The sequence below is a fragment of the Photorhabdus khanii NC19 genome, from assembly GCF_000517265.1.
In the GTDB taxonomy this organism is placed as follows: Bacteria; Pseudomonadota; Gammaproteobacteria; order Enterobacterales; family Enterobacteriaceae; genus Photorhabdus; species Photorhabdus khanii.
In genome coordinates, this window is record NZ_AYSJ01000012.1 from 1 (window position 1) to 44,206 (window position 44,206).

36 protein-coding genes and 1 pseudogene (1 of these 37 cut by a window edge) are annotated in these 44,206 nt (G+C 41.4%); 12 read left to right on the top strand and 25 right to left on the bottom strand.

Annotation, left to right across the window (positions count from 1 at the left end; translation table 11 throughout):
- Positions 1-219: 219 nt before the first annotated feature.
- Genes hemG through pepQ form a run of 4 tightly spaced genes read right to left on the bottom strand, consistent with a single transcriptional unit; the run spans position 220 to position 4,224 of the window.
- Positions 220-756 carry a menaquinone-dependent protoporphyrinogen IX dehydrogenase gene (gene hemG, locus PTE_RS11705; protein ID WP_036846625.1) on the bottom strand — a complete coding sequence of 179 codons (537 nt, stop codon included), beginning with the start codon at positions 754-756 and terminating at the stop codon, positions 220-222.
- A gap of 23 nt (positions 757-779) precedes the next feature.
- Entirely contained in the window at positions 780-2,231 is a 1,452-nt protein-coding gene (trkH, locus tag PTE_RS11710) for a Trk system potassium transporter TrkH (RefSeq protein WP_036846628.1), read from the bottom strand.
- 47 nt (positions 2,232-2,278) lie between these two features.
- Complete coding sequence (locus PTE_RS11715; protein ID WP_036846631.1) at positions 2,279-2,890, bottom strand: IMPACT family protein; 612 nt, start codon at positions 2,888-2,890, stop codon at positions 2,279-2,281.
- Positions 2,890-4,224, bottom strand: coding sequence for a Xaa-Pro dipeptidase (gene pepQ, locus PTE_RS11720; protein ID WP_036846633.1), 1,335 nt, complete (start codon positions 4,222-4,224; stop codon positions 2,890-2,892). Before pepQ ends, PTE_RS11715 begins: the two co-directional genes overlap by 1 nt.
- Positions 4,225-4,498: 274 nt before the next feature.
- Between pepQ and fadB the strand changes: the two genes are divergently transcribed.
- Positions 4,499-6,685 (top strand): fatty acid oxidation complex subunit alpha FadB, encoded by a 2,187-nt coding sequence (gene fadB, locus PTE_RS11725; RefSeq protein WP_036846636.1) that lies wholly within the window; start codon positions 4,499-4,501, stop codon positions 6,683-6,685.
- 11 nt (positions 6,686-6,696) lie between these two features.
- Entirely contained in the window at positions 6,697-7,863 is a 1,167-nt protein-coding gene (gene fadA / locus PTE_RS11730; protein ID WP_036846638.1) for an acetyl-CoA C-acyltransferase FadA, read from the top strand.
- Positions 7,864-7,948: 85 nt separating this feature from the next.
- Here fadA and fre read toward each other — a convergent pair whose 3' ends face one another.
- The 3 genes from fre to pepE all read right to left on the bottom strand — a co-directional run bounded on the left by fre (position 7,949) and on the right by pepE (position 11,003).
- Positions 7,949-8,650 (bottom strand): NAD(P)H-flavin reductase, encoded by a 702-nt coding sequence (gene fre, locus PTE_RS11735; protein ID WP_036846640.1) that lies wholly within the window; start codon positions 8,648-8,650, stop codon positions 7,949-7,951.
- A gap of 10 nt (positions 8,651-8,660) precedes the next feature.
- Positions 8,661-10,133: a 4-hydroxy-3-polyprenylbenzoate decarboxylase gene (ubiD, locus tag PTE_RS11740; RefSeq protein WP_036846643.1), complete on the bottom strand. Its 1,473-nt coding sequence runs from the start codon at positions 10,131-10,133 to the stop codon at positions 8,661-8,663.
- A gap of 144 nt (positions 10,134-10,277) precedes the next feature.
- Positions 10,278-11,003 carry a dipeptidase PepE gene (gene pepE / locus PTE_RS11745; protein WP_036846645.1) on the bottom strand — a complete coding sequence of 242 codons (726 nt, stop codon included), beginning with the start codon at positions 11,001-11,003 and terminating at the stop codon, positions 10,278-10,280.
- A gap of 223 nt (positions 11,004-11,226) precedes the next feature.
- Here pepE and rfaH point away from each other — a divergent pair, with 223 nt between their 5' ends.
- Positions 11,227-11,715, top strand: a complete 489-nt coding sequence (gene rfaH / locus PTE_RS11750; RefSeq protein ID WP_036846652.1) for a transcription/translation regulatory transformer protein RfaH — start codon at positions 11,227-11,229, stop codon at positions 11,713-11,715.
- 49 nt (positions 11,716-11,764) lie between these two features.
- Here the strand turns inward: rfaH and hemB are convergent, their stop codons facing one another.
- The 11 genes from hemB to udp form a co-directional block, all read right to left on the bottom strand.
- Complete coding sequence (gene hemB, locus PTE_RS11755) at positions 11,765-12,778, bottom strand: porphobilinogen synthase (protein ID WP_036846654.1); 1,014 nt, start codon at positions 12,776-12,778, stop codon at positions 11,765-11,767.
- Positions 12,779-12,887: 109 nt separating this feature from the next.
- Positions 12,888-13,664: a Sec-independent protein translocase subunit TatC gene (gene tatC, locus PTE_RS11760; RefSeq protein ID WP_036846657.1), complete on the bottom strand. Its 777-nt coding sequence runs from the start codon at positions 13,662-13,664 to the stop codon at positions 12,888-12,890.
- A 21-nt stretch (positions 13,665-13,685) separates the two neighbouring features.
- A complete protein-coding gene (tatB, locus tag PTE_RS11765; RefSeq protein WP_036846660.1) occupies positions 13,686-14,129 on the bottom strand; it encodes a Sec-independent protein translocase protein TatB in 444 nt (147 codons plus the stop codon).
- Positions 14,130-14,132: 3 nt separating this feature from the next.
- On the bottom strand, positions 14,133-14,393 hold the full coding sequence (tatA, locus tag PTE_RS11770; RefSeq protein ID WP_021325746.1) for a Sec-independent protein translocase subunit TatA: 261 nt from the start codon (positions 14,391-14,393) through the stop codon (positions 14,133-14,135).
- Between the two features lie 83 nt (positions 14,394-14,476).
- Positions 14,477-16,117: a ubiquinone biosynthesis regulatory protein kinase UbiB gene (ubiB, locus tag PTE_RS11775; protein WP_036846663.1), complete on the bottom strand. Its 1,641-nt coding sequence runs from the start codon at positions 16,115-16,117 to the stop codon at positions 14,477-14,479.
- Complete coding sequence (gene ubiJ, locus PTE_RS11780) at positions 16,104-16,754, bottom strand: ubiquinone biosynthesis protein UbiJ (protein ID WP_036846667.1); 651 nt, start codon at positions 16,752-16,754, stop codon at positions 16,104-16,106. Before ubiJ ends, ubiB begins: the two co-directional genes overlap by 14 nt.
- A 1-nt stretch (position 16,755) precedes the next feature.
- Positions 16,756-17,511, bottom strand: a complete 756-nt coding sequence (gene ubiE / locus PTE_RS11785) for a bifunctional demethylmenaquinone methyltransferase/2-methoxy-6-polyprenyl-1,4-benzoquinol methylase UbiE (RefSeq protein WP_036846670.1) — start codon at positions 17,509-17,511, stop codon at positions 16,756-16,758.
- A gap of 73 nt (positions 17,512-17,584) precedes the next feature.
- Positions 17,585-18,895: a DNA recombination protein RmuC gene (rmuC, locus tag PTE_RS11790; RefSeq protein WP_387631304.1), complete on the bottom strand. Its 1,311-nt coding sequence runs from the start codon at positions 18,893-18,895 to the stop codon at positions 17,585-17,587.
- 150 nt (positions 18,896-19,045) lie between these two features.
- Complete coding sequence (locus tag PTE_RS11795; protein WP_036846672.1) at positions 19,046-19,576, bottom strand: DedA family protein; 531 nt, start codon at positions 19,574-19,576, stop codon at positions 19,046-19,048.
- Positions 19,577-19,650: 74 nt separating this feature from the next.
- Positions 19,651-20,433, bottom strand: a complete 783-nt coding sequence (locus PTE_RS11800) for a tyrosine-protein phosphatase (protein ID WP_036846674.1) — start codon at positions 20,431-20,433, stop codon at positions 19,651-19,653.
- Between the two features lie 94 nt (positions 20,434-20,527).
- Positions 20,528-21,283 carry a uridine phosphorylase gene (gene udp, locus PTE_RS11805; RefSeq protein ID WP_036846679.1) on the bottom strand — a complete coding sequence of 252 codons (756 nt, stop codon included), beginning with the start codon at positions 21,281-21,283 and terminating at the stop codon, positions 20,528-20,530.
- A gap of 697 nt (positions 21,284-21,980) precedes the next feature.
- On the opposite strand from udp, the gene pcp reads away from it, so the two are divergent.
- Positions 21,981-22,637 carry a pyroglutamyl-peptidase I gene (gene pcp, locus PTE_RS11810; RefSeq protein WP_036846680.1) on the top strand — a complete coding sequence of 219 codons (657 nt, stop codon included), beginning with the start codon at positions 21,981-21,983 and terminating at the stop codon, positions 22,635-22,637.
- Between the two features lie 369 nt (positions 22,638-23,006).
- Here pcp and PTE_RS11815 read toward each other — a convergent pair whose 3' ends face one another.
- A complete protein-coding gene (locus tag PTE_RS11815) occupies positions 23,007-23,858 on the bottom strand; it encodes an intradiol ring-cleavage dioxygenase (protein ID WP_036846681.1) in 852 nt (283 codons plus the stop codon).
- Between the two features lie 241 nt (positions 23,859-24,099).
- Positions 24,100-26,376 (bottom strand): 5-methyltetrahydropteroyltriglutamate--homocysteine S-methyltransferase, encoded by a 2,277-nt coding sequence (gene metE, locus PTE_RS11820; protein ID WP_036846683.1) that lies wholly within the window; start codon positions 26,374-26,376, stop codon positions 24,100-24,102.
- A gap of 108 nt (positions 26,377-26,484) precedes the next feature.
- Here metE and metR point away from each other — a divergent pair, with 108 nt between their 5' ends.
- On the top strand, positions 26,485-27,441 hold the full coding sequence (gene metR, locus PTE_RS11825) for an HTH-type transcriptional regulator MetR (protein ID WP_036846684.1): 957 nt from the start codon (positions 26,485-26,487) through the stop codon (positions 27,439-27,441).
- Positions 27,442-27,644: 203 nt separating this feature from the next.
- Here metR and PTE_RS11830 read toward each other — a convergent pair whose 3' ends face one another.
- The 5 genes from PTE_RS11830 to PTE_RS11850 form a co-directional block, all read right to left on the bottom strand.
- Positions 27,645-29,294: a Na+/H+ antiporter gene (locus PTE_RS11830; protein WP_036846686.1), complete on the bottom strand. Its 1,650-nt coding sequence runs from the start codon at positions 29,292-29,294 to the stop codon at positions 27,645-27,647.
- A 271-nt stretch (positions 29,295-29,565) separates the two neighbouring features.
- Positions 29,566-30,912 carry an NCS2 family permease gene (locus PTE_RS11835; RefSeq protein WP_036846815.1) on the bottom strand — a complete coding sequence of 449 codons (1,347 nt, stop codon included), beginning with the start codon at positions 30,910-30,912 and terminating at the stop codon, positions 29,566-29,568.
- Positions 30,913-31,559: 647 nt separating this feature from the next.
- Complete coding sequence (locus PTE_RS11840) at positions 31,560-32,015, bottom strand: type II toxin-antitoxin system PemK/MazF family toxin (RefSeq protein ID WP_036846687.1); 456 nt, start codon at positions 32,013-32,015, stop codon at positions 31,560-31,562.
- 228 nt (positions 32,016-32,243) lie between these two features.
- Complete coding sequence (locus tag PTE_RS11845) at positions 32,244-33,416, bottom strand: MFS transporter (protein ID WP_036846688.1); 1,173 nt, start codon at positions 33,414-33,416, stop codon at positions 32,244-32,246.
- A gap of 111 nt (positions 33,417-33,527) precedes the next feature.
- Complete coding sequence (locus PTE_RS11850; protein ID WP_036846689.1) at positions 33,528-34,280, bottom strand: sulfite exporter TauE/SafE family protein; 753 nt, start codon at positions 34,278-34,280, stop codon at positions 33,528-33,530.
- Between the two features lie 263 nt (positions 34,281-34,543).
- Here PTE_RS11850 and eptB point away from each other — a divergent pair, with 263 nt between their 5' ends.
- The 7 genes and pseudogenes from eptB to PTE_RS27265 all read left to right on the top strand — a co-directional run.
- A complete protein-coding gene (gene eptB / locus PTE_RS11855; RefSeq protein WP_036846692.1) occupies positions 34,544-36,208 on the top strand; it encodes a kdo(2)-lipid A phosphoethanolamine 7''-transferase in 1,665 nt (554 codons plus the stop codon).
- A 239-nt stretch (positions 36,209-36,447) separates the two neighbouring features.
- A complete protein-coding gene (locus PTE_RS11860) occupies positions 36,448-38,973 on the top strand; it encodes an AAA family ATPase (RefSeq protein WP_036846695.1) in 2,526 nt (841 codons plus the stop codon).
- Positions 38,970-40,790: a nuclease domain-containing protein gene (locus PTE_RS11865; RefSeq protein WP_036846696.1), complete on the top strand. Its 1,821-nt coding sequence runs from the start codon at positions 38,970-38,972 to the stop codon at positions 40,788-40,790. Before PTE_RS11860 ends, PTE_RS11865 begins: the two co-directional genes overlap by 4 nt.
- Positions 40,791-41,365: 575 nt before the next feature.
- Complete coding sequence (locus tag PTE_RS11870) at positions 41,366-41,698, top strand: hypothetical protein (RefSeq protein ID WP_036846697.1); 333 nt, start codon at positions 41,366-41,368, stop codon at positions 41,696-41,698.
- Positions 41,699-41,794: 96 nt separating this feature from the next.
- On the top strand, positions 41,795-42,904 hold the full coding sequence (locus PTE_RS11875) for an S-(hydroxymethyl)glutathione dehydrogenase/class III alcohol dehydrogenase (protein WP_036846699.1): 1,110 nt from the start codon (positions 41,795-41,797) through the stop codon (positions 42,902-42,904).
- Positions 42,905-43,413: 509 nt separating this feature from the next.
- Positions 43,414-43,827: a carotenoid oxygenase family protein gene (locus PTE_RS11880; RefSeq protein WP_425339430.1), complete on the top strand. Its 414-nt coding sequence runs from the start codon at positions 43,414-43,416 to the stop codon at positions 43,825-43,827.
- Between the two features lie 63 nt (positions 43,828-43,890).
- Positions 43,891-44,206: pseudogene (locus PTE_RS27265) on the top strand (carotenoid oxygenase family protein); its annotated part runs 107 nt beyond the window's last position; the annotation flags it as partial.

The following is a 44,206-nucleotide window of genomic DNA, read 5'->3' on the forward strand; positions in this document are numbered from 1 at the left end:
AACATTCTGGTTCAGCCGGGCTGCGTATACTACGCTTTTCGCCCGCAGAGTCAAGCGCTGATTCACGTTGCTCTGCCTGACCTCACACGTTTTGTCAGCGTTGTGTCGGTCAGTGGTGGCGCATTATAGGGAGTTCTTTGGCGCTGGCAAGCGTTTATTAAAAAAAAACTTCCGTTCGCGGCTTTTTTCAACCAAAAACTGAAAAAAAGAACAAATCAGTTATTTTTCACTCGCTATTTCAAGGAAATCATCAGCAAAATGATCGACTTGCTGCCAGTCAGTGTATTCAATCTCTTTGGTTATATCAGTTTCTCCACCTGTCATCCTCATGATCAGTTTAACCATTACACGATCAAACCAGCGATAACGAGGATAAAGTAACGCACCAGCAAAAACACCACACAGATCTGGCTGCCAAGGGGTATTAAGCAAAAATTTACGAACATACACATTCGTTTCAGGTGTACGCTTCTCTGGTTTCCTTGCCGTCAGATTCACGCCAAAAAATGCAGTTGGCATTTTATTCAGTTGTTGTTGATGACGAACAGCAAATTTTTTCAATGCTAAACTAAAATGACCATATCTGATTGAAGCTCCAATCATAACTTTGTCATAAGATTTCAAATCGATTGTTTCTGCGGTTGCTAAATCTCTGAGATCACATATCTGCCCTGCTCTGCGTAGATTCTCAGCAATGCGGGTAATAATTTTCTTAGTCTGCCCATCCCGGCTGGAGTAAAGCAATAAACAGTTCATAGCGATATCCTTCTTTCAATAGATTATTCACGCCAGAAGGTCGGTGTAAATAAAACTAACAAAGTAAATACTTCCAAGCGACCAAACAACATTGTTATAACTAATATCCATTTAGCCGCAGGATTCATTGCAGTGAAATTATCAGCAACAACCCCCAACCCAGGCCCTAGATTATTCAGTGTAGCGGCTATCGCAGAAAAAGCAGAAAGTTCATCTACGCCAGTAGCGATAAGTAATAACAAACTGATGATAAATACCAAAGCATAAGCAGAGAAGAATCCCCAGACAGCTTCAATAATACGTTCAGGTAATGCTCTTCGCCCTAATTTTAGGGTATAAACCGCATTCGGATGAACCAACCGCTTCAACTCACGGGAACCTTGGAGGAATAGCAACAAGATACGAATGACTTTCAGTCCCCCCCCGGTCGAACCCGCACAGCCACCGATAAAAGCAGAACACAACAGCAGTATTGGCAAAAATGACGGCCAACGGGCAAAGCTATCTGTACTAAACCCAGCCGTTGTCGCCATTGAAACAACCTGGAAAAAAGCTTGATTCAGTGTCTCCATTCCCGATTTATAAACAGCATAGTGCCATAAGATAAAAGTACAGATAATCACCAGTGCTAATTGAATAAAGATGAACATACGGAATTCAGGGTCTCGCCAGTACACTGTCAGACTGCGCCCCGTTAACACCGCGAAATGCAGACCAAAATTACAACCAGAAATCAGCAGAAAAACCGCAATGATAGTATTTATCACAGGGCTATTAAAATAACCGATACTGGCATCATGAGTAGAAAATCCACCAATTGCAATGGTTGAAAAGCTGTGGGAAATAGCATCAAAAACTGACATACCAGCCGCCCATAACGCCAGAGCACAGGCAATTGTCAGTAACACATAAATCAACCACAAAGTTTTCGCTGTCTCAGCAATTCGTGGACGCATTTTATTATCTTTCAAAGGCCCTGGCATTTCAGCCCGATAAAGCTGCATCCCTCCGACCCCAAGCAGAGGCAGTATTGCAACAGCCAGCACAATAATCCCCATCCCCCCCAACCATTGCAACATCTGCCGATAGAAGAGAATTGCTTTAGGCAAGGTGTCAAGCCCAATAAGTGTTGTAGCACCCGTTGTTGTTAAACCAGAGAAAGATTCAAAGAATGCATCTGTAATAGAAAGATTTGGCTGCTCAGAAAAGATGAAAGGTAAAGCCCCAACACTACCAAGTACCGTCCAAAACAAAACAACGATAAGAAACCCTTCCCGAGGCTTTAATTCATGTTTTTGCTCCCGGTTTGGCATCCAAAGCATCAAACCAATAACTAAAGCAAAAATAAATGTCTGACTAAATGCACGCCCAGCGCCATCACGATAGATTAGTGCTACCAACCCTGGAATAATCATGGTGACAGAGAAAAGAATGACAAGCAGCCCAACAATACGGGTTATGGCACGAAAATGCATTCAGCTGGTTCCTTAGAAATCCAGTTAACACAGTTAACAGAGAATATTTACAGATCAGGTGTTAAATACAGTACACCACGACTCAGATCACGTAATTTATCACCGACTTCACCCACCAAGGTAGCAGGAAGTGAAATTCGCAAAGTAACACTCTCTGCATATTCACTGGCAATAATCTGCCCCTCTGATTTCTGTAATAACTGTTCAATCATAGAGATATGGGCATATTCACACTGCAAGGAGCAAATTTTCTGTGGAACCATATATTTTGTTTCCAATAATTTCAGCGCCTGTTGGACACTATTTCCATATGCCCTTACTAATCCACCGGTACCTAATTTTATTCCGCCAAAATAACGAACAACAACTGCGGTTATTTCACCGATATTATTTCCCATAAGCTGAGATAGCATCGGCTTACCTGCGGTCCCTGAAGGCTCTCCATCATCAGAAAAACCCAATTGTTGTGAATCATCCGGAGCACCAGCAACAAATGCCCAGCAATGATGCCGGGCATCAGGGTACTGAGCTTTGATTTGCTGGATAAATACCTTAGCTTCATCTACTCCACAGGTATGCTCCAGCAGGGTAATAAAGCGACTTTTTTTAATCTCCTCAGTCAAACTCACTGGAGCTGCGGGTATCAAATAAGGCTTCATTATGGTAGTTGCAAATCCCTAGTCATATTTTCCACCTTATTTTCATGGATAACAATGTTGTCTTCAATACGAATACCGCCGAACGGTTTAAACATCCCAATTTTATTCCAGTCAAAATGCTTACTGAACTCACTTTCACGCCAAGGTGCAAGCAACGACTCAATAAAATAAAGGCCAGGCTCGATAGTTAGCACCATACGGGGTTCCAGAATACGGGTACAACGCAGATATGGATATATAGCCGGAGCTGCTAAATGTGTACCGGTATCATCCTGCATAAACCCTGCCGCATCATGGACCTGCAATCCAAGAGGATGACCAATACCATGTGGAAAGAATGGTGTTGTTAGCCCTTTTTCAACGATGGCTTCTTCACTAACACCTTTAACAATGCCGTGTTTTTTCAACAATTTAGAAATCCTATGATGCATCTGAATATGATATTCAGTGTAGCAAACTCCTGCTTTAATCGTACTGATTAGCGCTTTTTGTTCCGCATTCATATCTTTAATCAGAGCAGCAAATTCGTTATTACTTTTTGCTGAATAAGTACGGGTGATATCTGCTGCGTAGCCATTATATTCAGCACCAGCATCAATCAGGAAACTACGCATTTCCGAAGGCGCATTATGCTGCAATACGGTGTAATGCAAAACAGCCGCATTTTCATTTATAGCAATAATATTGTCATAAGGCACATCTGTATCACGATGACCTGTTGCCATCAGATAAGATATATTAATATCAAATTCACTCATTCCAGCCTGAAATGCCTCATGAGCTGCCAGATGCCCAACAACAGCCGTTTTTTGCGCCTCACGCATACAGGCCAGTTCATAATTTGTTTTATATGAACGATAGAAATGCAAATAATCCAGAACAGCTTTCGGATTGATATTATGTTCAGAAAAATCAAGTTCTTTTGCCCTTGGTTGTGAACAACCAATATAAGCAACATTCTGTTTCACATAAGTACTTAACTCTGAATTGATATCTCCGGTATTTGCCAGATGAATCATTTCAACTTCTTTAGTCCAGTAGCTGGTTGGCAACGGTTCTACGCTGTGCCAATAATCTATCGGTGAATAAAACCATAATTTAGGCTTATTAATACCATCTACCCATAACCAACAATTAGGTACTTTAGTTACGGGTACCCAAGCTTTGAAGTGAGCACTAACTTTAAAAGGATAGTCTCTGTCATCTAGGAAAATACGCTGTAATTCACCGGAGTGAATAAGCAGAGCATCCAATTGATTACGGGCCAGTACTTCGCGCGTACGTTGTTGCAATGTAGAGATATGTTCGTGATACAGAGATGCCAACTTTTCCATTTCAATTGACCTTTTTTTATTTTATGGCTGAACCATTAGCTTATCACAATCATTGATATTTGCAGGTATCACGCGAAAATCATCCCAATTTATCAGATCCCGCTAACTCCTTATTTATAAAAATATAAAAACAACTATTGTTAATGAGATACAAATCTCACTTGTGATCACCCTTGCAAAAAACTAATCACTCATTTGCATTTACTTAACATAATAACCACAATCAAGCCTATCTGGTCATACCAGATGGTATGCGCTCATTTAGGAGAACGACATGCTCTATCAAAGTGAAACAATTCAAGTAAGCTGGCTGAAAGATGGCATTGCTGAACTGGTTTTCAATGCCCCTGCCGCTATTAATAAACTGGATACCAAAACTGTTGCATCTCTGGATAAGGCTGTCGCCAATCTGGAACAACAAACTGAATTAAAAGGCGTTTTATTACGCTCTGATAAAGCTGCATTTATTGTTGGTGCAGACATTACTGAATTTCTCTCTTTATTCGATGCACCTGTAGAAAAACTGCAAGAGTGGCTTGATTTCGCAAATAGCATTTTTAACCGGATAGAAGATTTACCCGTCCCAACCATTTCAGCAATAAATAGTTATGCTCTTGGTGGCGGTTGTGAATGTGTTCTATCTACAGATTTCCGTATCGCCTCCCCCGATGTGCGCATTGGGCTGCCAGAAACCAAGCTTGGTATTATGCCTGGTTTTGGCGGCTCAGTTCGCCTTCCACGCCTCATCGGGACGGATAACGCACTGGATATCATTGCTGCTGGTAAAGACATTGGTGCAGAAGAAGCATTAAAAAACGGCCTGATTGACGCCGTTGTCCCTGGTGAAAAACTAATTAATTCCGCAATATCAATGCTGGAACAAGCTATTGCAGGGAAACTTGATTGGAAAGCAGCACGCCAGCCAAAGTTAGAACCCTTGAAACTCAATGAAGTTGAACGTGGCATGAGTTTTAGCGTGGCAAAAGGTATGGTGATGAAAGCTGCCGGTCCTCATTACCCTGCGCCTATTACCGCAGTTAAATCCATAGAAAAAGCCGCTACACTTGGCCGTGATAAAGCACTGAAAGTGGAAGCCGCCAACTTTATCCCTCTTGCACAGACGAATGTTGCCCGTGCTTTAGTCGGCATTTTTCTTAATGACCAGTACATCAAAGGACTGGCGAAACAACATCTGAAAAAAGTAACAATACCTGAGTATGCCGCAGTTCTGGGAGCAGGAATTATGGGTGGCGGTATCGCCTATCAATCTGCCCGCAAAGGGGTTCCTGTCATGATGAAAGACATCAGTCAGAATGCCCTTGAATTAGGAATGAATGAAGCGGCGAAACTTCTGAACAAACAGTTTGAACGCGGCCGTTTGGATGCCATAAAAATGGCGAAAACCCTCTCTTCTATTCAACCTACATTAAATTATGCCGGCATCGAACAGGCTCAAATAGTGGTTGAAGCAGTAGTAGAGAATCCTAAGATCAAAGCGGCTGTACTATCAGAAACTGAAACTCTGGTTAATGAAGATTGTGTTCTGGCATCCAACACTTCAACAATTCCAATTTCAGAACTAGCTAAGTCGCTAAAACGCCCGGAAAACTTCTGTGGTATGCATTTCTTTAACCCAGTGCATCGTATGCCACTGGTTGAAGTGATCCGCGGTGAAAAAACCTCTGAAAAGACAATTTCAACTGTAGTTGCTTACGCCAGCAAAATAGGTAAAACACCTATTGTCGTTAACGACTGTCCGGGATTCTTTGTAAACCGAGTGCTACTCCCTTATCTCCTTGGCTTCGGTATGTTATTACGTGATGGTGGTGATTTCCGCCAGATAGACAAAATTATGGAGAAGGAATTTGGCTGGCCGATGGGTCCTGCTTACCTTATTGATGTCATTGGTCTTGATACCGCCTATCATTCTCAATCAGTCATGGCTCAAGGGTTCCCGGATCGTATGCAGCGTGATTATAAAGATGCTATTGATGTTCTATATGAAAATCAACGCTACGGACAGAAAAACGGTATCGGTTTCTATAAGTACACTCAGGATAAGAAAGGCAAACCAAAGAAAGAGCAGGACGAGCAAACAGATCAACTGTTGGCAACCATCTGCCAACCGAAGAATAATTTCTCCGGTGAAGAGATCATTGCCCGTACTATGATTCCAATGATCAACGAAGTTGTCCGTTGTTTGGAAGAAGGTGTCATTACCAGCCCGGCAGAAGCGGATATGGCTCTGGTTTATGGTATTGGTTTCCCTCCATTCCGCGGTGGTGTTTTCCGTTATCTGGAAACAATGGGAACAGCAAATTACGTTAAAATGGCTGAGAATTATGCTCACCTCGGTGCTCTTTATCAGGTACCACCTGGTTTGAAAGCCAAAGCTGAACGTAATGAAAGTTACTACCCTACAGCAGCAACGATTGCTGTCAGCACCGGAACAACAGCGTGAGGTCTGGAAACATGGAAAATGTAGTCATTATTGATGGCATCCGCACCCCAATGGGGCGCTCAAAAGGTGGTGCATTCCGTCAGGTCCGGGCTGAAGATCTCTCTGCTCACCTGATGAAAGAGATATTTAAACGTAATCCGGCAGTACAGAAACACAAAGTAGATGATATCTACTGGGGCTGTGTTCAGCAAACTCTGGAGCAAGGCTTCAACATTGCCCGTAATGCTGCACTACTGGCTGATATCCCTCACGCTGTACCTGCCGTGACCGTTAACCGACTATGCGGCTCATCAATGCAAGCACTGCATGATGGTGCCCGCATGATTATGACCGGAGAAGCCAGTGTCACACTGATTGGTGGTGTAGAACATATGGGCCATGTTCCGATGACTCATGGTGTGGATTTCCATCCTAAAATGAGCCTGAGTGTCGCCAAGGCCGCAGGAGTTATGGGTTTAACCGCCGAAATGCTGGCAAAGATTCACCATATCAGCCGTGAAATGCAGGATGAATTTGCACTTCGCTCTCACCAACGTGCAACACAAGCAACGCAATCAGGTGCATTCTCCAATGAGATATCACCAATTTATGGTCACGATGCCGATGGCATACTAAAACTGTTTGATTATGATGAAGTTATCCGTCCAGATACCAATCTGAAAGATCTGGCAGCTCTGCGTCCTGTCTTCGATCCGGTAACAGGCTCGGTTACAGCAGGCAGCTCCTCTGCCTTATCCGATGGTGCATCTGCGATGCTGATAACCAGTGAAAGCTATGCTAAAAATCTGGGACTAAAACCTCGCGCCCGTATCCGTTCAATGGCTGCTGTTGGTTGTGATCCTTCCATTATGGGATATGGCCCTGTCCCTGCTACACAGAAAGCTCTCAAAAAAGCAGGTTTAGAGCTGGATGATATTGGCGTAATTGAACTAAACGAAGCATTTGCCGCTCAATCAATTGCCTGCATGAAAGGTCTGAATTTGCTGGATCGCATGGATGACAAAGTGAACCTTAATGGTGGAGCAATCGCTCTCGGGCATCCATTAGGCTGTTCAGGTGCTCGCATTACAACAACATTGTTGAATCTAATGGAGCGCCACGATGTTCAGTTTGGGTTGGCAACCATGTGTATCGGTTTAGGCCAAGGTATTGCCACTATTATAGAAAGAATGGATTAAGAACTTATCTGTAGAAAATATTATAACTGAGTCGTTGTTGCCGTAATTCCCGCCTGTCAGGGGCGGGTTTTTTTTTATTATTATTTTAAATGAATTCGAAAGCATCGCCATACATGTTGTCAGCAGAAGCATCACGCTCACTACAAAAACGCTCACGAGCAATTTTTGCCATTTCAAATCGCCCTGCAATATAGATATCATAATTGGCTAAACTACCAAAATCCTCTAGTACCGCTTTGAGCACGGTTCCAGTACGTCCACACCATCCATTCTCCGACTGTTCAACAACCGGAACAACCATCAGATTAGGATAACGCTCTGTAAGTAATTGTAATTCAGCAAGATCATATAAATGTTGTGATTCTCTGCCACCCCAATAAATAGAGATCTGGCGCTCAGGTTGTTCTTCTAACGCTGTCAGCAATATAGAACGGGTATAAGAAAAACCCGTCCCTCCCGCAATCAATAACAGTGGATTAGTGCTGCTCTGCCGGAACCAAGCCTTACCATGAGGGATATCAACATTGACCACTTTCTGATCCAAAATTCTATCCATCACAGCCATCGCATATAAATTCAGCTCAGAAGCACCAATATGCAGTTCAATAAACTTCTTTTCTGAAGGCGTTGATGCCATTGAAAACGGACGTTTATCTCTCGGATCCATCACCACCATCAGATACTGACCGGCGCGGAATGAGAACGGAGAATCCGGAAGTAACCGTACCCGATAAACCGTCTCCGTAATAGCCTCTACAGAGGTTACTTTACAGCTCAGTGTTGTCATGCGTTCCCTCTTATGGTCCTAAAATATCTAATTCATCCCAAATCTTGTTGACGTGGGTACGCACTTCTTCACTCATCACAATAGGGCGTCCCCATTCCCTCTGCGTTTCCCCCGGCCATTTATTCGTTGCATCCATTCCCATCTTTGACCCTAATCCTGAGACTGGTGATGCAAAATCGAGATAATCGATTGGTGTATTCTCCATTAATACTGTATCTCTTGCCGGATCCATTCGTGTAGTTATTGCCCAAATGACATCGTTCCAGTCTCTGGCATTAATATCATCATCACAAACAATAACAAATTTTGTATACATAAATTGCCGCAGATACGACCAAACTCCCATCATGACTCGCTTGGCATGACCAGCGTACTGTTTCTTCATGGTCACAACGGCAAGACGATAGGAACAGCCTTCCGGCGGCAGATAAAAATCGACAATTTCAGGAAACTGCTTTTGTAAAATCGGTACTAACACCTCATTCAATGCAACCCCTAGCACAGCAGGTTCATCTGGCGGGCGACCAGTATAAGTCGAATGATAAATAGCATCATGGCGCTGAGTAATATGCGTCACAGTGAACACTGGGAACATATCGATTTCATTATAATAGCCTGTATGGTCACCATATGGCCCTTCTGGAGCTAATTCGCCAGGCTCAATATATCCTTCTAATATGATCTCAGCACTTGCTGGTACTTCCAGGTTATTTGAAAGACATTTCACAACTTCTGTTTTATATCCTCTTAATAACCCAGCAAATGCATATTCCGATAACGTGTCAGGAACTGGCGTCACAGCACCTAATATTGTTGCGGGATCGGCACCTAACGCAACAGCTACCGGGAAGCGTTTTCCTGGATGTGCCTGACACCATTCCTGAAAATCAAGGGCTCCACCACGATGAGATAACCAGCGCATAATGAGTTTATTTTTACCCAGCACTTGTTGGCGATAAATACCAAGATTTTGCCGCTCTTTATTCGGACCACGGGTTACTGTCAGCCCCCAAGTAATCAGCGGAGCAGCGTCTTCTGGCCAACAGTGCATTATAGGAAGACGGGTTAAATCTACATCATCACCAACCCAAACTTGTTCCTGACAAGGCGCACTATTAAGCCGTTTGGTCGGCATATTAAGAACTTGCTTAAATTTCGGCAGCTTCTCCACCAAGTCTCGAAAACCTTTCGGAGGATCAGGCTCTTTCAAAAAAGCCAGTAACTTACCGACATCGTGCAAAGCCTTAACATCTTTCTGCCCCATCCCCATAGCAACACGCTCAGTGGTACCAAACAAATTACACAATACAGGCATTGAATAACCTTTGGGATTTTCAAACAGTAAGGCAGGACCACCAGCGCGAAGGGTACGATCCGCAATTTCAGTCATCTCTAAATAAGGATCAACTTCGAGACTGATACGTTTCAATTCACCTTTCTGTTCCAACAAGGTCAGAAAATCTCTTAAGTCACGGTATTTCATACTATCCATTCATGCCGGTTTTTAAGGGGGAAGACATTATAAGCTATCCCACTCAGCTTTTTTATGTTTTTATCGCAAGACTACAAATTAAACCAATAACTTACTAAAAAGCAATGGGTTTAATTCAACCTTGCGACCTCAAAGTCAAATACAACGCAATGGGACCCAATTAGCTAATACTTTGGTTTCAAATTGCTCAGGGAAAAATTTATTGTGTTGGAATATTTTAAACCCTTCATTCTTACCACTAAAATAACGCAGTTCTTCGCCATCAATATGCAAACCACTACCTTCACGTAATGCAATCACTATCTCTTCTGGGTTCATTGCACAGAATTCAGCCAAACGTTCATCACGAGTCTCCCCCATATGACCACTAATACGGCTATCAATGTAATGAGGGTTAATTTGTATGGGGAACAATCCGATGGACGGCATGACAACAGTGTTACGAACAGGCATATCATTAGTAGTACGAATACTTGGCGTCGCCACATTGCAACCAGCACTCCAACCAATATACGGAATATTACGTTCACGCACTGCGCGCTGGATGGGTACAATCAAACCGTTTTCATGTAATAGCTGATTCAGTAACCAAGTATTTCCTCCACTAACCAAAATACATTCTGCATTCTCAATCGCCTGAACAGGAGAGTTAAAACGTTCAATATTTGTTACCCTTATTCCTAAAGCTTCTCCAAGCTCTTTAGCTCGCTGCTCATGATCACCTTGAATAACCGCGTATGCAATCAACACCGCAGAGCAAATAGCGCGTTTCTCAATCATTACATCTAACCGCTCCTTGGCATAACTCAACCAATCCGGATTACCTGAAAGTTTGCCATTACTCAGCAGAAATACTTCCATCTTTCTTTTCCTTATATTAATTGCAGACAGAATCACCAGCATTATATTGATCGCTTTACCTATGGCTTACCATGATATTACTCACAGCTTTTTTACTAAGAAACGCAGTATCTACTCATAACAATAAATATCTATCATCAAACAATTATCACTGAGATAATTCCTGTAATGCCCTTTCCTATTTTGCTATGCTTAATAGTCATTGGATCAAGGTTAAATAAACATGGAAAACTGGTACCTCATCTACTGTAAGCGTGGGCAAATTTCACGAGCAATAGAAAATCTGGAACGACAGGATGTTGCCTGCCTGACTCCTACCGCAAAAATTGAAAAAATAACTCGCGGTAAACGTACTGTGAATACAGAACCCCTTTTTCCTAATTACCTATTTGTTCAGTTTGACCCAGAAGTTATTCATACCACGACTATCCATTCAACACGTGGCGTTAGCCATTTTGTTCGTTTTGGTATACGCCCAGCTATCGTACCGGACGCTCTTATTAATGAAATCATGTCTGCAACAGAGCAAGAATATGTATCACCAGATACACCTGTGACCGGTGATACGGTATTAATTACTGAAGGGATATTTGAAGGATTGCAGGCTATCTACAATGAGCCAGATGGAGAAACCCGCTCTATTCTATTACTGAATATTCTGAATAAACAATTACCTAAAGCGCTTGATAACAAACAGTTTGTGAAGCTTTAATCAGACAAAAAACGGGCAGAATTCACATTCACCCGTTTTTAATCAAATATTAAAACCTCTGCTCATATAACTGTTGAGCAACCTGTTTTGCAAAATATGTCAGTACACCATCTGCTCCTGCACGCTTGAAGCATAGCAAGGACTCTATAATGACCTGTTCCTGCAACCAACCATTCTGAATCGCAGCCATGTGCATAGCATATTCGCCAGATACTTGATAAGCAAAGGTCGGCACACCAAAGGTGTCTTTTACCCGGCGGATCACATCCAGGTAAGGCATACCCGGTTTGACCATTACAGTATCGGCACCTTCCTGCAAATCCTGTGCAATCTCCTGCAATGCTTCATCACTGTTAGCCGGGTCCATCTGATAGGTTTTTTTATTACCACCTTTCAGATGACTACTTGAACCAATAGCATCACGAAACGGACCGTAATAACCCGAAGCATACTTAGCAGAATAGGCCATAATCTGAGTATTGACATGGCCTTCCGCTTCAAACAACTCGCGGATTGCACCAATACGTCCATCCATCATATCGCTCGGTGCGACAATCTCAGCCCCAGCCTCTGCATGCGACAGAGCCTGTTTGACCAAAATTTCTTTGGTTACATCGTTAATCACATAACCATCTTGATCGATGATCCCATCCTGACCATGTGTAGTAAATGGATCTAATGCCACATCAGTCAGCAATCCCAATTCAGGAACAGCATTTTTCAACGCACGAACCGTACGTTGAACCAACCCATCAGGGCCATAAGCTTCTTTCGCATCCAAAGATTTTTTATCTGCTTCAATAACAGGGAACAGAGACAAAACAGGAATACCCAGTCGGGCAATCTCTTCAGCTTCTTTCAGCAAAAGATCCATTGTCAGACGATACACTCCTGGCATAGAAGGTACTTCTTGACGACGGTTAGTGCCTTCCATGACAAACACCGGATAGATTAAGTCATTAACAGTTAATTGATTTTCAGCAACCAAACGACGGGAAAAATCATGACGGCGCACTCGGCGCATACGGCGACCAGGGAAAGTTCCTGGAAATGCATAGCTCATATAGCTCTCCTAACTCAAACCCAGCGCATAGACGCTGGGTTAATTAATATGCTATCGCTTTGAGTTAATTATCTTAGCACTACAGAACAACATGTTAAGATTACTATTATCACCTTTCCGTATTTGCTTCTGATGTTTGCTCTTCTTCTGAACGATCTCCCAGTTTGCGCTGTCCGGTGTAGAAACGGGAAAGCAAAATCCCCAATTCAAACAGTAGATACATAGGAATAGCGAGTAAGGTTTGTGAGAAAACATCCGGCGGCGTTAATAACATGCCAACAACAAAAGCACCTACCAAAATATACGGCCGTTTTTTCTTCAGGGATTCGGGTGTAACTACCCCACTCCAGCACAATAAAATAATGGCAACCGGTACTTCAAAAGAGACACCAAAGGCCATAAATAGTGCCATGACAAAGCTCAAATAATTACTAATATCCGTTGCAATCAGAACCCCTACAGGAGCTGTCTTAGCAAAGAATCCAAAAGCAATCGGAAACACAACAAAGTAAGCAAATGCCATCCCCAAATAGAACAACAGGCTACTGGAAACGAGCAGAGGGATCATCAAACGACGTTCATGCTTATATAACGCGGGCGCAATAAATGCCCATACCTGATAGAGAACCATAGGTGCAGATACGAATATAGACACCATAATGGTTAGCTTTATTGGTGTAAAAAAGGGAGAGGCAACATCCGTCGCTATCATACTGGCACCTTGAGGTAATTGCTTAATCAAAGGTGCAGAGATCATCTGATAGATATCGTTAGAAAAATAGACCAACGCTAAAAAAACCACTAATACAGTAAGTAAACTGTTTAGAATTCGCTTACGCAGTTCAATAAGGTGACTGATAAGTGGTTGAGTATCATCAACAGCCATGTTTTTGTGTTCACCATTAACTTAATCAGAAGTTTTTTTCTTCGTTTCAGAAACCGCTTTATCATCCACCAGAGAAGATGATATGGGCGAAGCCACAATCTGAGACTCTGCTGGCTTTTGAGCCACCTCATCTGTTTCTGATGCTTTCATATTCCCTGCATCAGGCTCATTTTGGTATGCCTTTTTCAAAGACTCAGCCGCTTCTTTTAGCTCATCCATCGAAGCTTTCAATTCCGGGGACAAATTCTGTAACCCCGCCTCTTCTTCGACTTTTTTCAGGCTTTCCTGGAGCTCTTGCAATTTCAGCTCCTGAGCAAGCTCATTTTGGACGTTAGCCGCTAAAGAGCGTAATGCTCTGATCCAACCGGCAACCGTTTTAACTGCCACAGGTAGCCGTTCTGGCCCCAGAACCACCAAGCCAATGACCATAACCAACAGCAGTTCACTAAAACCAATGTCAAACACGGTTTATACCTGCTCTTTGTTTTTGCTCTCAGATGATTCAGATTGAGCGGCAGATTGCTTTTCAGCAATGTTTTTAGTCTCAAAATCAGCATCATTACTGGTTTTCTGAGCTTGCTGAGGCGGATTATCATCCCCTATCGCTTTTTTAAAACCTTTAATAGATGCTCCCAGATCAGACCCCAGAGTACGGAGTTTGTTTGTGCCGAATAACAGTACTACGATGACAGCAATGATGAGTAATTGCCAAATACTTATACCGCCCATTCTGGTTTACCTCTTTAACAGGGATTATCATTGATAGCTCATTATACGACGAACTATATATTCGAAAATACCGAAGACAAATTTTACTTTGTTTTACTTAACTCACACCAGCCAAACAGCCATGAGACGACACCCGCGCCCATAAACAACCAAGGAATATTGACTAAGCCAGACAACAAAAACAAACTCCCACAAAGAAACAATGTCGCACCAACACCGAGCAAATACTGCGACTGTCGCTGTTTTGTCTGCTGCCCTTTTAACTGATCTGATAGCTTCTCAATGTTGGCTTGCAAATGTTTATGCTGTTGAAGACTGTCATACACTAATTCAGGTAGTTCCGGCAACTTTTCTGCCCAATAAGGTGCTTTTTCTTTCAGCGCCCGAATAATAGCCGGCAATCCAACCTGACTATGTAACCACTCCTCCAGAAAGGGTTTTGCTGTTTTCCACAAATCAAGCTGTGGATAGAGCTGTCGTCCTAACCCTTCTACATACAAAAGCGTTTTTTGCAGAAGCACTAACTGAGGCTGCACTGCCATATGAAAACGGCGGGCAGTATTAAATAGATTCAGAAGAACATGACCAAACGAAATTTCCGCCAGTGGCTTCTCAAATATTGGCTCACAAACTGTACGGATTGCAAATTCAAAGTCTTCGACATTAGTATCACTGGGAACCCAACCTGAATCCACATGAAGTTCAGCAACTTTCCGGTAATCACGATTAAAGAAAGCGATAAAATTTTCCGCCAGATAACGTTTATCATCTTTATTAAGCGAACCAACAATACCGTAATCAATACCAATATAAAACGGATCTTCAGGATGCTCATAACTGATAAAGATATTTCCCGGATGCATATCCGCATGGAAAAAACTGTCACGGAAGACTTGAGTAAAAAAGACCTGTACTCCCCGTTCAGCCAGCAATTTCATATTGGTATTCTGCGCTTCCAGTGCTTCAATATCAGAAACCGGAATACCATAAACTCGTTCCATCACCAAAACATTTTCACGGCAATAATCAGAATAAATTTCCGGTACATAAAGCATTGAGCTATTTTCGAAATTACGGCGAAGCTGAATTGCATTAGCGGCTTCACGCAGTAAATTCAGCTCATCAATCAACGTCTTTTCGTATTCCCGCACCACTTCACGAGGGCGTAAACGACGCCCATCAGGCAACAGCATCGGTACCCAATTAGCCAGGCGATACATTAACCGAATATCCGCTTTGATAACCGGCAGAATATCAGGGCGGATGACTTTGATAACAATTTCCTGACCGTTCTCTTTTAACCGGGCAGTATGTACCTGCGCAATTGAAGCAGAGGCCAAAGCTATAGGTTCAAAATCATCAAACCAAGTTTCCAGCGGCCCCCCTAAAGAAGCTTCAATATATTGACGAGCCAAAGCACCGTCGAAAGAGGCAACCCGGTCTTGCAACAATGCCAGTTGATCAGCTATTGCCGGAGGAAAAAGATCACGCCGTGTTGAAAGCATCTGTCCAAATTTAATCCAGACAGGCCCTAACTCCTGTAAGGCAAGTCTCAGCCTCTCTCCAAGCGATTTATCTTTATGTCTATTCGGGATCCAAAACAACAAATAACGTCCAAAACGAAGAGGCCAAGTCAAACGAATTCGAGGAATCAGCTCATCCAATCCGTAAGAAAGAAAAACCCGTATGATCAAATAAAGGCGCCTTAATTCACCTGGAGTCATATTTTTCCTCTAATACTGCCAATCGTTGTTCTATTTGACTGATATCTTTAGTCAACACGCTGACTTCTTCGCTGAAATAAGCCACTTCAAGCGCATTTGGCACCAGTTTCCATTCTTCCGTTAATGTTTCCACCAGATAATTTTTCTGACATTCTATTGAGCCGGAAACAAACTGAAATCCCTTTTTAATGGCCTGGCTGATACCTTCAGCAGCGATATCCCCGAGATAAGGGGAAAGATAATGAGCCAAATCCCATTCAACCATATCCAACAAAGCAGACCATTGCTGAACAACCTGCATATCCCCTTCAATAACCATTTCACCACTATTGAGCAACCTGGAAATTTGTTGTCGATCTCGTAGCTTAAGCAAAGCAGCAAAGTTAGTTTTAACGGTGCAATCGGCCGCTTCAGCCCATTGACTTAATACATCCACTTGTTTTTCACTGAATACTAATGTGAGTGGTGTATTCATTTCTTCCAGTTCAATCGACAAAACTTTGCCCACCAGCCGCATACGTGCAGGTCGTAATACTGGTTCGCGGTACAACAAGTGGTTCAACGATCTTTCCATCACTGCGGTTAAAACCGGCATAAGTGTGGAATTAATGGCTGTACTCAGTGATGGTTTTTCCATCTCAGAATTTAAAACCTCTGTGTAGTGCAACAATACCGCCGGTCATATTGGTATAAGTCACCTGTTCAAAACCAGCATTTTCCATCATGGTTTTAAGTGTTTCCTGATCAGGATGCATACGGATGGATTCCGCCAGGTAACGGTAACTATCAGCATCCTGCACAAAAACCTGACCAATTTTTGGCAGTACATGGAAAGAGTATGCATCATAAGCTTTGCTTAATGGTGCGAGCAACGGTTTAGAGAACTCAAGCACCAATAAGCGCCCGCCCGGTTTCAAAACCCGAAACATAGAACGCAGAGCTTTTTCTTTTTCAGTTACATTACGCAAGCCGAAAGAGATAGTGATGCAATTAAAATAGTTATCAGGAAAAGGCAACGCTTCCGCATTAGCCTGCACATAGCTGACATTACCAACAATACCGGTATCACGTAATTTCTCACGCCCAACCTTCAACATAGACTCATTGATATCAGCAAGAACAACTTGACCCTTTTCACCAACTATACGGGAAAACTTAGCTGCCAGATCTCCGGTACCACCAGCTAAATCAAGGACTCTCTGGCATCGGCGAACACCACTGGCATTAATAGCCATACGTTTCCAAATACGATGGACGCCAAACGACATCAAATCATTCATTAAATCGTATTTTGCCGCAACGGAATGAAATACTTCGGCTACCATACCTTCTTTTTCATCTTTGGCTACGGTGCGGAAACCAAAATGTGTGGTTTGTTTCGTTTGGTCTACCATGTTATTTGCCCGTTTTTTATTCAAACTGTTATAAAAAGTGTATCAGCCTTTCAGATAAAACCCTATCCTGACGTTAATCATTATCACAGGATGGTTGGTTGGCCTTATTAGCCAATTCGGGATCAATAGAACGTTTCACCGCTACCCCTAACTTACGAAACCCCTCAGCCTGGCTTATCAGATTACCACGTCCTTCAGTAAGCTTGTTCATTGCCAACCGATAATTAAACTGAGCTTTATCCAGGCTTTGCCCTAAGCCTTGCATATCATCAACAAACAAACGCATCTTATCGTACATACGGGATGCCTTATCCGCGATTAAACGCGCATTCTGGCTTTGATATTCATAGCGCCACAAGTTATTGATAGTACGCACAGCAACTAATAATGTTGATGGACTAACCAGCATAATATTGTGTTTAAGTGCCTCATCAAGCAGCTCAGGTGCCCTGTTGAGGGCAACCAAATAAGCAGGTTCAACCGGAATAAACATCAGTACATAATCCAACGATTTCAACCCAGGCAACTGCTGGTAATCTTTGCGGCTCAAACCACGGATATGACCTTTAATTGAGCTGATATGTTCCTGAAGGGCTGATTCCCGCTGGTGCTGATCTTCACTATTAAAATAACGCTCATAAGCGACCAGCGACATTTTGGCATCAATCACCACATCTTTCCCTTGCGGCAAATGAACAATAACATCGGGTTGGAAGCGGCTGTTACCCTCTGCCTTGATATTCACCTGAGTGCGAAATTCATGTCCTTCCCGTAAACCAGAAGCTTCCAGAATACGAGCCAGCACCACTTCCCCCCAATCTCCCTGAATTTTGTTGTCACCTTTAAGTGCATTAGTCAGATTGACTGCTTCTTTCGCCATTTGAACATTCAGTTGCTGCAAGTTACGGATTTCGTGTGCAAGAGTATGCCGTTCACGGGCTTCCTGACCAAAACTCTCCTGTACCTGACAGCGAAAACTATCAAGTTGTTCACGAAATGGAGCCAGAAGACTATTAAGGCTCTGGCGATTTTGCTCATCGGTACGACGCCCCGTTTGTTCAAAAATACGGTTAGCCAGGTTTTCAAATTGGGTATTCAGGCGTAGTTCACTGTTGATCAATAACCGCTGTTTCTCTTCGGCAGCAAGCCGGCTCTCTTCCAGACGTGTAATCACTTCCCGCAACTCAGATTCTTGCGCGTTATTGACTTCTCTCTGAGCCCGTAATTCTTGGTTCAGTTGCTCACATTCAACCCGCCAATAAACAGACTGCTCAAGTTTTTCATTGGCAACTGCAAGCTGACTACTCAGTTCCCGTAACTCCAGTTCCTGCTGCTGAATACGTTGATGAATGAAGAGCCAGACCAGAGCCCCACCGCCCAACAGGCCACCAAGAACGCCAATCAACGTATACAACAACTGGATATCCACCTATATTTCCTCTGTTACATTCTTCGACCAGCTAAGTTAAATTAACACTGTATAGATGTCCAGATTGATTTACACCGGTGGCTCAGTCTGCGAAGCGGCTCTCAATTAACTTATCCATTGAGCTAACCATTGCAAACCAAAAGCACCCGGAGCTAATACCCCAAAAGACCAGATAAGTGCGGAACAGATATTGGCAACCTGGAAGTAACGCAACGGCATGGTACAAATACCTGCCACCAATGGCACAATTGCACGGAATGGCCCAAAAAACCGACCAAGGAAAATGCTCCAAATACCCCAGCGCTCAAAGAAATTATGCGCTCGTGTCAGCAATTGTGGTTTGCGGGAAATCGGCCAGATTTTGCCAACATCACCTTTAAAATGCGCACCGGCGATATAGGATACCCAATCACCCAAAAAAGCCCCTACCGCTGCTGCCAACCAAATTGACCAGAAATTAAGGCCACTTTCACCTATTAATGCACCTAATCCAAGCAATATGATCGTTGCAGGCAATAACAAAGAGAAAAAAGCCAAAGATTCACCAAAAGCAAGCAAGAAAACAATCGGCATAATCCAAGTATCGTGTGCTTTAACAAAAGCGATTACCAATTCAACTATTTCATGAAGGCTCAAATTCAAATTCCTGTATTGATTAATACCACACTCAATTTAACCACTGTTGTATTAACCAGAATTAAACCAACTTCTTATTCAAGGAAATAACCTTGTAATTTCTGACGGGCAGAAAAATCAAGGCCAAGATCTTTCTCCAGCCATACATCTACACTGCCATAATTCTGGTTAATACTGTTTAGTGCCGCCATTAAAAACTCTTCTCTGACGGAATAGACATAAGCGAATTTCTCAACCATATCATCACTCATGGTTTTCGCGTGTTCATTTAACAAATATTCACGGTAAGGTGCCAGCGTGGCCTTCGTCACCAAATAATCTTCCATTACCGTATCTAAATCGGCCCCAAGAGCAAACAACACCAGTGCAGAACCCACACCCGTTCTGTCTTTACCTACCGCACAATGTTGTACTATCCCGCCCTTTTCCGGCTGTTGCAGCAACTTAACTAATATCTTATAGGCCTCATTTTTCAAAGGCAGTAATTTATAAAGACGGAACATAAATGACTGAGGATCAAATTGTTCCAACATCTCTGATGTCAATTTTTCCAGATTCGCATTCACTTCCTTGGATAATGGATTGGCAGGAGCATGATGATAATTAGCCCCATTCCATACCTGATCAGGCTTATCTTCTATTTCACCTATGTCACGATAATCTATGATTTGAAAGAGGTTTTTATTTGTCAGGAAAGATTGGTCTTTTTCTGTTAAACGATCCAAAGCACCAGAGCGAAAAAGTAAACCTGATTTAATTTTCCCACCACTGGCTACCATTTTACCGCCTAAATCACGAAAATTAATCCCGCCATGAAGGGGAAGTACTGATGGATGCAATAAAGATGTAGTAATCATGATGACTCTTAATGAGTTGTAAATTTCAAAAACATTAACAGATTTCTGTTTAAAAGAAGAGTGAGCCGGAATACTCCGGCCCAAAAAGTATTATTTACAACAAACGGCGAGCAGCTTCGACTATGATCCCCAATGCGTTACTTTCTGTTTTCTTAAGTAGCTCAACATCAGGAATTTCCTGCTGAGTACGGTTAACAATGACACCGGCAACCATACCTGCACGCAGCCCCTGGCTTGCACACATAGTCAACAAAGTTGCAGATTCCATTTCATAGTTCATGACGCCCATCGCCTGCCATTCAGCCATGGAACCTTTAAAACGGCTCACAACACGGCCGGAATAGGTATCGTAGCGTTCCTGACCAGGATAGAAAGTATCGGAAGAGGCCGTTACACCCACATGTGTCGTTACACCGGAATCTTTTGCGGCTTCATACAGTGCAGTGGTACAGTCAAAATCGGCAACCGCCGGGAATTCCATTGGAGCAAAATGCAAGCTGGCACCATCCAAACGAACAGCAGCCGTGGTTACCAGCACATCTCCAACATTGATATTTTCCTGGATTGCACCTGTTGTCCCAATACGCAAGAAAGTACGAACCCCCAATTGTGCTAATTCTTCAACAGCGATGGAAGTTGATGGGCCACCAATTCCCGTGGAACATATAATAACCGCTTTACCATCAATTTCTGCACGCCACGACGTGAACTCACGCAAAGAAGCAAGATGAACTGGGTTATCCATCAATCTTGCAATTTTTTCTACACGTTTCGGATCGCCTGGAACAATAGCTAAAGTTGCGCCTTGCAGGTCGCTTTTGGTCAGACCTAAGTGAAATACATCAGACATATCAGACTCCTCAAAGGGAAAAATTTATAACGAAATTAGTTGAAATCTACTGTATTGAGCATTTAGACATCTTTTAGTGATAAATATCACTTCAAAGTAAGATAAAAAAGAAAAACGTACATTATTTTGTGATGTAAGTCACAAAATAATCATAAAATGAGTAAAAATAAGCGAACTATTATAAAGACAAAAATTAACATATGACTAAATAGCAATCACAAACGCAAAAATAAAGAACCGGGCATTTCCTTTCTGCCATAAGCTAAACTGAATACGCTCATATTATGTAACAAACAGCCAATTATTTAATTATATTTATGATTTTAATAATGGCGGGAACAAAATATATCCAAATGGCTAACCCGATTTATTGATTGTCAAGACAAAAAACAAATGACTATCTCATCGAAATTTTCTATCCAGAGAATCGATAGCAATAAATATTAACAAGCAACAGCACAATAATAAAAATTACTTTCACAATAACTTTATCCTATGAAAAATATATTTAAAAATTACCTGTATTTTATCCAAAAAAATTAAGAATAAAATTTTATTTCTTATCTTTCACCATATTCTCTTTATATTCTCAACAAAAATAAAACAATTACCAAATATAAATATCACCGTCACCCTTTAATAGGGTACATATTGTTTAAACATATTAGAACCTTTCCATCATACAGGAGTACTACCTATGGCAACACAGAAAACAGTTTTGATTACCGGTTTTGAGCCTTTTGACGATGAAAAGATTAATCCATCATGGGAAGCAGTCAAGCAGTTACAAGGGCGTGAATTGTGTGGAGCCCGCATAGAAGCACGCCAGCTTCCATGCGTATTCAACGTCTCCCTGACTTACTTATATGCTGCTATTGATAACGTCCAACCTGACTTGGTAATTGCCGTAGGACAGGCGGGCGGTAGACCAAATATCACAGTGGAACGCGTGGCGATTAATATCAACGATGCACGTATTCCTGATAATCAAGGTAACCAGCCTATCAATACGCCAATCGTAGCAACCGGTCCCGCCGCCTATTTTGCTACGTTACCCATCAATGCAATGGTCAAAGGTTTACATGAAGCAGGACTCCCAGCTTCAATTTCACAGACCGCAGGTACTTTCGTCTGCAATCATGTCATGTATGGCTTGCTGCATCATCTGACGTACACCAATCCTAAAATACGTGGGGGTTTTATCCATATCCCTTATCTGCCTGAGCAGGCAGTGCGGTACTCTGGCACACCGAGTATGGCACTGGAAACAGTAATAACAGCACTGGAAATCGCCATTGATGAAGCATTAAAAAACAGTGAGGATATCGCCATCAGTGGAGGTGCAACTCATTAATTTGATATTCTGTTCACGCAGTTAAAAGTTCTCCACAAAAGTGACAGGCACAGAGAAATACGATCTACTGGATAATGTTAACCAAATAGCAAAGACAATCCTCTCTGTGCTTGCACAATGTCCGTATGTAACTTATACCCTTCATCTTTCAAGTTGCTGCTTTGTTGGCTGCTTTCACTCACCCCAGTCACATAGTTATCTATGCTCCTGGGGATTTGTTCACTTACCGCCGCGCTGCGGCTCGAAATCTATTAGGTATATCAAGCACTTGATATTTTTTTAAACTATTAATCAATATGCCATTTACATAGGTTACTTTATAATTCCGACTGTTATTATATTGAAATTTAGTTTATTCAACAAAATCGGTCATACCGTATGGGAATATAAATCATCTTTAGTTATAAAATTAGATATATTTTCCAAGTCTACTGACAGAATTATCTCACCTAGTATCCCACGATTAATATCAGATTCGTCTATTTTTGTTAATTTTATTTCTGAAAGATGACCACTCATATTTTTAAAATAATTATCCTCATGATTTTTAGTTCTGATTACCCTCCGTTTTGAATACAGATCATATTTATAGACCTCTGTATTAATTTCTTCAGGAAAATACATTTGACCAACAAAAGCAAAATGCTCTTCTTCATTGATATCCTTGCTGATCTGTCTAATTGCAATATGAATATGAGTTGCTCTACCAACATAAAACCCTGGATAAATAGTGGTAAAATTGACCACCCCATTTTTATCCGATTGTTGAGCCCCTCGTAGAAAAACTTTATCATCAGTTCTGTTGATACCGGATATTTCACCGACTTCAGGTGGTATATCCGGACTTATATAACTCCAACCAGAATATTTCCCCCGACTATTACAATGCCAAATATCAACAAATAATTTATCAACAGGCTTACATGTTTTCTCATCCATAATAGTTACTTTTAATAAAAAAGGTATTCCTGCTTCTGAATCAGTAATATCCCGCCTTACAATTTTACTATTCCGAAAATATGGCCCTGATATCTGCTCTGGGGCAAGGGTACACACACCTATTCCATTTCCATTTCCATTTCCATTCTGTGACGATAATTTTCCTTCCGCACGTGCCAGGCCAATTGGAGCAAGTGCAGCCGTCGCCGTGAGAGCAGCGCTACCTTTTAAAAAATCTCTTCGAGAGCTACTTTTCTTACCTTGCAAATTATTAACATCCATATAATTCTCCCTTTAATTATTTAGTTTCTATTACAATGCTTACAGTTTCCATTTTGTTACGTCGCGGGTATTTTGTTAATAAAACGTATTTTTTCCAATATCAATATGGAATATATATATAAGTCACAAAAAGTTTGATTACAGAGGATGCCCCATTAAACGATGAGAATCCCCAAGAGAAAGATTATTTATAAAAATAGCCCACCACCAATAAAGGTGATGGGCAAATTACTGGATTGAGTTATTTTACTGATTCGCGGAGACGTTTCGCCGCCTGTACCATATTTGCCAGTGACTGGCGGGTTTCAGTCCAACCACGGGTTTTCAGACCACAATCCGGATTAACCCACAAGCGTTCAACCGGAATACGATCAGCCGCTTTGCGTAACAATGCTTCAATCCATTCAACACTAGGTACGTTAGGTGAATGAATATCATAAACACCTGGTCCGATCTCATTCGGATAAGAGAAGTTTTCGAATGAATCCAGCAACTCCATATCTGAACGGGAAGTTTCAATGGTAATCACGTCCGCATCCAGTGCCGCAATAGAAGGCATGATGTCATTAAACTCGCAATAACACATATGAGTGTGAATCTGTGTGTCATCTTCGGCAATTGCAGCGCTCAATTTAAATGCATCCACAGCCCAATCGAGATATGCCTGCCACTCTTCGCGACGCAGAGGTAAACCTTCGCGCAATGCCGGCTCATCAATCTGGATGATACCAATGCCAGCTTTCTGCAAATCGTCCACCTCATCACGCAGTGCCAATGCAATCTGTTTAGCGATAGTCTCACGGCTGACATCTTCCCTTGGGAATGACCAGCAGAGGATAGTCACCGGCCCGGTTAACATCCCTTTGACAGGTTTATCCGTCAGCGATTGAGCATACTTAGCCCACTCTACAGTGATAGCCTCAGGGCGGCTGACATCACCAATAATCACTGGTGGCTTAACACAACGGGAGCCATAGCTCTGAACCCAGCCATTCTGCGTAAAGGCAAAGCCATCAAAGTGTTCACCGAAGTATTCCACCATGTCGTTACGTTCCGCTTCACCATGAACCAATACATCCAATCCTAAACGTTCCTGTTCGTTGATTGCCTGCTTGATATGTTCACAAATGTTGGTGCGATAGCTGGCACCATCTACCCGGCCTTTTTTGAAATCCAGACGCAAGCCGCGGATTTCCGTTGTTTGCGGGAATGATCCAATCGTTGTTGTTGGCCACAATGGCAGGTTATAGCGCTGACGCTGTACTTCCGCACGCTGCGGATAGAGTTGATTACGTTCACTATCCTGTGGCTCAATAGCGGCAAGGCGATGAGTAACAGTCTGATTATTCACCCGCTTAGATTCACGACGGGCACGGATTGGTGCACTGTAAGCATCCAATTCTGCTTGTTTACTGTCTTCTGGCTGATTCAACGCCGCAGCCAGCAGAGCCAATTCCTCACATTTCTGCAATGCGAACGCAAACCAACTTTTCACCTCTGCATCAAGAGCTGTTTCGTCACTCAGATCGATAGGGCTGTGCAGAAGAGAACAAGATGAACCAATCCACAGTGTACGACTCTCTACCAGTGGTTTAATCAACTGATATTTAGCGGTTAAATCAGCGCGCCATACGTTACGGCCATTAATTACGCCTAGGGAAAGCAGCCACTCTTTTGGCAATGACTCATGCAGCTGCGCAACATCATCTTTACCGGCAACCAGATCCACATGCAGCCCTTGTACAGGCAGAGATTTAATGATTTCCAGGTTGTGACCAACGCTATCGAAGTAGGTGGTCAGCAACAATTTAACCTGCCCCTGAAGTGCCTGATAAGCAACCGGATAAGCTGCCAGCCACTCTTCTGGCAATTCCAGTACCAACGCAGGTTCATCAATCTGAACCCATTCAATACCACGTTTAGCCAGCTCAGCTAACACTTGCTGATAAACAGGAAGAATATCTTCCAGTAAAGAGAGGCGATCAAACACCTGACCTTTCACTTTACCCAACCACAGATAAGTCACCGGTCCCAGTAAAACGGGTTTCACTTTATGACCCAGAGCCAAAGCCTCATCCACTTCTTCCAGTAACTGAGTCCAACTCAGTTTAAATTCCTGACCTTGCTGAAATTCCGGCACAATATAATGGTAGTTAGTATTAAACCATTTAGTCATTTCTGCGGCGGCGGCTGGCTCACCAGTCGGTGCACGACCGCGGGCAATGCGGAATAGTGTATCCAGATCAATAGTGCCATCTGCATTCTGATGACGCGGTGGTACATTACCCAGCAATAAGCTGGTAGTCAGAACATGATCATACCAGGCGAAATCACCAACCGGCACTAAATCAACACCAGCCTGCTTCTGTTGTTCCCAGTGACGGGCACGTAACTCACGGCCAGTTTCCAATAATTCTTGCTGAGAAATTTTCCCTGCCCAATAATTTTCCTGAGCTTTTTTTAATTCTCTTTTCAAACCGATACGTGGAAAGCCAAGTGTGTGATTAATAATCGTCATTTCATTATCCCGTCATTTTTAGCCGTCTAGATGTTTACACATCCATAATCAACAGGTAAGGTATAAACCACAAGCGCAATTTATTCATAATCATCCTGAAGGTTTCTCATGATCGAAATAAAACATTTAAAAACATTACAATCATTGAGTCATTGTGGTTCATTAGCAGCAGCGGCCAATCACTTGCATCAGACACAATCCGCCTTGTCTCATCAATTCAGCGATCTTGAACACCGCCTTGGCTTCCGATTGTTTATCCGTAAAAGTCAACCGCTTCGTTTCACACCACAGGGTGAAGTTTTATTACGGTTGGCAGAACAAGTGCTCCCACTGGTCCAAAACGCACTGCGCGAATGCAAGGATCCAGGCCAGACCAATCTGCGTATCGCTATTGAATGCCATAGCTGTATTCAATGGCTGACACCCGCACTCAAATATTTCCGTGAAACCTGGCCACAGGTCAATGTGGATTTCAAATCCGGCGTCACTTTTGATCCACAACCTGCACTACTGCAACGGGAATTGGATGTCGTTCTGACATCAGATATCCTTCCTGATAGCGATCTACACTACACACCGCTATTTGATTATGAGGTCAAATTGATTGTCGCCCCAGATCATCCTCTGGCAAATAAGCTGCACATTCAGCCAAAGGATTTAATTGATGAGACGTTGATGATCTATCCCGTTCAGCGCCAACGATTTGATATCTGGCGACGTTTCTTGCAACCCGCCGGCGTCATCCCCACACTGAAAAATGTAGATAACACGCTGTTACTGATTCAAATGGTTGCTGCCCGCATGGGGATCGCGGCTCTGCCACACTGGGTTGTTGAAACATTTGAACGGCAAGGGCTAGTGGTAACGAAAACGCTGGGAGAAGGTTTATGGAGCAGGCTGTACTCTGCCGTCCGGGAAGGTGAACAACGCCAGCCGGAGATTGACGCATTTATCCATTCCGCACGCCAGCACGCGATGAATAATCTGCCATTCGTGAAGGGAATTTCAAGATCAAGCGTTGGTGAACCCAGAACAACGCAACAACCAAACCTCCTCCAATGGTAAATTTATCAGCCATCCCACCGGAACCAATATATTATTCATCATTATCAAGGTTCCGGTATCTATGGCAGGAAAACCGGCACCATCAGCCAGACACGGGCAAACACCAGCAAATAGGCTATCAACCTGACAGGTGAGATATTCACCCATCAGGCTGAATGGCGCAATCGACAAGATTGTAGTGACAGCCCGTGAATCACAGAGGATCAGTGCTCTTTCCCTACCAGTAAAGCCTCCAGTAAATCCAAATCATGCAGCAAAGCCTGAAGTGTCTCATTGCTGATTTTTCTGGTTGCACGCAGATGATATAACTCACCGCGTTCCGCTCTTAACGCAGTCAGACGGAAACGACGCTCCAAATCTTCCACTAGCAGGTTATGTTCGATCTCATCCTGCCCCACAGTACGGCGACGCAAATGACCAATTACCCTGGAAGCAACTTCGATAATAACCTCAGCATCCAATTGCTCTTCTGGGCTGGCTGAAAGGCGTTCTTCCATCTTATTCATACTGACAATAGCCACTTCTGCCATTGCTGCCCGCGCCATTCGTACTTCACTGATATCTGCCTGCTTATCGGAAGCTTTAATTCCCCGTAACAGGAATGGCAAAGAGATAACCCCAATTAACAGAGAAAACAGGATGACACCTGCTGCAATAAAAATAAGCTGATAACGTGCCGGGAATGGCGTGCCATCCGTTAGAAACAAAGGAACAGACAGAACACCAGCAAGTGTGATTGCACCACGAACACCAGCAAAAGACGCCAACCATAGCTCACGGGTGGTATAACTAGCGAAATCCAGTGGATTTTTTTTCATAAAGGTTTTGCTGATATTCTTCATCAGCCACAACCAACAGAAACGCAGCAGTAAAAGCGCACCATAAATCACTGCGACCGCAGCAAACAGCATCCAGGTTTCAACTGTTGGATCAAGTTCTGCCTGTACAACGGAAGTTTGCCAAATTTCCGGTAATTGCAGGCCCAACATGATAAATACCAGGCCGTTAAACACGAATTCCAGCATTGACCAGACACTATCGGCCCGCAAACGCATCGCCAACGGCGCGTTACGGATAACGCCAGATTTACTGATAGTCATACCCGCAGCGACAGCGGCAAGGATACCGGAAACACCAATATGTTCGGCAATCAAATAAGAAGCAAAGGGCAGCAGCAACATGAAAACAATTTGAGTCGCCGGATCACCACCACTCCAGCGGTTCATCAAACGCAAGGATTTACTGTACAACCAGGTCACCGCAATACCCGATAACAAACCACCGATAGCAACTTTGAAGAATTCGATAGTCGCGCCGGTAACAGTAAATACCATCGTTCCCATCGCTATCGCGACAGCGAACTTTAAGGCCACCAGACCGGAAGCATCATTCATTAACGCTTCCCCCTCCATCACACTCATCATGCGCTTAGGCATACGCCCTTTTCCGACAATCGATGATAAAGCCACTGCATCCGTTGGCGATAGCACGGCGGCAAGGGCAAAGGCAGCAATTAATGGAATGCCTGGCATCAGCCAGTAAATCAGATAACCAATACCGATAACAGTAACCAGCACCAATACCAGCATCAGTATGAAAATTTCCCTTCCGTACTGGAAAAATTCTCTGGTTGGCGTTTTCCAACCATCAACGAATAATAAAGGAGGAATTAACAAGACAAGAAACAGCTCAGGATCGAAAGTAACATGTAAACCAAAATGCGGAAAGGCTAGCAATGCACCCATTGCAATTTGCATTAACGGCAGAGGTATGCGGAACGGAATCACCTTAGCCAGAACACCAGAGACTGAAACCACCAAAATCAAAATCAGAATAGTAAAGAATATTTCCATGTTGCCCTTACAATTTACCTGAGAACCGTTGATATACAGATTGAGACTTTTTTCTTCCCGTCAAAACAAAAACAGTGAGAATCGATCTTAATGCTAAAATAACTGAATCAATCGAAAAAGGTAGATACATGCTGAGTCGTATCCAAAAGAATTGCAGGAATATTGTAAACTAATCAGATAAATAGCGGTGAAATAATTGAGAATTTAAAAGTAATCGCAAGAAATGGCAAAGTGCGCAGGCATGGATACACCTTACGCACTTTTTAATCAATCAAATAGCCCAATCACCAGCATAAAATACTACCAAAGCGATCGTGATCACGACTGTACCAACATTCAACTTACGCCATTCGCCGGAACAGACACGGCCAATAACCAAAGAACCGAAACCCAGCATAATACCGGTGACAATATTGCAAGTCAGAACAATAAAGACCGCACAGAGCATACCGGACATCGCTCCAACAAAATCATCGAAATCCAGCCTTCTGACATTACTCAGCATCAACAGGCCAACATACATCAGGGCTGGCGCGGTCGCATACGCTGGTACCAGATATGAAAGTGGAGAAAGGAACAAAATTAACAGGAACAGGATACCGACAACTGTTGCAGTTAAACCTGTTTTACCTCCTGCTGCGGTACCCGCCGCTGATTCGATATATACCGCAGCCGGAGAGGCACCGATAGCACCGGCAAAAATACTGCTGACAGAATCGGCAGTCAGCGCTTTACCGCCATTAATAATCTGCCCACCCTTATCCAACAGATTCCCTTGCCCCGCCACTGCGCGGATTGTGCCGGTTGCATCAAATACGGCGGTCATTACCAATGCCAGCACACTGGGTAATACAACCGGCTGCAAAGCCCCCATAATATCCATACTAAAAACCAACGACAGGCCATCATCTCCCAGGTTGGGTACTTTAAAGAATCCTTGATATTTCACCGCAGGATCAAAAATCAGCCCGATAACAGAAATCACCACAATCACCAGCAGCACACCACCTGGAACTTTCAATTTTTCCAGGCCAAAAATAACCGCCAGACCAAGCAAAGTCATTACAACCGGAAAAGAGGTGAACGAACCCAGAGCAACAGGCAGACCTTCCAACGGGTTCTTAATGACCAAACCAACACCATTTGACGCAATCAGTAACAAAAACAGCCCAATACCAATCCCCGCACCATGCGCAATACCCATGGGTATATTGCGCAAAATCCAGGAACGAATACCGGTAACAGAAATCACAGTAAACAAACAGCCCATCAGGAATACCGCACCGAGCGCAACCGGAATACTGATTTGCTGCCCCAAAACCAAACTAAAAGCGGTAAATGCAGTCAGTGAAATTGCACAACCAATTGCCATTGGCAGATTAGCCCAAAGCCCCATTAACAAAGAGCCAAAACCAGCAACCAAACAAGTCGCAATAAAGATAGCAGTATGAGGAAACCCAGCCTGCCCTAGCATACCCGGAACAACGATGACTGAATAAACCATCGCCAAGAAAGTCGTGAGTCCTGCCAGAATTTCACGGCGTACCGTTGTTCCGCGTTCGGTCAATTTAAAATACTTATCCAGCTTGCATTTAGCTGGTGCCTGAGTGCCGGACATCATGTTGTTCCCCTGCATTATATTCATGTATTTCTCCGCTTTCTGCCAAACGAAAACGATTACCTCACCTAATAACAATAATGAATATTGCACCAATCGGTTTCACAAACCATAAAAGCAATCGTTTGGCTTTCAGAATAAAAAAACGGTGAGAGAATTTGAGGCGAGGGATTATCCAGTGATCATGGTGTTAGAATCAAGAGCTAGCAGTATTATTTAACACAAAAAAAGCGGTCTGTTTATTGTCATGTTTTTATCGTGAAAAACTTGATAAAACGGCGCTACGGGGCATTTGAACAGAAGCTTACAATTTCGCCCTTGCATATTCACTTCAAACCATAAATTCCGCAGTACAACCATGTTAAGCACCTAATCCCAATTACCAAAAACAGTGTTGTCACCGCCATATCCCATAAGGATTAAGGATGCTACCTGTGAGGAACAAGCTTGGTGGGTCTAACAGAAAAGCCTAAATCAGGAAAAAATGTTAACTAGCGTTTTACTTGCCGTAGAATGGCAAAAACCCAGCATATTCACTGGGCTTTGCAGGTCCCTCAATGGGGAAGAAATCTTTAAAGGGCCTCAATGGGCTACCGCTATATCCTCGTGGATTTTGACGAAATCGTCAACAATTATTTTAAAACAAGTCAAGAATCTGATAGCACCCAGCTTGCATTGATGGATTTGATAACCGCACGTTGTATTTCTGCTACAAGTTCTCTCGGCAGGCATTGATTCAGGTATCCACGGACAGTTCGCGGCCTACTAAGGCGCGTGCGACTTACCTGCTGAACGAGATCAGTTTTGGCCCAGCGGGTTTGCTGATCGAAATATCTTACTCCTTCAATGATTCCCTCTGCGATTTCTACGTGCATACCGCGCCGTAGCTTATCCTCGTCACACGTTGTTGACAAAGGAACCACGATACAAGCATTTCCGTTTATCTTACCATTAAGCACCACTACCAGACGGTTCTTCACCATTTCAGGTGGCATGTGGCCGTCATAAAAATTTGCCACAACAGCGCCATCATTACCAATGGGATAATTCCCGTAGTTACATTCAAGGATCTCCCCGACTTTAGGGCTAAAAGATATCGGCACAAAAAGTTCCTTTTTAATTAAAATTAAGGTAGAATAATAGGTTAAGCAATTTTACAAATTTCGTTTTAGTTAAGCATAGTTTCAGCAGAATAAGCATAATCCCCTATCCAGAAGTTTATGTAGAAAAAAGATACGGCAATAATTTACCCAGTAATAATGAGGTTTACTCAATGCTAACTGCTGTTCACAGCCAGCTTCTACGCCTGTAACACTCTTCGGCTGAACACCTCAGCCGTTCTCACTCTGTGGATTAAACCGATCCATTGTCGAAACCAAAAATAGCGCTGCAATAACCACAAGTAAAACAGGCAAACCCGATGGCGCCACTGAACTCGCCACACCTGCAAGCAATGGCCCTAACAAACTCCCGATTCCCCACAACATAGCCGCAGAAGCATTAGCAACTATCAGATCATTTCCTGAAAAATACTGACCAATCTGTACCAACGCAATTGTGTAAATAGCCCCCGCCGTCGCCCCCAACACAATCAGCAAAGGCCAGATAAGATAATGATGTGTCATCGTGAACGGCAGTAAAACACTTGCTCCGAGCGTTACCGCTCCACAAATTCGGTACAAACGCACACGATTCATATGATCTGCCAGCCAGCCGAATGGAATTTGCATCAATGCATCACCCGCAAGAATGGTACTTATCATCAGCGCCGCTACCGCTTCGGTATACCCACAACTCATTCCGTAGATGGGTAATATAGAAAGAATAGTGCCGTCGAAAAAAGAAAAAAACAGCACCCCACCACAGATCGCCGGGGCAACCTTCACAAACTGAACAATAGAGAAACTGGATCCTGTGCCATGTTTCGGCAACTTATCGCCCTGCTTCTGATCTATCATTAAAAAAAGCACCACAGAGATGAAATGAATCAGAGTACAAATCAATATCGGTGTCTTATCTGTTACACCATACAAAGCGATAATAGAAGGGCCAAGCAACTGACTGACAGTAAAAGTCGTCGTATAAACGGCCAGTATCCTGCCCCGTTTATTCTCTTCAGAAAGTTCATTAATCCAGGTTTCCCCCAGACAGATAATTAACCCGCTAGCAGCACCAGTCATTAGCCGCAAAGGAAAAAGTAACTCCATCGATAACGAACTCAGCAGAGGAAGCAAACTGACAGCTGAAACCACTGTCGCAATCAGCATAGCGTGTTTCTTACCTATCAGGACCACAATTTTCTGAACTACCGGGGCACTCAACAAAACACCCAACGCCGGAGCCGCAGAAATTAAACCGATGTACAACTCATCAATGCCCTGGCTATTCAGGCGTAACGCTACCATCGGGATAGTCAAACCAATCACAATACCAATGACAGCGATACTACTGGTAATAGCAAAAATAGCGAAGAAACGGCTATTTCTGTAATGACGACTATTCATTTACTTATGCCCACCCTCCAGCAAAAAACAGAGAAAATAAATGCGAAATGAATCGAAAATAACAAGTTAATGATATTATACGAAATAAATAAATTTTTATTAGTTACTATTTCAAAGGGTAAATATATAACGATATATCAGCATTAACCCAGAAACCAGCACAATGATATTGATAAACTTCAGGAATATCTCTCTGGAAATTTTCAGTGTCATCTGGCGGCCAAAATAAATTCCCAACAACATGGCTGGGATAAATGCCAGTATTAATAACAAGAATGAACTATCCAGATAAATACCCAAGACAACGAAAATAATCACTCTTGTCAGGGTACTGAAGCCAATTAAAGTCGTCTGAGTAATCCGGAAAGCTTCCTTATCGGGTATCCGCCCGGCCAAATAGATGGCATAAAGAAAACCACCACTACCAAACAGTGCGCTGAAAACACCCCCACCCAAACCAAACGGAATCGCCGCTTTAACCGGGAATTGATGGTAAGCTTTACCAGAAAATAATGAATAAAATGAATAGAAAACAACAAATAACCCTAACACCAGAACCAGAACATCGGGCCGAGCCATCAATAAAATGGCTGCACCAATCAAACTACCGATAATCATTAACGGAACAATTAGCCTGAGCTCACTAAACTCGGCTTTTCTGCCATCTCTGACAATATTAATCACTGCGGCAGTTAAATCTATCAACGCAAGTAGAGGAACAATTTTCGCTACAGGGATATAAAGCGCCAGAATCGGACTAGCAATAAGTGCAGAACCAAACCCAGCCATGCCAAAAACCAGGTAAGCAAAAAAAACAGCAAAAATACAAATAAATAGATCGGGCCATGTCAGTATATGTAACATTGATATTTCCCTGAAAATAGTTATCAATCCGAGTGATCATTGTCTCAATATTAATAGCTTTTACTGTCGTTTGTCAGGACAATCTGCAAAAAATAACCACAGCAATTCAAAATACTCTTATGTATAAATGTACTGGTAACGGGATAGTGGAAAAAAATGAAGGAGCCAGAATTGTAAATAGACACAAATATTCGTTAAGTAATGAATGATCTACAGGTTTGCCTCATTTCTCAAATTAAGTTTACTAAGGTTTCCCCAAGCTAATGAAAAAAATAAAATCTCTGCCGCATCCCATACAAGCGCTATTACTGGCGCTCTATATCGGTATTTTTCTCAATTTATCAGTTTTTTACCGTCATTTTGAAGAAACCCATGTTGGTATTCACACTTCTAAGTTGGTTACCGGCAGCATTAAAGCTCTCGCCATTGTTCTATTCACCTTTTTTCTGTTACGTCTTCTTTCTTTAGGCGGACGCTGGTTCTACCGTATTACTGCCAGCTTATTAGTTCTATTCTCGGTTGCTGCCAGCTATTACATGACCTTCTTTAATGTCGTTATTGGCTACGGCATTATTGCTTCAGTCTTGACTACAGATATTGATTTATCCGTTGAAGTTGTTGGTTACAACTTTATCATCTGGCTAATTTTGCTCAGTATCTTGCCATTACTGCTTATCTGGTCGGGTAATTTGCACAATACTCTGCTTGAACAACTGCGAATGCCCGGCCAGCGAATAAAATCACTGGCAATCATGCTAATGGCTGCATTACTGGTATGGGTTCCGCTGGACTGGATGAACACTCAGCAAAAAGCTAACGACGTGCTCAATAATGTCGATATGCCAAGCTATGGCGGTGTGGTTGCACACTCTTACTTACCTTCTAACTGGCTGACTGCGCTTGGGTTATATATTACTACTGCGACAGATGAATATCTGAATCAGAATGAACTGTTTGATCCGACACAAAAGTTCACTTATGTCGCTCCACAAGGAATTAATGATACCTACGTGATATTTATCATTGGTGAAACTGCGCGTTGGGATCATATGGGAATATTGGGATATGAGCGCGATACAACCCCACTTCTGAGCAAAGAACCCAATCTGGTCTCGTTCCGTGGTGAATCCTGCGACACCGCCACCAAACTTTCCCTGCGCTGTATGTTTGTACGCGAAGGCGGCACCAAAAATAACGACCAGCGCACACTGAAAGAACAAAACATATTCTCAGTTATGCATAAATTAGGGTTCAGCTCAGAACTTTTCTCAATGCAAAGTGAAGTCTGGTTTTATAACAAGACCGAAGTGGACAATTTTGCTTTTCGTGAACTGATCGCCTCTGAGAGCCGCAACGATGGCAAGCCTGTTGACGATATGATGTTGATTAATGAGTTAAAAAAATCACTGGAACATCATCCAAGCGGTAAACATCTGGTCATCTTGCATACTAAAGGTTCTCACTATCTATATTCACAACGTTATCCGCGCAACTTTGCTAAATATCAGCCGGAATGCATGAACGTCGATGATAACTGTAGCAAAGCACAGCTCATCAACGCATTTGATAACAGCATTTTATACACCGATTACTTTATCAAAAACGTCATTGACCAGGTACGGAATAAAAAAGCGCTGGTATTTTACACCTCAGACCACGGCGAATCGATCAGCGATGATACCCATCTACACGGCACACCACGTCATATAGCGCCACCGGAACAATTCCGTGTGCCATTGATAGTTTGGGCATCAGATAAATTCCTAGATGCCCCAAATAATGCTCAGGCTTTTGAAAACCTCAGAACACAGGCCAAAACAGGTAATGCCTACCGCCATGTTGAGTTATATGACACCATTCTCGGCTGCCTCGGCTATACCTCATCGGACGGCGGAATTATGGCAAGTAATAATCTGTGCGGTGATTGAGGGATATTTCCAGTCCTAAAATACATCGCCTCTTTCTTACAAAATGAATACTCGGTTATTCCGTTTTATACTTCAATCAATAATATAGTCATTCATTTTATCGATTGTAGTTAGATATTTTCAACAATAGAAAAACTAAGAACTCTATAAATATCTAGCTAAATTAAATCATAGATGAATATATTTTACGATATGTTATGATTCATTTTCAGACATGACTTAAGCCAACGAGAGACAAGATGCAAACAAACGAAAGAAAAGTACTATGCACTATAGAAAAAGGATATTCCTACGAAAGAGAAGATCAACTAGGGAAGCTCAGAGTGTATTTTGAGATTTTGAGTAATGGTGAAATTGTACCAATTAATAAAGAAAGTTTATTTTGTGAAACTGAACAGGTTTTCGTTACTTCAGGGTATAGCGAATTACGCGAAAAGTACAGCTCCTCACTTTTTGCAGCAACATGTGTTCCAACAAACTTTGAAAAAAAAGAAGGGAACTGCCAATATATCACCAGAGCAAACTTTTGCGAAGACATCAAAGGGCTTTTAGCCTGCCAAGTTTACGATCTTCCATTTCCTGATGTTAACGAAGCAGTTATTATTTTAACAGAAAAACCCTTAACAAAAACAATCTTAATCCAAGATAACAGCTATATCTATGGGCCTTTCGATTATGTTGATGAGATAGATCCAGCAACAAACCAACATATTTTACATTTAAAACCCATAAGTACTCCATTAAATAAAATCCAGCAATTTCATATTGGAAAAATAGGCATCCAGAAATGTATCGCATATTTATCACAAAATAATCATTCACATATGACTTTCTTATGTAATATAAAAAGAATATTTGAAAACATAGATGACACCATCGATTATATAACTAATGATCAAATCATTTCAACCTATGGAAATAGAATTGCACAAAATTCTGAAATAAGAAGCTTCAACAAAGGAACAATAGCACAAATTCGTAAATGCTATACTTCCTCACAAGAATTCAGAACTTTCCCTGAAAGATTTAATAGGCTATTTCAAAATTTAGAAATGGCGGAAAATTGGGATAATACCAGGAAAGATTTAATGGATAGTTTTCTTTCAATTGATAAAGGAAGAGAAATTTTAAAAAAATATATCGACGAGAATAAAGAAGAATATTTTCGGGAAGAGAAACAATCTTTTTTAAAGAAATTACAAGAAGATAAATTAAATCAGCAGCAAGCATTTAATGCATTAGTCAATAAAAAAGAGCAAGTAGAAGCTGATATCCGCAAAATGCTGCGAGCAAGAGAGCTATTTCAATTCAATGGTGGCCAGATATCAACAATCACTATTACGACAGAAGAAAAAAATAAGATTGAACAGAAACTATCTTCCCGACGTAAAGAATTAGATACTCTAACCGCAGAAGTCAAAGTCTTAGAAGAAAAACATAGTCGTTTTAAAAAAATCGAGGACTTAAAAAATGAAATAGATGATCTGGAACGTGAACGGGACAGATATAGAGACAGAAAAAGGCAGATGGAAGAGCAGGTTGAAGATGTTGCGAAAAAACTGAGAGAAAGTAATGAAGTATTAACCAGCCGGTTAGTTCAGCTTAAACCCGATGTGGATGCTTTATGTGGTTTAAAGCCAAAAGCAGTATTTAGCTCATTGGATTATAATGTCATAACAAGGAAAATTTCAGCAACTGAAAGTGATGAAGATACCCGTGAAAATCTCATCAATAGCGTCCTTGATGCTTTAAATAATCGAGGCCGTAAAACAGATTATTATACCGTTGCAAATATTCTGACAACAATAGCACAATGTCAGTTTACATTATTTAGCGGATTACCGGGAACAGGGAAAACATCGCTGGCAAAAATACTCGCAGCTAGCCTGGGGCTACAAAATCGCTTATTAAATATTCCTGTTGCGCGAGGTTGGACTTCATCAAGAGATGTATTAGGTTTCTATAATGCCTTATCCCAATCCTTTATACCTTCCGCTACTGGGTTGTTTGATTTAATTAGACACCTTCATTACGAAATGAAAGAGAAAATTGAATCAGCCGCTCCGGCTATTGTTTTACTTGATGAGTTTAACCTTTCACAACCGGAACACTACTTCAGCCCATTCCTTGAAATGGCCGATCCTGAGTCTAAGCGAATAATTTTAACCGGTAATCCAGAGGAACAACATTTTCAGGTACCCACCTATTTACGTTTTTTAGGCACGATCAATCAAGACGAATCTGTTCAATCCCTTACTCCCAGATTGTTAGACAGGGCTGCTATAATCAATTTTGATGATTTTGAACAAGACTATGATTTGAGTGTAGTAAAATCAGATACCCATAAAGATTTAAACATTTCCCCAATTACCGGAAATAAATTCATTGATATTTTCCTTCCAAGATCTTTAGAAATGACACCAGATATTGAGCGAATTCTGCAATTAATAATCGAAACTTTACGTGATGATAACCCAGAATTCGGAACTCCCGTTATTGTTTCATATCGAAAAATAAAAGCTATTCGCTCATACCATAATGTGGCTGGCCCAATGATGTATATCGAAAGTAAATACAAAGCATTAGATTACGCTGTAGCTCAACATATATTACCTCTCTTAAACGGCTATGGACAGAATTTTGGTAATCGATTAAATACCTTGTTAGATAATTTACCTGACGAAATGGAACGCTCACATAAACTGCTGAGAAGAATTATTAGCACCGGAAACCAAAATATGTTTTGTTATGGGGCCAATATATGATCCGTTGGGAAATGTTTATCAATTCAATTTCTGATGGAGAAGTTGTTGATCTCAGAATCAACAACAAATATAAAATTACAGAATTAGATCATATTCTGTTTCAAGTTTCTTTATCGGAGGATGATATTGAGAAAAATGGCATTCCTATAATAATCATAGGAGATACATCTCTGGAATTAATTTTTTCTCACTATGAAAATAGTGAAAAAATATATACATCAATAGAACCACTAAATTCACATCGTTCAAGATATTTTTATAATTTTTTTGGGGAAAGCCAAGTTTCTCTATATATAGGAACCCAATATGCGCCTATATATAGTGTTACCTTTGATATTTTGGCAAGACGAGAAAATGCCACCCTAGCAAACATTATGCTAGAATATTTAACCGAAAACTTAGAGGATATTGTTTCCATTTGTTTTTCAAAAAGCAGAAAAACTGCATCATTTGATGAAGATAATATTTTTAACTTCAATAAATTAGAAATAATAAAAGAAACAGTTAATTATTTGACGCAACATTTGCCCTTATTTATTATAGAACATAGGCACGCTTTAGAACCAAAACTCATTCTATCAAAACAAGGGCAGCCAACCGGCCCAGATTCAATTATGTGGGCATTATACAATCTTGACCAATTATCTCCTGCAAATAATGAAGACGCCAACATATTCTATAATAACAGGGGATATTCTTTCAATGAACTTCCTAAAGAAACACTAAAAGAGAATACAGATATTTACGAAAACAAAGTCGTCCACGCTTTTCTAAAACAAGCTAATGTCTTCCTGATGATGTTTAAAGAATCACTGATTTCTCCTAAAGATAAAATCCAATCTTTAGAAACAAATGAATTTATCCAATTTAACCATACAATGTCAAAATATGCAGATTTAGCCTTAATAAACAAAGCCAAAAAAATTGAAAATTTAATTAGCACTTTAGAAAAAACAAGATTATTGTTTAATAAAAAAATACCCTCAACAGCGTCAATAGGTATCGTTCCTAAAGTCACACCTTATGTTGCTAAACATAATCATTACAGAAAAACCTTTTATCTGATTGAGCAATATCACCATGCGCCAACACCTTCTTTCATTGGCAAAGAACTTTTTTCAGGATTAAAGAACCTCTCAATAGTTTATGAAACTACCGTATTGATTTTATTACATGAGATTATTCAAGAAAGTTATAAAGTTCAGCTTATTGAACAGAATTATAGACTTCATTCGGAAGAATTACCTTTCGGTGGCGTAAAAATAGAAAGACCAACAAATGAAATTAATAATTATTTCTTATTTAAAAATGAAAACTACGATATTGAATTATTTTATGAAGCAAAAATTTTCCCTTTAAGCACCCATAGTAAAAAAGGAGATCTTGTTAATACGAGTAATAACATTGATTCTAATAAATACGGAAAACACCATTTTTGCCCTGATTTTATCATGAAAGTAAACTCAAAAAGTTGGAAAAACCCACTAATTATAATACTTGATGCAAAATATAAAGATGCAAAAACAATAAAAGAACATGATATTGATGAATTAACAAGAAAATATTTACTTAATATACATCAGGTTAATGAAAATATGGCATTAGGAATGTCTCCGGTAAAAATGCTTTTTATTCTATTCGCACACAATTCTGAAGAAACCGTTGTTAGATCAGTTGCTCCACAGCATTGTATCAATGGTCAGTTTCCAGTTTTACCACAATCAATTGCTATTTCAGTTAAACCTAATGAAAAGAATATATTAATCGAACACTTTATTGCACTTAAAAAAATTATGGATAAAAAGAATAAGTCCTAATTTCGTTAAAATAATGGATTTAATAAAATAATTACAATGATATAACAGACATTAATAATATAAAAATTTTATTTTAATTAAATCCTTATATTCTTGTTACTATGATCTTATGTTTACAGATAATGAAGTATTCCACGCTGATTAGGAAAGCATCCAGGAAACAAATATTTATTTTTTGGATTAAAATTTAATTTTAATCCCTCAACAAGAAAACATTATAAATTGAAATTATTCTCAATCAAAACAATATAAGATAATTATAAGAACAATATAAAAACAGTAAAAGTGTTATTATATAATAAAAAAACAGATATCTCACCGGATTATATTTCAAAGAAAAAACAGCAACTATATTAAATATCTCAAAAAAATAAAAACAAAAAAACCATATATTCTTGATGTTTATCATGATAACTCTGTCACTCCAAAAACACATATAATATTTATTTGCCCTGGTTGTTTTAAGATGTTATTTATTTTCACCTACTAAGATTTATTTTTATTTATAAATCTTGGACGATTTGTGTAGTTGAATATCTAAATGTTATCAATACTTTTCTTAAGAGGAAATTATTATGGAATATCAAAAGATTGGGCAAATGAGCCTTAAAAACTCAGGCGGATTTGTTGCTAGAATCCAATTTAGTTATATTGATGCCAACGGTGAAAAATTTCTAAGTAAACAAAGTGATGATATTACTCTTGGAGTAACAAAGACTATTGATCCAGGCGATCTTGGGGTTCCTGATGGAGCGACAGTTTATATGCATGTGTTTGTAGTATGGGGGCGTGATAATGAAGCTCATCAAGTTTTTTTATACGAAAAAGGAAATCAAGCAATTGCCAACTATATGATCAGTGGTACAACATTAAATAATGATCTTGGCTTGATCGATGTTATACAGTAATACATATAGGTCCTGCAAAAGCAGGGCCTTATAAGCTAAAGCTTTACTTTTTCTGCCTACGGTAAATCCTAGAGCGGTTATGCATTAAGGAGAAATATGAAATCACGAGCCGCTGTTGCATTCGGGCCGAGCCGCCCCCTTGAAATCGTTGAAATCGATGTTGCCCCACCCCAAGCCGGTGAAGTGCTGATCAAAATCAGCCATACCGGTGTGTGTCATACAGATGCCTTTAGCCTGTCAGGGGATGATCCGGAAGGCATTTTTCCTGCCGTACTCGGGCATGAAGGCGCAGGCGTAGTCGTTGAAGTTGGAGAAGGCGTCACCAGCGTCAAACCCGGTGACCACGTTATCCCTCTTTATACCGCAGAATGCGGAGAGTGCCTGTTCTGCAAATCCGAAAAAACCAACCTGTGTGTGGCCGTACGAGCAACTCAAGGGAAAGGTGTAATGCCGGATGGCACAACCCGTTTTTCCTACCAAGGACAGCCTATTTACCACTATATGGGATGTTCCACATTCAGCGAATACACAGTCGTGGCCGAAGTATCACTGGCAAAAATCAACCCGGAAGCAAACCATGAAGAAGTGTGCTTGCTGGGCTGTGGTGTCACAACCGGCATCGGTGCAGTGCACAATACCGCTAAAGTGCAACCTGGTGACTCTGTCGCCGTCTTTGGGCTCGGCGGCATTGGCCTTGCTGTACTCCAGGGAGCTCGTCAGGCAAAAGCGGGCAGGAGCATCGCCATCGATACAAATCCAGCAAAATTTGAGCTGGCCAGACAGTTCGGCGCAACCGATTGCCTGAACCCGAATGATTACAACAAGCCTATTCAGCAGGTCATCATCGAAATGACGGAGTGGGGAGTGGATCATACTTTCGAGTGTATTGGTAATGTCAATGTTATGCGTGCCGCGCTCGAAAGTGCACACCGTGGCTGGGGGCAATCAGTGATTATTGGGGTGGCGGGTGCAGGACAAGAAATCGCAACCCGACCATTCCAACTGGTCACCGGCCGTTCGTGGCGAGGCACCGCCTTTGGTGGCGTTAAAGGCCGCAGTCAATTGCCTGACATGGTGGAAGAAGCAATGAAAGGTAAAATTGAATTAAAACCTTTTGTTACTCACACCTTACCGCTCGAGCGCATCAATGAAGCCTTCGAGCTGATGCATGAAGGAAAATCTATTCGTACAGTCATCCATTACTAAGTTGTTTTGCGGGAGTTAAAAACCGTGCTGTGACAGACGGTTTTTAACAAAACAGAAAACGCTGGCCGGGTTCACCGTAAAATGAATGAATCCGTAGGTTTTACAGAGAGGAAAAAGAATAGAGAGGATTGAACGCCACGCTTATTTTGGGGATGGCAGGATGTTTTATCAGCACGAATCAGCCATACTTGGCTGCACCATGACTTTTGCTGTCTATCTTCCTCCTCAGACTGAACATCAGAAAGTTGTTGTGCCTATCACCACGCTCGTACAAAAGGTGTGTTGTTGTTCATAGCAAGATTCTTTTTTGTGATTTCAGTTATAAAAATCCATTTGAAAAAAAATAGTACTGTTCATCTTCAGCACAGTACTGTTATTTTAATATAGTTATATCTTATTGTAGAGCTCCGGTATTAAATCATTACTTATTATTCGGTTGGAAATATAGAGGTGAAGACTTGAGCGATTTTGTATTCTCGAAAAACCATCTTAATCCCTTTCAATCTCAGTTGGAGGAACTTGATTCAAAATTAGTTCCTGTTGAAGGGGAAGTTCCTTCAGAGTTAAAAGGTACTTTCTTTAGAATTGGTCCCGGTCGCCTGCACAGGGGAGACGAATATTATAATCATCCATTTGATGGGGATGGGATGATATTTAAAGTAACGTTCAGTGATAATGGGGTATTCTATAGAAACAGACATGTGTTAACAAAGGAATACTTAAGAGAGGAAGAAGCTCAAAGGTTACTATATCGCTCAGTTGGAACCATCCCCAGAAAACTAAAACTCAGGATGAGGTTTTTTATTATTAAAAATCCGGCAAATACAAATATTGTGTATCATTCTCATAAACTTCTGGCGTTGTGGGAAGGAGGGATGCCACATTTAATTAATCCGATAGTNCTCTTGACATTTCAGATATGATTTTTTTGGAAGCTAAGAGCACGATTTTCTTTTCTTCCCAAACTAAACCTTCGTGAAGTACCCTTTACCGCACATCCTAGAAAAATACCAGATAATGATAATTTATATGGATTTGGTGTGACCTATGGTATTCGAACTAAGTTGACACTATACAAAATANACAGTGCCGGTGACATGACTGTCATACTCAACNTTCCGCTTAAGAAAAGGCAATTAATTCACGATTTTATAATGACAAAGAATTATTTTTTGTTTTTTTTAGGTGGGCCGCANATAAATCTTAAGTNGANAAANATAATTGGNAATGANAGCATCCNTGCNTCNTNNAATTNNNTTNAAAGTGAAAAGGGCGGGAAAACCTTNNTTCCCNCTGAGGAAA

Excerpts from the sequence above, each read along its gene's own strand:
- PTE_RS11865 (WP_036846696.1), top strand. The coding sequence starts at position 38,970 with ATGATCCGTTGGGAAATGTTTATCAATTCAATTTCTGATGGAGAAGTT.
- fre (WP_036846640.1), bottom strand. The coding sequence starts at position 8,650 with ATGACAACACTGAGCTGTAAAGTAACCTCTGTAGAGGCTATTACGGAG.
- hemB (WP_036846654.1), bottom strand. The coding sequence starts at position 12,778 with ATGAGCTATGCATTTCCAGGAACTTTCCCTGGTCGCCGTATGCGCCGA.
- ubiB (WP_036846663.1), bottom strand. The coding sequence starts at position 16,117 with ATGACTCCAGGTGAATTAAGGCGCCTTTATTTGATCATACGGGTTTTT.
- ubiD (WP_036846643.1), bottom strand. The coding sequence starts at position 10,133 with ATGAAATACCGTGACTTAAGAGATTTTCTGACCTTGTTGGAACAGAAA.
- rfaH (WP_036846652.1), top strand. The coding sequence starts at position 11,227 with ATGGAAAACTGGTACCTCATCTACTGTAAGCGTGGGCAAATTTCACGA.
- PTE_RS11845 (WP_036846688.1), bottom strand. The coding sequence starts at position 33,416 with ATGAATAGTCGTCATTACAGAAATAGCCGTTTCTTCGCTATTTTTGCT.
- ubiJ (WP_036846667.1), bottom strand. The coding sequence starts at position 16,754 with ATGGAAAAACCATCACTGAGTACAGCCATTAATTCCACACTTATGCCG.
- udp (WP_036846679.1), bottom strand. The coding sequence starts at position 21,283 with ATGTCTGATGTATTTCACTTAGGTCTGACCAAAAGCGACCTGCAAGGC.
- PTE_RS11875 (WP_036846699.1), top strand. The coding sequence starts at position 41,795 with ATGAAATCACGAGCCGCTGTTGCATTCGGGCCGAGCCGCCCCCTTGAA.
- ubiE (WP_036846670.1), bottom strand. The coding sequence starts at position 17,511 with ATGGTAGACCAAACGAAACAAACCACACATTTTGGTTTCCGCACCGTA.
- hemG (WP_036846625.1), bottom strand. The coding sequence starts at position 756 with ATGAACTGTTTATTGCTTTACTCCAGCCGGGATGGGCAGACTAAGAAA.
- PTE_RS11815 (WP_036846681.1), bottom strand. The coding sequence starts at position 23,858 with ATGGATGTTAATAATTTGCAAGGTAAGAAAAGTAGCTCTCGAAGAGAT.
- PTE_RS11715 (WP_036846631.1), bottom strand. The coding sequence starts at position 2,890 with ATGAAGCCTTATTTGATACCCGCAGCTCCAGTGAGTTTGACTGAGGAG.
- pepE (WP_036846645.1), bottom strand. The coding sequence starts at position 11,003 with ATGGAAGTATTTCTGCTGAGTAATGGCAAACTTTCAGGTAATCCGGAT.
- metE (WP_036846683.1), bottom strand. The coding sequence starts at position 26,376 with ATGACGATTATTAATCACACACTTGGCTTTCCACGTATCGGTTTGAAA.
- tatC (WP_036846657.1), bottom strand. The coding sequence starts at position 13,664 with ATGGCTGTTGATGATACTCAACCACTTATCAGTCACCTTATTGAACTG.
- eptB (WP_036846692.1), top strand. The coding sequence starts at position 34,544 with ATGAAAAAAATAAAATCTCTGCCGCATCCCATACAAGCGCTATTACTG.
- PTE_RS11850 (WP_036846689.1), bottom strand. The coding sequence starts at position 34,280 with ATGTTACATATACTGACATGGCCCGATCTATTTATTTGTATTTTTGCT.
- pepQ (WP_036846633.1), bottom strand. The coding sequence starts at position 4,224 with ATGGAAAAGTTGGCATCTCTGTATCACGAACATATCTCTACATTGCAA.
- tatA (WP_021325746.1), bottom strand. The coding sequence starts at position 14,393 with ATGGGCGGTATAAGTATTTGGCAATTACTCATCATTGCTGTCATCGTA.
- PTE_RS11835 (WP_036846815.1), bottom strand. The coding sequence starts at position 30,912 with ATGTCCGGCACTCAGGCACCAGCTAAATGCAAGCTGGATAAGTATTTT.
- PTE_RS11830 (WP_036846686.1), bottom strand. The coding sequence starts at position 29,294 with ATGGAAATATTCTTTACTATTCTGATTTTGATTTTGGTGGTTTCAGTC.
- fadB (WP_036846636.1), top strand. The coding sequence starts at position 4,499 with ATGCTCTATCAAAGTGAAACAATTCAAGTAAGCTGGCTGAAAGATGGC.
- metR (WP_036846684.1), top strand. The coding sequence starts at position 26,485 with ATGATCGAAATAAAACATTTAAAAACATTACAATCATTGAGTCATTGT.
- fadA (WP_036846638.1), top strand. The coding sequence starts at position 6,697 with ATGGAAAATGTAGTCATTATTGATGGCATCCGCACCCCAATGGGGCGC.
- trkH (WP_036846628.1), bottom strand. The coding sequence starts at position 2,231 with ATGCATTTTCGTGCCATAACCCGTATTGTTGGGCTGCTTGTCATTCTT.
- PTE_RS11860 (WP_036846695.1), top strand. The coding sequence starts at position 36,448 with ATGCAAACAAACGAAAGAAAAGTACTATGCACTATAGAAAAAGGATAT.
- PTE_RS11800 (WP_036846674.1), bottom strand. The coding sequence starts at position 20,433 with ATGATTACTACATCTTTATTGCATCCATCAGTACTTCCCCTTCATGGC.
- pcp (WP_036846680.1), top strand. The coding sequence starts at position 21,981 with ATGGCAACACAGAAAACAGTTTTGATTACCGGTTTTGAGCCTTTTGAC.
- PTE_RS11870 (WP_036846697.1), top strand. The coding sequence starts at position 41,366 with ATGGAATATCAAAAGATTGGGCAAATGAGCCTTAAAAACTCAGGCGGA.